Origin of the sequence: Nodularia spumigena CCY9414, assembly GCF_000340565.2 — a bacterium.
Taxonomy (GTDB): Bacteria; Cyanobacteriota; Cyanobacteriia; order Cyanobacteriales; family Nostocaceae; genus Nodularia; species Nodularia spumigena.
Genome location: NZ_CP007203.1, coordinates 5,108,478 through 5,166,148, shown reverse-complemented (window position 1 = coordinate 5,166,148; position 57,671 = coordinate 5,108,478). Strand labels below are relative to the sequence as shown.

General features: G+C 40.1%; 34 protein-coding genes and 2 pseudogenes (2 of these 36 cut by a window edge). 16 read left to right on the top strand and 20 right to left on the bottom strand.

The window, feature by feature from the left end:
- Window positions 1-40: the 5' portion of a tryptophan--tRNA ligase gene (gene trpS, locus NSP_RS22310; RefSeq protein WP_006197777.1), read on the bottom strand. It extends 971 nt beyond the left edge of the window; 40 of the gene's 1,011 nt are visible here — the first part of the coding sequence; it begins with the start codon at window positions 38-40; the stop codon falls past the left edge of the window.
- A 246-nt stretch (window positions 41-286) separates the two neighbouring features.
- Between trpS and NSP_RS22305 the strand changes: the two genes are divergently transcribed.
- Complete coding sequence (locus NSP_RS22305) at window positions 287-1,468, top strand: DNA cytosine methyltransferase (RefSeq protein WP_006197776.1); 1,182 nt, start codon at window positions 287-289, stop codon at window positions 1,466-1,468.
- On the opposite strand, the gene NSP_RS22300 is transcribed toward NSP_RS22305, so the two are convergent.
- Both NSP_RS22300 and NSP_RS22295 read right to left on the bottom strand, forming a co-directional pair.
- Window positions 1,449-1,727 (bottom strand): hypothetical protein, encoded by a 279-nt coding sequence (locus NSP_RS22300; protein ID WP_006197775.1) that lies wholly within the window; start codon window positions 1,725-1,727, stop codon window positions 1,449-1,451. The two genes, NSP_RS22305 and NSP_RS22300, sit on opposite strands and share 20 nt — an antisense overlap.
- Window positions 1,727-1,972 carry a helix-turn-helix domain-containing protein gene (locus tag NSP_RS22295; protein ID WP_006197774.1) on the bottom strand — a complete coding sequence of 82 codons (246 nt, stop codon included), beginning with the start codon at window positions 1,970-1,972 and terminating at the stop codon, window positions 1,727-1,729. Before NSP_RS22295 ends, NSP_RS22300 begins: the two co-directional genes overlap by 1 nt.
- 124 nt (window positions 1,973-2,096) lie before the next feature.
- Between NSP_RS22295 and NSP_RS22290 the strand changes: the two genes are divergently transcribed.
- Window positions 2,097-2,891 (top strand): DUF429 domain-containing protein, encoded by a 795-nt coding sequence (locus tag NSP_RS22290; RefSeq protein ID WP_017804435.1) that lies wholly within the window; start codon window positions 2,097-2,099, stop codon window positions 2,889-2,891.
- Between the two features lie 68 nt (window positions 2,892-2,959).
- On the opposite strand, the gene glgP is transcribed toward NSP_RS22290, so the two are convergent.
- Complete coding sequence (gene glgP / locus NSP_RS22285) at window positions 2,960-5,524, bottom strand: alpha-glucan family phosphorylase (RefSeq protein ID WP_006197772.1); 2,565 nt, start codon at window positions 5,522-5,524, stop codon at window positions 2,960-2,962.
- 1,315 nt (window positions 5,525-6,839) lie between these two features.
- On the opposite strand from glgP, the gene NSP_RS27295 reads away from it, so the two are divergent.
- From NSP_RS27295 to NSP_RS22270, 4 genes are all read left to right on the top strand, one after another.
- Window positions 6,840-6,968, top strand: coding sequence for a hypothetical protein (locus NSP_RS27295; RefSeq protein WP_017804434.1), 129 nt, complete (start codon window positions 6,840-6,842; stop codon window positions 6,966-6,968).
- A gap of 655 nt (window positions 6,969-7,623) precedes the next feature.
- Window positions 7,624-8,316, top strand: coding sequence for an acyltransferase (locus NSP_RS22280; protein ID WP_006197770.1), 693 nt, complete (start codon window positions 7,624-7,626; stop codon window positions 8,314-8,316).
- Window positions 8,317-8,585: 269 nt separating this feature from the next.
- The gene (locus tag NSP_RS24610; RefSeq protein ID WP_071839357.1) at window positions 8,586-8,702 is read left to right on the top strand and encodes a photosystem II reaction center protein I; all 117 of its coding nucleotides are present in this window, start codon (window positions 8,586-8,588) and stop codon (window positions 8,700-8,702) included.
- A 163-nt stretch (window positions 8,703-8,865) separates the two neighbouring features.
- Window positions 8,866-11,373 carry a DUF3769 domain-containing protein gene (locus tag NSP_RS22270; RefSeq protein ID WP_006197768.1) on the top strand — a complete coding sequence of 836 codons (2,508 nt, stop codon included), beginning with the start codon at window positions 8,866-8,868 and terminating at the stop codon, window positions 11,371-11,373.
- Here the strand turns inward: NSP_RS22270 and NSP_RS22265 are convergent.
- The 12 genes and pseudogenes from NSP_RS22265 to NSP_RS22210 all read right to left on the bottom strand — a co-directional run bounded on the left by NSP_RS22265 (window position 11,336) and on the right by NSP_RS22210 (window position 32,126).
- The gene (locus NSP_RS22265; RefSeq protein WP_006197767.1) at window positions 11,336-12,856 is read right to left on the bottom strand and encodes a hybrid sensor histidine kinase/response regulator; all 1,521 of its coding nucleotides are present in this window, start codon (window positions 12,854-12,856) and stop codon (window positions 11,336-11,338) included. The genes NSP_RS22270 and NSP_RS22265 overlap by 38 nt on opposite strands.
- Window positions 12,857-12,863: 7 nt before the next feature.
- A pseudogene (locus NSP_RS22260) lies at window positions 12,864-14,465 on the bottom strand (sensor histidine kinase); the annotation flags it as partial.
- Between the two features lie 470 nt (window positions 14,466-14,935).
- Window positions 14,936-15,712, bottom strand: a complete 777-nt coding sequence (locus NSP_RS22255; protein WP_042203226.1) for an SDR family NAD(P)-dependent oxidoreductase — start codon at window positions 15,710-15,712, stop codon at window positions 14,936-14,938.
- Between the two features lie 47 nt (window positions 15,713-15,759).
- Window positions 15,760-16,719 (bottom strand): glycosyltransferase family 4 protein, encoded by a 960-nt coding sequence (locus tag NSP_RS22250; protein WP_017804432.1) that lies wholly within the window; start codon window positions 16,717-16,719, stop codon window positions 15,760-15,762.
- Window positions 16,720-16,743: 24 nt separating this feature from the next.
- Entirely contained in the window at window positions 16,744-20,016 is a 3,273-nt protein-coding gene (locus tag NSP_RS22245) for a non-ribosomal peptide synthetase (protein ID WP_006198520.1), read from the bottom strand.
- A gap of 99 nt (window positions 20,017-20,115) precedes the next feature.
- Complete coding sequence (locus tag NSP_RS22240; RefSeq protein WP_006198518.1) at window positions 20,116-20,916, bottom strand: SDR family oxidoreductase; 801 nt, start codon at window positions 20,914-20,916, stop codon at window positions 20,116-20,118.
- A 23-nt stretch (window positions 20,917-20,939) separates the two neighbouring features.
- Window positions 20,940-21,575 (bottom strand): cupin domain-containing protein, encoded by a 636-nt coding sequence (locus tag NSP_RS22235; protein WP_006198517.1) that lies wholly within the window; start codon window positions 21,573-21,575, stop codon window positions 20,940-20,942.
- A gap of 3 nt (window positions 21,576-21,578) precedes the next feature.
- Window positions 21,579-22,175, bottom strand: coding sequence for a LysR family transcriptional regulator (locus NSP_RS22230; protein WP_173403317.1), 597 nt, complete (start codon window positions 22,173-22,175; stop codon window positions 21,579-21,581).
- 107 nt (window positions 22,176-22,282) lie between these two features.
- Complete coding sequence (locus tag NSP_RS22225; protein ID WP_006198515.1) at window positions 22,283-26,839, bottom strand: non-ribosomal peptide synthetase; 4,557 nt, start codon at window positions 26,837-26,839, stop codon at window positions 22,283-22,285.
- 65 nt (window positions 26,840-26,904) lie between these two features.
- Entirely contained in the window at window positions 26,905-31,377 is a 4,473-nt protein-coding gene (locus NSP_RS22220) for a non-ribosomal peptide synthetase family protein (protein WP_006198514.1), read from the bottom strand.
- A gap of 64 nt (window positions 31,378-31,441) precedes the next feature.
- A complete protein-coding gene (locus NSP_RS22215) occupies window positions 31,442-31,678 on the bottom strand; it encodes a hypothetical protein (RefSeq protein ID WP_006198513.1) in 237 nt (78 codons plus the stop codon).
- Between the two features lie 265 nt (window positions 31,679-31,943).
- On the bottom strand, window positions 31,944-32,126 hold the full coding sequence (locus tag NSP_RS22210; RefSeq protein ID WP_006198512.1) for a hypothetical protein: 183 nt from the start codon (window positions 32,124-32,126) through the stop codon (window positions 31,944-31,946).
- Window positions 32,127-32,421: 295 nt separating this feature from the next.
- Between NSP_RS22210 and nrdJ the strand changes: the two genes are divergently transcribed.
- The 7 genes from nrdJ to NSP_RS22175 all read left to right on the top strand — a co-directional run bounded on the left by nrdJ (window position 32,422) and on the right by NSP_RS22175 (window position 44,497).
- On the top strand, window positions 32,422-35,817 hold the full coding sequence (nrdJ, locus tag NSP_RS22205; RefSeq protein WP_017804431.1) for a ribonucleoside-triphosphate reductase, adenosylcobalamin-dependent: 3,396 nt from the start codon (window positions 32,422-32,424) through the stop codon (window positions 35,815-35,817).
- Window positions 35,818-35,946: 129 nt separating this feature from the next.
- Window positions 35,947-36,165, top strand: a complete 219-nt coding sequence (locus NSP_RS22200) for a ssl0294 family protein (RefSeq protein WP_006197054.1) — start codon at window positions 35,947-35,949, stop codon at window positions 36,163-36,165.
- A gap of 1,158 nt (window positions 36,166-37,323) precedes the next feature.
- A complete protein-coding gene (fbp, locus tag NSP_RS22195; protein ID WP_006197053.1) occupies window positions 37,324-38,373 on the top strand; it encodes a class 1 fructose-bisphosphatase in 1,050 nt (349 codons plus the stop codon).
- 325 nt (window positions 38,374-38,698) lie between these two features.
- A complete protein-coding gene (gene tal / locus NSP_RS22190) occupies window positions 38,699-39,865 on the top strand; it encodes a transaldolase (protein ID WP_006197052.1) in 1,167 nt (388 codons plus the stop codon).
- Window positions 39,866-39,947: 82 nt separating this feature from the next.
- Window positions 39,948-41,477: a glucose-6-phosphate dehydrogenase gene (gene zwf, locus NSP_RS22185; RefSeq protein ID WP_006197051.1), complete on the top strand. Its 1,530-nt coding sequence runs from the start codon at window positions 39,948-39,950 to the stop codon at window positions 41,475-41,477.
- Between the two features lie 86 nt (window positions 41,478-41,563).
- On the top strand, window positions 41,564-42,925 hold the full coding sequence (gene opcA, locus NSP_RS22180) for a glucose-6-phosphate dehydrogenase assembly protein OpcA (RefSeq protein WP_006197050.1): 1,362 nt from the start codon (window positions 41,564-41,566) through the stop codon (window positions 42,923-42,925).
- 180 nt (window positions 42,926-43,105) lie between these two features.
- On the top strand, window positions 43,106-44,497 hold the full coding sequence (locus tag NSP_RS22175; RefSeq protein ID WP_006197049.1) for a cobyrinic acid a,c-diamide synthase CobB: 1,392 nt from the start codon (window positions 43,106-43,108) through the stop codon (window positions 44,495-44,497).
- A gap of 40 nt (window positions 44,498-44,537) precedes the next feature.
- On the opposite strand, the gene NSP_RS22170 is transcribed toward NSP_RS22175, so the two are convergent.
- On the bottom strand, window positions 44,538-44,981 hold the full coding sequence (locus NSP_RS22170; protein WP_006197048.1) for a cyclic nucleotide-binding domain-containing protein: 444 nt from the start codon (window positions 44,979-44,981) through the stop codon (window positions 44,538-44,540).
- Between the two features lie 243 nt (window positions 44,982-45,224).
- On the opposite strand from NSP_RS22170, the gene NSP_RS22165 reads away from it, so the two are divergent.
- Together NSP_RS22165 and NSP_RS22160 are read left to right on the top strand one after the other, a co-directional pair.
- Window positions 45,225-47,975: a cation-transporting P-type ATPase gene (locus NSP_RS22165; protein ID WP_006197047.1), complete on the top strand. Its 2,751-nt coding sequence runs from the start codon at window positions 45,225-45,227 to the stop codon at window positions 47,973-47,975.
- A gap of 175 nt (window positions 47,976-48,150) precedes the next feature.
- Window positions 48,151-51,198, top strand: coding sequence for a UPF0182 family protein (locus NSP_RS22160; RefSeq protein ID WP_071839356.1), 3,048 nt, complete (start codon window positions 48,151-48,153; stop codon window positions 51,196-51,198).
- A 740-nt stretch (window positions 51,199-51,938) separates the two neighbouring features.
- On the opposite strand, the gene NSP_RS22155 is transcribed toward NSP_RS22160, so the two are convergent.
- Window positions 51,939-53,393 (bottom strand): sensor histidine kinase, encoded by a 1,455-nt coding sequence (locus NSP_RS22155; RefSeq protein ID WP_006197045.1) that lies wholly within the window; start codon window positions 53,391-53,393, stop codon window positions 51,939-51,941.
- Window positions 53,394-53,830: 437 nt separating this feature from the next.
- On the opposite strand from NSP_RS22155, the gene NSP_RS22150 reads away from it, so the two are divergent.
- Window positions 53,831-55,201, top strand: a complete 1,371-nt coding sequence (locus NSP_RS22150; protein ID WP_006197044.1) for an AAA-like domain-containing protein — start codon at window positions 53,831-53,833, stop codon at window positions 55,199-55,201.
- Window positions 55,202-55,229: 28 nt separating this feature from the next.
- Here NSP_RS22150 and NSP_RS22145 read toward each other — a convergent pair whose 3' ends face one another.
- A complete protein-coding gene (locus tag NSP_RS22145) occupies window positions 55,230-57,014 on the bottom strand; it encodes a M61 family metallopeptidase (RefSeq protein WP_006197043.1) in 1,785 nt (594 codons plus the stop codon).
- 463 nt (window positions 57,015-57,477) lie between these two features.
- Window positions 57,478-57,671, bottom strand: a pseudogene (locus NSP_RS24605) (Crp/Fnr family transcriptional regulator) (its annotated part continues 271 nt past the right edge of the window); the annotation flags it as partial.

Sequence of the window (57,671 nt, the reverse complement as noted above, 5' to 3'; positions counted from 1 at the left end):
CCGTTGGTTGAACTCCAGAAAGAATACGCTGCTTGCCCATAAATTTCAACTTAATTTATCTCAAATCCGCTCTCTGTCAAGTGGCGGTTACAAAACTCATTTAATTTTGACACTTTCTCGGACAACTGGCTGTTAAGTGATGATTTTTATCTCAAGCATTTTGGACAGTAAGCTGACGAAAATATATGTTTTTCATTAGTCTAGCCCCTCCTTTGGACGATGAGGTATGCTTGATATATTGTAGACAATATGTCACACTTAGCCAGACGTTAATATCAAACATCCAATGCAAGGAACACAACTTGACCTTTTTCCTCATGAGGATGAGCGTAATCCTATCAAAAAGCAAAAGCAGCCAAAGTTAGGACGTTATCAGCGTATTCAACGCGAACTAGATAAAGATAATTCTGATCAATATAAGACATTTGTTGATATTAGTTCTCCACCAGGTTTATTATCTAAATATACTTTTGTCGATCTATTTTGTGGTGCGGGGGGAATCACACAAGGGTTATCCCAAGCTGGATTTACACCATTAGCTAGTGTAGAAATTAGCCCAATTGCTTCTGCTACTCACAAAAAAAATTTCCCCCAATGTCATCACTTTTGTGGAGATATTGAACAATTTTCTGCCCAAGATTGGCTGCAACAGATTGGCTCACCTGAAGTAAATGTTGTGGTTGGTGGTCCACCATGTCAAGGATTTTCAGTAGCCGGAAAACGTGACCCCAAAGATCCTCGCAATCGGTTATTTTATGAATTTGTGCGTGTTGTTTCAGAAATCCGCCCTTGGTATGTAGTGATGGAAAATGTCCCAGGGATTTTGACAATTCAAAAAGGCAGTGTGAAAACAGCAATTATTGAAGCTTTTAAGTCTATTGGTTATCCTCATATTTCTGTAGCAATTCTGGAATCTGCTGCTTATGGAGTACCGCAGATTCGACCAAGAGCTATTTTTATTGCTAATAGATTTGGAATGCCAAACCCTTATCCTAAATCTCAATTAACCATTGAAGAATACAAACCTATTGAGTCAGCAATTTCTGACTTACCAGAATACACTCCCATACCGGAAATTAACCATGAGTGGACTAAACATTCACCAGAATATATGGAACGTCTGGCTCAAGTTCCCCCTGGTGGTTCCTTATATAAAAAATTTGTAGATGCGTTCAAACGGCAATATACTGGTAAACCAAGTATGACTGTAAAAGAAAATCATGGTGGTACTCATATTCACCCATATTTAAATCGGGTAATTTCAGCACGAGAAATGGCAAGATTGCAAACCTTTCCTGATTCATTTATTTTTGAAGGAACTATGAAAAAAGCTATGTGGCAAATTGGTAATGCAGTCCCACCACGTTTAGCCGAGTGTATTGGTTATGCACTTATTCCTTATTTAAAGGATATTACAATTAATTCCCAAAACTTAGTTAAAGCTAGTATTATTGAGCAGATTGATTAAGATCCCACTTTGTTTTCTTGCCGCAAATTTCACAATATTTACTTTCAGTTTCAATAACAAGTCCAGGTCGCTGTTTATTTCCACGTTGTAATCCTTGAATACCACCCCCACCTGCATACTGATCAGATCCAATTTCTTTTGTTTCATGTCCACGACAATGCCATTTTTGATCTGATAACAAATTAAAGACTTTCAATTGGGTTGGGGCTTTATTCAACTGATGCCGAATTGTTTCTCCGAAATTTTGTTTGTTGTTCACTATATTTTATCTGCTTCTATTTCTAGATTTTCGAGAAGAATAGAAACACTAATCCCTAAGCCATTAGCAAGACTTACCAGAGCAGTCAGGGAAGGGTTTCTGACTCCACGTTCCACGCCGGATATGTATGTCCGGTCTAAGTTAGCACGTAGTCCTAACTCTTCTTGTGAAATCCCCTGTTCTGTTCTGCATTTCCTCACTAGAGAACCCAAAGCACACAGAATCTTTTGTTTCGACTCATTCATGTACCGATTGTGAATCTCTACGGACTATCAGTCTACGGACGATGTGTCACATTAGAGCTGATTGCTGAGAAAATTAAGAAAAAATGCCATAAATAATAAGCACACACATAAATAATCTCCAAAAATGAAATTTATCGGTATTGATTTAGGCTGGAAATCTCAACCAAGCGGCTTATGCTGTTTAGAATTAATAGCAGGAGAACTGCAAATAATAGATTTAGATCGCATAGAATTGATTGCAGATATTCTTGCTTGGATAGATAAAACTGTAGAACCAAACGAACCAGCCATAATTGGTGTAGACGCACCTACCTTGATCCCCAACGCTATCGGGAGTCGTCTCCCCGATAAACTCACTCACAAATACTTTGGTAAATATCACGCCGGCTGCTATCCAGCTAATCAAAAATTACCCTTTGCAGAACGCACAGTCAACTTTGGTTTAGAACTAGAATCGCGTGGATTTGATCATGCACCCACAATTGATCCCCAAAAACTTGGCAGATATCAAATAGAAGTTTTTCCCCATCCAGCCATAGTTAACTTATTCAAATTAGAACGCATTCTTAAATATAAAAAAGGACGCATCAATGAGCGTCGCTTAGAATTAATTAAACTACAAAATTATATTCTCAATATTCTCCCCACCCTAACACCTTCTCTGTGTACTCTGCGCCTCTGTCGTTCGTTTTCCGAAATCCCCACCACAGGCGCAGCACTCAAAGCAGCCGAAGACAAACTAGATAGCTTAATTTGTGCCTATGTAGCAGCCCACTGGTGGTATTGGGCAGAACAACGTAATTTAGTGTTAGGCGATCGCACCACAGGCTATATAGTCATCCCTGGAAAAATGGGGAGTGGGGAGAAGAGGAACGGGAGCAGGGGGCAGGGGGCAGGGGAGAAGAAGAATGGTTGTTAAGTAACCGGAAGTTGAAAATAATTTCTTATTCCCCCTTGCACCCTGCTCCCTGCTCCCCTGCTTCTTCGCTATTCCGCCCAAGCAATCAATCTTGGCTCATAGGGACTAGCTAAGTGTTGGTGCTGCGGTAAAACCCGCAAAGACAAGCCCTGCAAACCAGAAGCAGTATAGGTAATATTACCCGTGTAAATACTCAAGTTTTCTGGATCTTGTCCTTGGTAATCCATGACTACAGGCACAGCATTCGTAATGTCACCATTGGCATCAATCGTACCTTGGTATAATTCCACCCGGACATCATCATTAGTCAAAGTGGCTAAATCAACCTTGGCTTTGACAGCGACGGTTTGGTTCACCTCAATATCCGCACCTGTGGATACATCAATATCTTTGATTTTGATGTTAAACCACTGTTCGCTGAGTTTGGCTTTCCAACTAGCTAATTCCTTCGCTGGGGCGTAATTATCAGCAGTCAGAATTGTAAAGCGATCGCTTGCTGGAAAATAAGCCCGTTGAGCATATTCTCCTACCATCCGGGCTGTATTAAAGAAAGGACAATTCAAGCGAATTGCATCCTTCATTTTGGCAATCCACGACCGGGGTAAACCATCAACATCCTGATGCTCGTAGAATAGAGGCACAACTTCCTTCTCTAACAACTCATACAGAGCGTTGGCTTCTACCTCATCCTGGTAATTAGGATCATCGTAATTCTCACCATGTCCAATTGACCAACCAGTGCGGACATAATCAGCTTCATCCCACCAACCATCAAGAACACTTAAATTCAGCAGTCCATTCATTGCGGCTTTCATCCCGCTAGTACCGGAAGCTTCCCGTGGACGACGTGGTGTATTTAACCAGACATCACAGCCAGCTACCATTAACCGAGCAATGTGAATATCGTAATTAGGCACAAACACGACTTGTTTTTCCAAGTGTTGTTCACGGATAAAGTGATTGATGTCGCGGATTAGTTCTTTCCCTGGGATATCTTTGGGGTGAGCCTTACCAGCAATCACAAACTGCACTTTGCGATCTTTGTTACTCAGCAAAATCTGCTTAATTCTATTCAAATCACGCATCCAGAGGGTAGCGCGTTTGTAGGTAGCAAAACGTCGAGCAAAGCCAATGGTTAAAACGTTGGGATCGAGAACTTCTTGGGCTTGGTCAATTTCCGAGGCTGAAGCACCGCGATCGCGCAAATGCTTAACCAAATGTTCTCTAACATATACAACCATGTCTAAGCGACAGCGTTCGTGATTGCGCCACAATTCCTCATCGGGGATCGCATCCATCCGATCCCATAATGGACTGTCTGGAGCTGCTGATGACCAGTTTGGTCCTAAGTAGCGATCGTACAACTCTTGAGTTGATTTAGCCACACAACTGCGAGCATGAACACCATTGGTAATTGCGGCAATTGGTACTTCTTCCACTGGAACCTTTTTCCACAAACCCTGGAACATCTGGCGTGATACCACACCGTGTAACTGTGCCACACCATTAGAAAATGTCGCCATCTTCAAGGCCAAAACTGCCATACTGAAAGGAGCAGATAAATCACCTGTATTTTCTCGCCCCAGTCCTAAAAATTGCTCTTTAGGCAAGCCAAAGATTTCTGCATAGTAACCCAGGTAATAGGAAATTTTATCGGGAGCGAACAAGTCTATCCCGGCGGGGACTGGGGTGTGGGTAGTGAAGATATTGCTAGAAGCTACCACCTGTTTGGCTTGCTTATAACTCAATCCTGCTTCTTGAATTAAGATGCGGATGCGCTCTAAAGCCGAGAATGCCGCATGGCCTTCATTCATGTGGTAAGCCGTGACATCATAACCCAGTGCTTTCAACATCTGGACACCACCGATCCCCAGCATAATTTCCTGGTGGATTCGCATATCGATGTCGCCACCATACAGTTGATCTGTGATGTCGTGGTCGTAAGGGTTATTGGGTTCAATGTTGGTATCCAGCATATAAAGTGGCACCATTCCCACCTGTACGCGCCATACTCTGGCGTAAACTTTGCGTCCTGGGTAATCTACCGCAATCCGCAATTCTGAACCATCAGGATTACGCTCTAGATGCAAGGGCATATTATAGAAATCGTTCATGGGGTAGCGTTCTTGCTGCCAACCATCTGCATTCAGGTATTGAGCAAAGTACCCTTGTTGATACAATAACCCCACACCAACCAGAGGTAAACCCAAGTCGCTAGCAGATTTGAGGTGATCCCCCGCTAAAACACCCAAACCACCTGAATAGACAGGTAAACAATCTACAAGTCCGAATTCAGCCGAAAAATAGGCGTAGCATTCTTTTGGCTTTTGGCTGCGTTGTTTCTGATACCAGGTGCGTTCGTGTAAGTATTCTTCTAACTGGCGAGCCGCCCGATCCATTTGTGCTAGAAAGCCTTCATCTTCCACAACTTCCAACAGCCGCTCTTGACTGATTGTACCCAGCATTAAGACCGGGTTGTGGCGGCTAGACTCCCATAAATCGGTGTCTAAACGACGAAATAAATCTTTGCTCTCAACGTTCCAATCCCAGTGCAAGTTATATGCTAGTTGTCGCAAGGGTTCAAGTCGAGATGGTAAGGAAGGGGAAACGTTAAATGTGCGAATTGGCTGCATAGGTTGGTAAAACTCCAGGTTTAATATTGGCTATTGTTTACGTATGTATTACTGTCTCTATCCAATGTGGCCAATTCTGTTTACGGTGTCTGTAAAATGGCGATGACTTTGTTCAGCATTGAGAGTTATTCTTTCCATCGCTGATAAAGTTTACACTAAGGGCACTTCTAAGTCTATGGATTACCCTCCAATATGTACTTAGTATATTAAAATTTAGGATATTAAAATTTAACAATCATTTTGAATATTTGTATTATTTGCTACAAAATTTACTCAAACAGATAAATTATAACAGTATTTATCCGCTTCTAGTCTCTCAAATCAAAAGCATGAGGAAAGAAGTGAGTTGGTTACAGGCGATCGCTGGACGAAGAAAAATTAAATAAATAAATATCAATTATATCTATATTCAAGAGTTTTTGGAGATATACTTACGTTTGGCAAAGAGTGTCAACAACCACCATATATCCCTGTCAAATACTCAAGGCATCTAAATCTTCCCAATCATAGCTTTTTTGAAGTATCAGCTGTATTTGGTTTTGAAATGTAATACTCACATAGACCGCAGTGAAAGCTGGTTGCACAATTTCGTTAATTCAAACCTTCTTTTCCCTAAATTATGTGAGTCTTGTTTTGTGATATAAAGTCATATTAATTTGCATAGCATCCGGATATATAGGTCTAAAGCATGAAATAAAATATTGTTGCTGCTAATGCACCTAATTGTCCAGTATTTGAGGAAATTGCTGTCACTAATTTAACATTTTTTGGCAATTGTATTTAACCGCAGTATCGTTGCTTGATAGTATAGTCAATTAAAAGCCGTACCTAAAAGAAAACTTACTATATCAGTTATGTCTGGGGTAAAATAGCTAACCCCAGTTGTAATTTATTGACATTATTTCAAATACATTTTTTTTTAAATCAGGACTTACGCAAAAACCCTCTCAAACCCTTATTCCTCTGTGTCCTCTGCGTCTGGTGTGGTTCGTTATTCCGTAATTTGTGCGTAAGTCCTATAAATGTGCCGTGATTACTTCTTGCAATATATATAGTAAATGTGAGAACGTGCAATATATTAACTTAAAAAAGGTGTTTTTTATCTAGGTATAAAAATAGTTATTAGTAATTTTTACGTAAAGTCTAATGTTGTTTTAATTCTGAAGAAACATGGTTCCGTCAAATTGGCAAGAACTTATTTATTAAGAGTGGTTCAATCTAAAAAAACGTGTTAATATTAAGAACAAATATCACAAAAAATCATTAATGTAATTATAATTGTGATCTGGTTGCCTATAACTCATCGGTCTGCAACATGATTAGCGCAGCATACTCTAGAAATTCGTTGCAAGAAAGTCGTCATCGCAATCGTGGAAGCGCTTATTTGTTTGCACCGATGCTGAATTTTAATGTGATGGCTGAAGTCGGTGATACTCCACCCTAAGTTTGATGGGCTTGTGTAAGAACACTAATAAAAATTCAAGGTGAATTACATTTGAATGTGTGGGTAAATTTATTTACCAAATTTGAGATCACCTAGTACACCAGTAAAAATGTAATTGCGTTGAAACAAGCTTGTTGAAGTTGGTTGTTGACAGAAAGCCGTTTCAAGGCGAAAAATTAGATAACAGTAGTATATATATCGATTCAAATTCGCCAAAAAAGTACAATTGGCATATTTGACAACAACCAATTACCTAATTTAATACGTTGATGCTTGGCGCTGTAAATCACTGCGTATTCCTGTAGTAATCAGTCTAGTAAATAGCATAATTTTTACTTAACTGATACAAAAAAATAGGGAAAAAGTTTGAATGCTCCAAAGCCTTATTGTGCCGGAAAATCGAGTCACTGTTTCCCATGCTAATCAATCTGTCAAGATTTGGGTGGGATAATTCCTAAATTAGTCAAATTCAGGAAATAGGTTTCTATTTGCTTAGGAGACTAACTAATAATTAGGGAAATGTTTTGTATACCTGAACATCAAATTCATGAAGTTAATAATATCAGTATAAGTGCTACTACCAGAACACAGGATACATTTTCCATAAGCCTTCAATAGTTGTTTCAAGAACACTCAATAGCAGAGATATTTAATCATGAATAACAAACGATATGCGTCAAAATGGCAGCGATTACAAGAATTATTAATCACTACGTTGTTAGGAGATATTCCCACAATTGCCCTTGGTTCTAAACTGCGAAATCTGGTATATCCTCAGATTTTTTCTCGGATGGGTAGACAAATTTATATTCAAAACGGCGTGGAATTTTTGGGAGCTTCTGCCATTGAGATGGGGAATGGGGTACATATTTTTAAAGGTGTCCGCATGGATGGCCAAGGACACCCAAATAATAAAATTTATTTAGGCAATGGAGTAGCCATTGAGCGCTACGTTGATATTGGGTGTTTGGATGACACTTGCATATCCATTGATGATGAAACTTTTATTGCTCCTGATGTCTGTATTGCTGGGCCGGGAAACATCAGAATTGGTAAGCATTGTATGATAGCAGCCCATTCAGGAATATATGCCAATAGCCACAAATTTACAGATACAACAAAACCCATAAGACACCAAGGAGTGACTCGTAAGGGAATCGTGATTGAAGATGACTGTTGGCTAGGGCATGGGGTAACAGTGTTAGATGGTGTTACTATCGGTAAAGGCAGTGTGATTGGCGCAGGATCAGTTGTCAATAAAGATATTCCCCCTTACTCTGTGGCCGTAGGTGCGCCTGTACGAGTCATCAAAAGCCGAGGGAGCAAGGATTTGGTAGCATCAGCGTAGTAACTGTCTGATTGATGGGCAATGGTCTGGGTTGCGGTTGGGCGAGGAAAGATGGCAGACTGTGGAGAGCAAAAATAGCCCTGTCTGAAAACGGGAAACTTCCGTTGAGAGTAAACGTCTCTAGAGTAACGAGCAAAAAACATCTGAGGGGCATTGACAAGATTCATCTCAAAAAGGGACGAGATTTCGGTAATATAAAGTAGCTATATTTTCTGTATAGCAGATACTTAAAGAGCAAGTTTTTTCTCACACCCTTTGGAGATATTTCTATGGTGACTTTAAAAATCGCTGTTTATATTGTTGTTGCTACCTTCGTGGCTATCTTCGTCTTCGGATTTTTGTCAAACGATCCAGCTCGTAACCCCGGACGGCGGGACTCAGAATAGGATTACGATAAATTATCCACAACTGCCGGAAGACGGAAAACACCAAATCTCCTTCTCTTGGCAGCTTGCTATATTTAGGCAAAAAGCAAATGTCGGAAGGCGAAAGGTGTAATTCATCCTTCCGGCTATCAATTGGCTATTTGTTAGCTTGATTTGCCCTGATATGCTTCATCCAATTCCGCCACCAGCAACGCTTTCCATTGTCGAACCAGTACCATCGGCAAATTCTAGTCTCTATGCTAGGGATTCTCAGTTTCCCTCAGTTGTCACCAATCAGACTGATACTCAAGGCGACAAAAAAAAATCCCCGCCACTACAAAGAATTCCACAGATATCAAATGTGGGAGATGCTGAACCTGCTTTGGGTTTGTCAACACCCATCAACTCCACTAGGGATAACTTATCTGCTCAAACTCTAGCCACACCGAATACACCAAAAACCTTCCCGCCAGAATTTTCTCCTTTTACGGCCTCTAAGAGTGCTGCAAATTTGGGTAAATCCCAAACAGTTGGTTATTCCGGACAGCAGTTTGATGCGCCCACCACTACACCCAAGGCGCAAGTCGCAGCAGAAAAAGCAACTCCACAAGAGCCGGAAAGCAATATTCCTGTACAACAATTTCCCGATAGTATCAATATTTCTGTTGATCAACCCAATTATGTACCGAGTTCTCAACCAGTACAAAATACTCTAGAGTTTAAATCTCGTAACCGTAGCAACGAAACCTCTACGCCCTCAACTATAGAATTCAAATCACCTACCCCACAAGCTCAACAGCCTACACCTACGCCGCCAGCGAGACAGAGGACGATAGAAGTGATCTCTGATCGGCAGGAGTATGATGAACAACGGCGAATTATCACGGCGGAAGGTAATGTAGTGGTGCGATTTGATGGTTCTGTGGTGGATGCCGATCGCCTGCAAGTAAATTTAGATAATTTAATTGCTGTGGGTTCAGGTAATGTGGCCTTAACACGAGGGGATCAAGTATTGCGGGGAGAACGCTTTAACTATAATTTCATCCAAGACAACGGAGAAATCGAAAACGCCAGTGGGGAAATCTTCGTACCCTCAGCCCAAAGAGATTTAGCTTTTTCATCCACCGATGTTACACCAAGTGCAATTCAGCCTCCCCTGAGCGATGCTGTCAGAAGAAATCAGCCTCTTTCTGGAATCAGCAGCCCCGGTGGTATTAACTTTACATTAGGCGGTATTAACTTTACATTAGGTGGTACACAAGCGAGTAATTTACCCCAACTAGAAACAGGGGGTAAAGTTAGGCGATTGCGGTTTGAAGCTAAACGCATTGAGTTTTATCCAAGAGGCTGGCAAGGTTCGGATGTGCGGATTACTAACGACCCGTTTTCACCCCCAGAATTAGAGTTACGAGCCTCTCAAGTGACTTCCAAACGGGAGTCCCCTTTAGTAGAAACCATCACTACACGGGGACAGCGTTTAGTCTTTGACCAAAAAGTATCCTTACCAATTCCCGTAGATCGACAGACCATTGACCGTTTTGAACGGGAGGCTTCACCATTTATCGTTTCCCCCGGCTTTGATGGGGATAAACGGGGTGGTTTTTTTGTGGAGCGAAGTTTCACACCAGTCGATACCGAGGAGACTCGTTGGAGAATCACGCCCCAATTATTTGTGCAAAGAGCCTTACAAGAAGGCACAGATGATTTAGCCGGCTTATTTGGTGTGAAAACGAATTACAATGCAGTTTTAAACCCACGGGCAAAAATTGAAGGTTCTGGAGAATTAACCAGTCTTGACTTAAACAAAGTAGAAGACAATTTGCGGGGGAGTTTGCGAATGCGCCAGGAATTAGGCGATCGCAATCCCCACATATTAAATTTAGAATATAGCTATCGCGATCGCTTGTATAACGGTACTCTCGGTTTTCAAACTGTCCAGAGTAGTATTGGTGGTCTCATTAGCTCTCCTGTGATTACTTTAGGCAATACTGGCATTAACCTCAACTATCAGGCAGGTGTACAATATATCAATGCCAATACTGACCGCCTAGACTTATTAGAAGCAAACCGCACAAATGATCGAATTGCTCTCGGTCGCTTACAAGGAAGTGCTAGCCTCAGTAAGGGCTTTTTACTATGGCAGGGTAAACCATTACCACCTACCCCCACAGAGGGATTAAAATACACAGCAAACCCTGTAGTTCCTTACGTACAGACAATTGCCAGTGTCACAGGTACAAGCAGTTATTACACTAATAACGAAAATCAAAGTACCCTCACTGGTACAGTCGGCTTACTAGGGCAATTTGGTAATTTTTCTCGCCCCTATTTAGACTATACCGCCTTTAATGTCACTTATTCTCAAGGTTTAAATAGCGGTTTATCACCCTTTTTGTTTGACCGTTCCGTTGATAATAAAGTGCTAGGTGCTGGAATCTCACAGCAAATTTATGGGCCATTTCGTTTAGGCTTTCAAACAGCAGTTAACTTGGACACTGGTAAAGAAACTAGCACCGATTATATTTTAGAATATAGCCGCCGTACCTATGGAATCAGTTTGCGTTATAACCCAGTATTGGAATTAGGCGGTTTCAGCATCCGCATTAGTGACTTTAACTGGACTGGTGGTACAGATCCATTTTCTGGGAGAGAAGTTAAGCCTGTTGTGGATGGTGTGCAACAGAATAATTGAGGGGCAAAATTACTGTGAATGTTGTCCCAACACCAACTTGACTGGTAAAACTGATTTCACCTTGGTGAGCTTCAACGCACCTTTTAACAATCAATAACCCTAGTCCTGTACCCTGAATTGATTGCACATTGGAAGCGCGATAAAATGATTCAAACAGTCGCTTTTGATCTACTTCAGGAATGCCAATTCCTTGGTCTTGAACCCGCAAGATTACAATTTGTTCTCTGTAATCACAGTTTAAATCTACATGAATATTTTGATTTTGAGGAGAATACTTAACGGCGTTAGAAAGTAAATTAATCAATATGTAATTTAAGAGTTTTTCATCTATCAAAGCATCTGTGCATTTACTATGACAGGTAAATATAATTTCATGTCCACCATTGGTAACAAGAGAAAATTCTGCAATCACTTCTCTACAGAGTTGCTCCAAGTTTATTATATCAGGATGGCATTCAACTTTTCCTACATCTGACCTCCCCATGAACAAGACATCTTCCATTAATTGTTTCATGGATTCGACAGCACCTTTTATTCGTTTTAAGTAGGTGGTTTTTTTGGTTGCTGTTAAACTATCTCCTTGGATTTCTATGAGTTCTACTGCTGTTTGGATGACAGTCAGGGGATTACGAAAATCATGAGAAACTGTAGATATAAATAGGGATTTAAGATGATTGAGTTCGCGCTCTTGATTCAAGGCTCGCTCTAGAAATTCTGTTTGACGACGTTCACTGAGATCCCAGAAAACAACCACGACACCATCTATCTGATTAGGTCGTCGCATTATGGGTGAAGCACTATCCCCAATGGGAACTTTTTTGCCATCTTTGGTAATCAGAGATGTGAATTCCCCTAAATAAACAACTTTTTGATCTCTGAGGACTTTTAGGACTGGGTTTTCTAGTGCAGCTTCTGTAATTTCATCGACAATATTAAAAATTATTGTTATGTCTTTTCCCTGAGCATCTGCTTGTTTCCAGCCAGTCAGCAATTCAGCCGCAGGATTCATGAATGTTACTTTTGCTTGCTCATTGGTAGCAATTACAGCATCGCTCATTGAGTTTAAAAGCGTGGCTAATTTATCTCGATTCTCTCGCAGATCCTGTTCTAGTTGGTGTTTTAATAAACCGATTTCAACAGCTATTCTTAAATCTTTAGAAGTAAATGGTTTAACTACATATCCAAAGGGTTGAGTGAGTTTTGCACGTTGTAAAGTCTTGTCGTCACCATAAGCTGTGAGGAAAATTACGGGAATATCTAACTGCTCACGAATACTAGCAGCAGCTGTAATCCCATCCATATTACCTTTGAGGATAATATCCATTAAAACCAGTTGTGGCTTAGTTTCTAATGCTTTGGCGATCGCCACCTCTCCCGAAGACGCTTTACCTGTAACCGTGTACCCTAACTGATTAAGTTGATTGGCAATGGTTCTGGCTACAATCACTTCATCTTCAACGACTAAAATTCTCACTTTATCCATTAGAAATTTATTGATGCAATGTTAAATTGGGAAATTGGATTTTAAATACTGTGCCATGATCACGTTCTACATTAATGCTGCCTTCTAGTTGTTCTGTCACCAAGTCATAAACTAATGAGAGGCCTAAAGAATCAGTACTACTCCAATCTAAGTTATCTGGTAACCCAACGCCATTATCTTGAATAAGCATCTCAATGTCGTTATCAATATTACGTAACTCAATAGTAATTTTACCTTTTTTTTGACCAGGAAAAGCGTGTTTGAGAGAATTTGATAATAATTCATTGATCACCAGCCCACAGCCGATAGCTTGATCAATATCCAAATTTACTGCATCTATATTAGTTTCTAGGGAAATCTTCCCTGGTTCTATTTGATAAGAAATTAGGATACTGGTGACTAGATTTTGTACATAGTCAACAACATCCAGTTTACCGATATTGGGTGAAATGTATAAGTTCTTGTGAATCAGAGAAATGGAGTCAATGCGGTTTTGGCTATCTTGGAAGACTCGGCTGATTTCTGGATCTTTGAGGGTTTGAGACTGGAGTTGTAAGAGACTTGATACAATTTGTAAGTTATTTTTGACGCGATGATGAACTTCTTTTAATAGAACTTCTTTTTCTACTAATGCAGCTCTTAAGTTCATTTCGGCTTTTTGTCTCTCAGCCAATTCATTCTGAGCTTGTTGAAATATGCTTGATTGTTGAATAGCGATCGCAATTTGCACTGTCAGTTGATCCAGCAAATCCAATTGATGATCTTCCCAATTGCGCTGACTAGAGCATTGGTGCGCCACCAACAAACCCCACAAACATGAGCCAGTATTTTCTTCATCTATTTTGAGCAGAATCGGCACAACTAAATTAGCTTGAACTTCAAACTGTTCTAATAAGTGAAGATGACAATCAGTCAATCCAGCTTCGTAAATATTAGCGATCGCCCGCTTGCGTCCTTGGTGATACTCTACACCTCCACCCGTCTGAAAACAGGTATCTTCAATTTTTACCCCTAACGCCACTGTCCATCCTTGTCCCACAGATTCGGCGACAATAGTACCGCTCATATCTGGGGCGAACTGATAAACTACAACTCGATCAACCCTGAGTAAATTCCGCACTTCTTCAACTGTCGTATTCAGAATCTCTTGTAGATTTAAAGATTGTCGAATTCGTTGAGCTACAGTTCGCATCAATTGTTCACGTTCAGCCTGAGCTTTAAAAGCTAGTTCAGCTTGCTTGCGTTCTGTAATGTCGGAGAACACAGCTAATATTGCCGATTCACCATTAAAATTTAAATATTGAAGTGATGCGATCGCCCAGAAATAACTTCCGTCGGCTCTCTTAAGTAAAAGTTCATAATTTTGCACTGAGTCATGTTGGATAAGCGCTGCTAAAATTGCTTTTCTCTGAGTCGGATCATAGTATAAATCTGAAACTGAACGATTAGCTAAATCCTCTGACAAACAACCAAATGTTTGGAGCAATTCTGGATTAGCATATAAAATTAACCCGTCAGATAAGCGTGAAATAATTAATGGCACAGGAATGGCTTGGGAAATTGCTCTAAACCTAGCTTCATTTTCCTGAATATTCTTATCTATTTTTTTAGCTCCTTTATATTTCGGGTTTATTGTATTTTTTATGTTATACTAAAAACCCAGGAGACAGGTAACAGTAAAAATTTTTTAGTTTTCTAGGTTTTTAATAATAGTAATAATCATTCTCCTTTCCTCTTTTAAGTTAAGAATCATTTCTATAGGAATTCGGTTTGATTTATGAATCTTTCGTAGAGGCAGGGAACAGGGAACACCGAAAGAAGGGTTTCAGTATGTACTGGGTCTTGTTCAATAATCAAATAGGAGTCCTATATATCTTTTTCTGAGCATAATCCTACTCGCCCTGATAAAATTAAGTGAGTTTCTAATTTATTCAGGACTTACGCAATAATTGCCAAAAATCTTGATTTATCGTTCGCTCTGAGTTCTCGTGATCAAAACGTGAATATTTTCCTCTATCTTACCCCCTTTTTTTTCCTTAACCGAGCAGTATTGAAAATTGTCCTATTCCCTACAGTTAATTAAATCGCACTGTAACCACCATCTACCATTAAAATTGTACCTGTAACATAGGCCGCAGCTTCAGAAGCTAGGAAAATTACTGGACCAACTAATTCTTGTGGTTCACCTCTTCTTTTCATGGGAATAACTCTTTTTAAATGTTCTTGATCTTGTTCTGAAGGTAAACGGAATTGTTCTGTTCCTTCCATAATATTATTGATATATCCAGGGGCAAAAGCATTCACACGAATGTTATAATTTGCCCATTCTACAGCAAGGGATTTAACTAACTGATTTACACCCCCTTTAGCCGCAGTATAAGCCGCAGAATCAGCAATCCCAATCACACCTGCTATGGAGGAGTTCATAATAATTGAACCACCTGTACCTTGTGCAATCATTTGTTTAGCTGCTAACTGAACACAATTAAAATACCCCTTCAAATCAACATTAATAATTGCATCCCATTCATCTTCTTCTAAAGCAATTAAAGGTTTGAGAATATCAATTCCCGCATTACAAACCAAAATATCTAAACGGTTGTAATAATTAACAGTTTGTTGAATTAAATTTTGGCAATCTCCACGCTTAGTTACATCAGTATGAAATGCTACGGCTTCTCCACCAGCATCTTGAATGATTTCCACTGTTGCTTCTGCTTCAGCCTGTTTAATATCGGCAACTACTACTTTTACACCTGCATCGGCTAATCCTTGGGCGATCGCTTTGCCAATTCCCCTAGCTGCACCTGTAATAATAGCTACTTTACCCGTTAAATCAAAAAGGTCATTTTTCATTGCTTTTCCTTGTAAAGGATACATTATTTTCTACTTCTAGAAAGCGGCTATAAATCTTGATATAACTTAAAAAGTTTTTCACTAATGCGCTCCCAAGTAAAATTTTCTACAACTTTTTGTCTACCGGCTTTACCCATTTCTTGACAGAGATTTTCATCTTTCAATAAACACAAAATCGCCTCCGCTAAAGCATGAGAATTACCCCTTTCAACCAACAAACCGGTTTTTCCTTCATCTACTAATTCTGGGAAAGCACCCCCATCAGTTGCAATCACGGGTAACTCCACAGACATAGCTTCTACAATTGGCATTCCAAATGGTTCATTCCACACAGATGGAAATATAAAAATATCTGTTTCTTGATAATATTTAATTAAATCTTGGTAATTAACTGCTCCCAAAAAAGATACGGAATTAGCAGCAGTGGGAGAAATTATATTTTTTAATTGTGATAAATATTTACCTTGATCAATACGAATTCTATCAGTTACATAATTGCTACACCCAATTACTAGATCAGCTTGATTAACTTGCTTTTCCATCATTGCCTGATCGTAATAGCTTAACCACTCAGTCTGTGCGTGTAAAACAATTTTGGCTTGAGGATTAAAAAAGCGCACTAAACTAACAGTTTGTGAAACAGCAATAATATGTACAATTTCACATTTTTTAGCTTTTAAATTCCTAGCAACTTGCCAGTAAAACCCGAAATAATAGAGAATAGAATGACAGAAAGGACGTAGAGAATGAGAAATTTTCCATTCATCCAATTTTTCTAAAATAGTAGATATGATTTTATCTGGGCAAAATTCAGGTATTCCCCGATAAGTAATACCATCCTCAGAGTATTCTAACTCCAGGGAGTGGGGAACTTTAGAACCATAGAATAGAACTTCATTATTAGCAGCAGCTAAACGCAGTCCTAATTGATAAGCAATTATGGCTAATGAACCAATCTTGGGAGGTTCAGCATAACCAAATGGATAACTAAAAAAAGCAATTTTCATTTTTTTATCTCCTGAGATATTAATTTACTGTTGTGCTAACATTGCTTGCACTTGTTCCGGTGAAAGTTGAGAAATTTCTTGGATAGTTCTCGAAATTTCATCAATAATTTGTTCTCCACCTACTAATTCTCCCAGTACAGTTGCTAATTCTCCGATAGTGGGATAATTAAACAAATGACGGACAGTAATATCTAATTCGTAAGTTTTATGAATCTGACCAATTAATTGTATGGCTTTGAGCGAATGTCCTCCTAAATAAAAGAAATTATCATCTATTCCTATACGTTCTATTCCTAACACTTCTGACCAAATTTCTGCTAATAATTCCTGGGTTGGATTTTGTGGTGCGATGTAGTTTTGATTTAACTCTGGTCTGTCATGATTAGGAATTGGTAAAACTTTGCGGTTAACTTTGCCATTGGGACTCAAAGGAAAAGATTCCATTTGTACAAATGCGGAAGGAATCATATAATCTGGCAATTGTGCAGCTAAGAATTTTCTCAACTCTGAAGCAGTAACCGTTTGTCCAACTACAGGAATAAAATACGCCGCTAGAAATTTTTCTTTAGCATTTTCTCCATGAGTAGTGGTAACTGCTTGGCTAATTTGAGGATGTTTACTTAAAATTGCTTCTAATTCACCTAAATCAACCCGATAACCGCGAATTTTTACCACATCATCTATTCGTCCTAAAAACTCAATATTTCCATCTGGTAAATATCTGACTAAATCTCCAGTTTTGTACAGACGATGATAGGGAAATTGACCAAAAGGATTAGAGATAAATTTCTCATTTGTTAACTCTGAACGGTTAAAATATCCTCTGGCTAAACCATAACCACTAACGTATAATTCTCCTACAATTCCTACGGGTACAGGTTGCAAATTCTTGTCCAAAATATAAACTTTGACATTGACAGCCGCTTGACCAATTGGTGCATAAATTGGCCATTTTTCTGGATTTTGGTCAAATGCGTAAGCTGTGACTAAATCTGCTTCTGTTGGTCCATAGAAATTATACAAACGACAATTTGGCAACTGTTTAAATAACTCTATCATTGGTTGAGTAATTTGTAATTGTTCACCGGCCGCACAAATTTCTCGTAAATTTTGTAAAAGTTCTGGTTGTTGTCCATAAACTTCCGCTAATTGTTGTAATAAACTCACAGGAAGAATGACTTTTTGAATAGGATGATTTGCCCATAATTGCACTAACTTATCTAAATCTAAACGGGTTTCTTCAGGAATCATGTAGAGAGTTCCACCAGTACCCCAAGCGGCGGCTATTTCGTGATAACTGACATCAAAACTCAACGGTGCAAATTGTAAAACACCTACACCACAAGCCATTTTTGCTAAGTGATGTTCAATTAAATTTGTAATGGAATAATGAGGAACTGCAATTCCTTTGGGTTTACCTGTAGAACCGGAACTATAAACTATATAGGCTAAGTTTTCTGATGTAATTTGAGTAGTTGGGTTAGTTTTTGATTCTAAACTAATTTCTGTCCATTCCTGTTCTAAAATCAACCGATGATGAGGAAAATCACATTTTAATAAAGCTTGTAAATTTGTTTGAGTAATCAGAACAGGGACTTGAGTATCTTGTAAAATTAACTCTAACCTTTCTGGGGGATAGCTAGGATCAAGAGGTACACAAACGCCACCAGCTTTGAGAATTGCTAAAATAGCGATCGCTACTTCTAAACCTCTCTCTAAACACAAACCTACAGGTACATCTGCACCTACTCCTAATTTTTGCAAATAATGAGCTAATTGATTTGCGCGATCGCTCAATTCCTGATAAGTTAATTGTTGTTGATTAAATACCAAAGCTACAGCATCAGGTGTTTTTTCTGCTTGTTTAATAACTAATTCATGTAGACTCGCTGACAGAGGATTTTCTGCTTCCGTTTGATTCCAATCTCTGAGTATTAATCTCTCTTCTTCCGAAGTTAACAGTGGTAACTCTCCGGGTAAACCATGAGGATTAGCCGTAATTCCCAGTAAAATAGTTTGCAGATGACCGGCTATTCTCTTGATGGTATCTTCAGAAAAGCGATCGCTGGCATAAATCAATGTTAGCTGCAATTCCTCTTCAGGAATCACCATCAAGGTCAAAGGATAATCAGCGTTTCCAGTATCTCTCGTTGAACCAATTTGTAAATCATCAATTCCTGACAGTTCTTTATAAACTGGTAAATTTTCAAACACCACAAAACTTTCAAATAGAGATTCACCAGGCTGCAAATCGCTCCAGGCTTGAATTTCTACCAGTGGACTATATGCGTATTCTTCCCGTTCAAGTTGCTTTTCTTGTAGCTGTTTTAACCAGGGTAATATTTCTGTGTGGGGAAGTTGCGATCGCACAGGTAAAGTATTCACAAACAACCCTACCATTGATTGTACACCCGATAAAGTCGCAGGACGACCCGCCACAGTTGCACCAAAAACTACATCAGACTCCCCACTATAACGACTTAATAATATTCCCCAAGCAGCTTGTACTAAAGTGAAAACCGTTAAATAATTTGTTTGAGCAAAATTCCTGATAGTTGCTGTTGCTTCTTTAGATAGAGAAAAATATTGATGATCATAAGTTTTACTGGGATTTTCATTTTTTCCTTTCACCTTATCCACAACTAGAGGTGTAGGTGAACTAAACCCTTGTAAAGTTTTTCGCCAATATTTCTCAGCTTCTCCTAAATCTTGCTGTTGCAACCAAGCAATATAATCTCGATAAGGACGAGGAGTTACTAAATTCAACTCTTCACCCTTACATATCGCCTGATAAAACAGCCAAACCTCCTGTTCTAATACCGATAAACTCCAACCATCAGCCAGAATATGATGCACACTAAAAATAAAATCATAACTCTCATCAGTCATTCTGATCAGAGTAAATCGCAATAAAGGAGCTTTATCCAGTGCAAAATATTTCTCACGGTCAGATTGACGAAAACTATCTAATTGACTCTTTTTTTCTTCAGAAGATAAAGATCGCCAATCTAAATTTACCCAAGGAACATTAACTTGTTTTTGTACTACTTGTAAAGGTTGTTTGCGGTTTTTCCACACAAACACAGTCCGCAAAGCTGGATGCCGTTCTATTACCTTGCGCCAAGCTTGCTCAAAAGCTAATATATCTAAATTACCTTTTAAACTAATGGAAATTTGTGATAAATAAGCCTTGGATTCAGGATTATATAAACTATGAAACAACATCCCCTGCTGCATTGGTGACAAGGGATAAATAGCTTCAATATTTTTGTTACTCGCCTTTTGTGCAACTACCATTGACCCTTACCCAACCTGTTGACTTATGGATTATGTACAGACACTAAATTTACTACTCATCAGCAAATATATCATTTAAAGGAAGCCATAGAGCCTTTATTAAAAAGCAGAAACAGATAATCCTCCATCTATAGAAATTGTCACCCCAGTAATGTAACTAGCACATTCTGAAGCTAAGAATACTACTAAATTGGCTACTTCATCAGATGAACCCAAACGACCAACAGGAATTTTACCAGCAATGCGAGATTTAATTACATCAACTGATTGATTTTCCTCCTGTGCAGCAATTTCTAAATACTGGCGATGTCTAGGTGTGTCAATTAAACCAGGATTAACTGTAGTCATCAAAACGTTAAATTTGGCAGTTTGACTAGAAACTGATTTTGTGAAATTCATTAAAGCCGCATTAGCCACACCTGATTTAATTAACCTTGGTGAAGGTTCTTTTCCCGATGTCCCCACAATATTAATAATCCTCCCCCAATTTTGATTTTTCATCCCTGGTAAAACTAAATTAGTCATGCGGATATAACCCATTAATTTAGCTTCAAATACCAGCCGCCAATCATCATCAGATAATGTTTCTACTGCATCACTAGCAAAGGACGCACCTTCAGAATTATTGATTAAAATATCAATTTTTCCAAATTTATTTAAAGCGGCATTTACTAAATTTTGGGAATCCTCAGCTTTGTGAACATCAGCTACTAAACTCAATATTTCTAAATTGGCATTTTCTTGAATTAGTAATCTTTCAGTTTGTTGAATTTTTTCTAATCCACGTCCACAAATAACTAATTTACATCCTTCCTGTGCTAGTGTTTGAGCTACAGCTAGACCTATACCAGCACTCGCTCCTGTCACTAAAGCAACTTTTCCTTTTAATCCTAAATCCATGAAATAAGCCTCTATGCAGCAGTTTAAGGATGGTGTGGTAGCAAAATTTTAATTAATGTGACTGGTTCCGATGTTGAATTGTAACCTGAATGAGTTACATTAACAGGAGCATAATAAATTTCACTTTTTTTGACTAGTTGTTGTTCTCCTCCTACATTAATCACCATTTGACCATTCAGAATAATGCCTATTTCTTCACTATCAGATTGCTGAGTGGGGATTTTTTCACCAGGGGGAATTTGCAAGATCATAGTTTTAAACCAAGAACCCACTGCTAACTGAATAGGTAAATTGGTAACTTCATCCTTGTCGGGTTTGAGGTCAAAAAAATCCGCTTCCTGACCCGATAAATTAGTGAGTCGTTTGACATCGAAACAAAAGATAGATTCCCCAGAATAATTAATTGAACCATGAGGAACATTAGCTCCAGCAGTATAGACTTGTTGTAATGGTTGCAAAAATTCTTTTTTACCATTAACATTCATTTCCAAATTACCAGAAATTACCATTCCCATTTGACTTTCTGGATGTTGATGTAGTGCAAATCTAGCACCCGGAGCAATGTAGGCAAATTGAAAAACAATGTCTTGGCACTGAAAAGCCGCTAAATCTACATCACTAACTTTGATGTTTTGATGTTGGGGAAAAAATTTAGACATGAACTAAATAGGTTTTTTATAAAAAATAGACCAACTCATGGGTATTGTCCCATAAATTGCCACAAATTCTAAATCATAGGATTGCCGTGCTTTGTCATTGGTGATAGCTAAGTCAGCTAAACCTTGATGTACTTGTTGAGCAGCCGCACTGGTAGAGTTGGCTAATTCTACGGTAATTTCTTGTTGATTATATCCAGTCGGTAAAAGTTGTGATAGTAAGGGTAATGGTGCAGGATGAGTGACAATCTTACTACCAATAAATTTGACTTCTTGATCTTTTTTCTTAGCTAATCCATAAACAGGAGTTGGATAGACAAATATAAAACCTAAATCAAAGTTAGGTTCCATATAAAACTCGTTAATCTTATCGTAAGCATGGGGAACTAGGGCTAAATCTACTTCATTGTTTCGTAATGCTTCTCGTAAAGCTAAAAATTCATCAAATAGCTTAACTGTGATTTCTATATCCTTGGGTTGGATTTGCTTTTTAATATAATTTAAGGCTTCTTCGCTGCTCGTTCCACTAGGTCCCAATGTGCCAACACTTAAGATATTGGATGACGGAACGGAGTAGTTAAATTCCATTGAAAACTTCAACATAAATCAGCTACCTGTGAGATTAATTTTTTGTTAATTTTTAGTAAAATATTCAATCTTAATACCTGGCTGCTTGGCTGCCATAATATTAATACCAGGAAATGAGTAAATTATTCAAGCTCAGATAATAAATTGTCAAGTTCGTCTTGACTCAAATCAGCATCAGGGAAATCCGCAGGTGTATATCCTCCTGCTTCTGGTGATTGGCAGTGCTGAATTAATTTTCTTAAATAGGTTATGTAGTTGTGAGCTAAACTTTCAATGGTTCTTTGCTGATGAATATCCCCACTGTACAGCCAACTAATTTGTAATTGGTTTTCAACTACTGCACTGACTACATTTAGTAAATAGCTGCGTTCTGCTTGGGGACTAAACATATAGCCGACATTCTCTGGAGCTAGTCCCAGTAAAATGGACTCTGCCTGGATTTGCTCAAATGTTCCCCAATGGTAAAAAGATATTTGTGGTTTGGGTAATGATTGCAGTTTTTGGCGGATATCTGGATTTTGGCTATAGTAACGGAGGTTACTAAAACCTATCCCATGATGGGGAATTTGTCGTATTTGTTCCTTGATTGTTTTTATAGCTACTCCGCAATCATCAGTATTATTTAATTGCAGCAGCGCCGGATAGATGATAGTAAACCAGCCCACGGTACGGGATAAATCTACATTTGCAAAGAGTTCTGGTTGTCTGTGTCCCTCCAAATCAATAAATAGAGAATGAGAACCTGTCCAACTGGTGATAGTCTGAACTAAAGCTGTGAGAAAGATTTCCTCAGTTGTGGTGCTGTAAGCTTGTGGTACTGCTTGTAAAAGATTATGGGTTTCTGCTGGTGTTAAGGAAACTCCTACAGCTTGAGTGCTACCTTCCAGATTTAGTCCTGGTTTGAGGGGATAATCTAAGGGTAAGGGTGAAATATCCGCACTGTACTGGGCTAACCAATGCTTTAATTCTTGTTCGAGAGTCTGGGACTGACCGTATTTTTGTTGACGAATAGCCCAATCTTTAAAAGATGTGGTTTTGGGTGGTAGTTGGATAGTTTCTTCTCTTTGCAGTTGTTTGTAGGCTGTGACTAAATCTGCTAGGAGAATCTTGAGTGAGATGGCATCTGTAACTAGATGTTGGCAAATTAGTAATAGTCTGCCATTTTTCTCAGTCCCTAGCTGAAACAGTGCTACTCGAATGACTGGACCTGTGGTTAAATTTAAGCTGGATTGCAACTCTTGGGCGATGGTTTCTATAGACTGGGTTTGTTCTGTGGCTGGTAAGGCTGAGAAGTCAAACACTTGAAAAGGTACAGGTTCATATTGATCAGAATTAATTTGTTGCCATCCCGATTCATGTTTGATAAACCGCATTCTTAGGGCATCATGATGGATTAGAAGGGTTTTAATTGCCTGTTCTAATAATGCTGGTTGAGTATCTGCTGATACTTCTAGCATCATTGTTTGATTAAAATAATGGGGTTGGGGAGAGTTTTGTTCAAAAAACCAATGCTGGCTGGGAGTTAGGGGTATTTCTCCTGTGACTAAACTTTGTAGGGGTGAGATGGTTTTGTTGATAGTAACTATGTTGGCTAGTTGGGCTATGGTTTGGTATTGAAATAACTGTTTACTGGTTATTTGTATGCCTTGTTGATGAGACTGATCGATGATTTGAATACTAATAATCGAGTCTCCACCAAGGGCAAAGAAGTTATCGTGAATACCAATTTTTTCTACCCGTAAAACTTGCTGCCAAATTTCTACTAAGGCTGTTTCTATGGGATTGCGTGGTGCAGTAAAGTTGTCTGATTGATGGACTGTTGAGGGAATAGGAAGGGATTTTCGATCTATTTTGCCATTGGGGGTGAGGGGTAGGGAGTCTAAAAACACGAAGATCGCCGGGATCATATACTCTGGTAACTTGTGTTTTAGGTATTCCCATATTTCATTGCTATTGAGAGAATGTTGTTGATGGGGGACAATATAAGCAACGAGGCGTTTAGTACCCGGTATATCTTCCCTAACAATGGCGATCGCTTGTTGTATTTGCGGATGTTGGACAATGGTGGTTTCAATTTCTTCTAACTCTATCCGAAAACCACGAATTTTCACTTGATTGTCAATGCGACCTAGAAATTCGATGTTACCATCTGGTAAGTAGCGCCCTAAATCACCGGTTTTGTAGAGACGAGAGTTAGTGTCATTACTAAAAGGATTGGGAATAAATTTTTGGGCAGTTAAATCAGGCTGATTGAGGTATCCCCGCGCTAATCCTACTCCAGCAATGTGCAGTTCTCCTGGTACACCGATGGGGACGGGTTGAAGATAGTGATCAAGAATATAAATTTGAGTGTGAGCGATCGCCTGACCAATAGAAATTTTCATTCCTGGTTGATACAATAAGACGGTAGCGCACACTGTGGCTTCTGTTGGTCCATAGGCGTTAAAAAACTGCCGTCCCACAGCCCAAGAAGCGGCTAAATCTCCTGGACATGGTTCACCAGCAACGATAAGATTTTTTAGGTTAGGCAGGTCTTGGGGTGACAAAGCTGCTAGGGCTGATGGTACTAGGGTGACATGGCTAATATTTTGTATTTGCAATAGTTTCTGTAGAGGTTGTCCAGGTTGCAGTGAGTCCCTTGTTGCTAAACATAACTTTGCACCGGCACAAATAGCCATGACTATTTCGGAAATGGAAGCGTCAAAACTGATAGATGCAAACTGGAGGACGGAGCTATCTGGTCTGACTTCAAATAGTTTAATTTGTGCTGTGGCTAAATTACATAAGCCCCGATGAGCAACCATAACCCCTTTTGGTTTACCCGTAGAACCGGAGGTATAAATCACATAAGCTAAGTTATCAGATTTAACCGAACTGGAGGGGTTATCACTAGGTTGGGAATGAATATCTATATCTGTACAGATGATTTTTGCAGATGTAGGTAATAGTTTGGTGATGAAGTGTTGCTGTGTGAGGATAATGGGTAGTTGGGCATCTTGCAGAATGAAGTTTAATCTTTCTTGGGGATAGGCGGGATCAAGTGGGACATAAGCGCCACCAGCTTTGAGGACTGCTAGTATACTAATAATGAGTTCGAGTGATCGCTCTACACAAATCCCGACTAAAGTTTCTGGTTTTACCCCTAAATGTTGTAAATAATGCGAGAGTTGATTGGCTTTTTTATTTAATTCTTGATAGGTGAGTTTTTCATCTTCATAAATTAGCGCAACAGCATCAGGATTCTGTTTTACCTGTTCCTCAAATAAATGATGAATACATTTATCTTGGGGATAATCTCTTTGAGTCTGATTCCACTCTTTTAATATTTGATTTTGTTCTACATCTGTGAGGATGGGCAATTGAGAAATATGCTGTTCTGGATTGGCAATTATCCCTGCTAATAAAACTTGAAAATTAGCCATCATTCGTTGGATGGTAGCATCTGTAAATAAATCGGTGTTATATTGCCAACATAACTCCAGAGTTTCGCCTGTTTCAATCAATACTAAATCTAAATCAAACGCTGCTCCTCTTTGTCCAATGAAGTATGGTTCTATGTGCAGCTTTTTTCCCTTTTCTAAATATAATTTTTTATCGTCCGGCTCATACCAACGGTGTTTCTGGGAAGTGAAAGACACCTGAAACAAAGGAAAGTAACTAGAATCACGGGGAATTTCTAGATTTTTTACTAATAGAGTAAAAGGATAATATTGATGTTTTAAAGCCGTAAATAATTGACGACGGTTATAGATCAGCAGTTCTTTAAATACATAATTATTGATCAAATCTGCCTGTAAAACTACTGGGTTAGCACAGTAACCAACAGTTTGTTTAAACTGCTTTCCAGTCCGACCAGCTAAAGGAACACCAATGAGAATTTCTTTTTGTCCAGAGTAGCGATGTAGAAATACTTGGAAGGCAGAAAGTAAAATTGTAAATGGGGTAACACCTTCTTTGGCAGCTAAAGATTTTAAATCAGTTGTTAGTTGTTCATTAATTTTAAATGTATGAGAAATTCCGTTATAAGTTGGTACTGGAGGACGGGGTTTATCTAAAGGCAAATTTAAAATTGTTGGTTTGCCATTTAATTTCTGCTGCCAATATTTCCACCACTTTTCCCCTTCGGAACTAGACAGCATTTCTGATTGCCAATGCACAAAATCTGTGTAGGGTAAACTTTCTGGTAGAGTATGTTCTGTCTCGTTTTCATATAACACTAACATCTCTGAAAGCATGACATCATAAGACCACATATCAGATGCGATGTGGTGCATGGCTATTACAAAAATATTTTCTGTTGGTGTGCGGGTAAATAGTATTAATCTTTGGATGGGACCTTGTTCTAAATCAAAGGGACGATCAACCTCAATCAAGATTTCTGCCTTCAGTTCCTCCTCACTCCATTTTGTTGCATCTATAACTGGGATTTTAACTGCTTGGTTTGGGTGGATTTGCTGAACTGGTTGACCTTGATGGGTGGTGTAAGTGGTGCGGAGAATGGGATGGCGATCGTAAATTTTCTGCCAAGTTCGCTGGAGAGACTTTATATCTAGTTCTGAACTTAAACGGAGTGTCATAAATAGATTATATGCTGTATTCTCCGGGTCGTTTTGGTGTAAAAACCAAAGGGCTTGCTGTCCGTGAGATAAAGGATAAAAACGAGTATTATTTGTAATCATGTTTGTAAGAATGTTCCTAATTCAGTAAAAAAAATCTCAAATTAGATGCTTTTGCTATGCCCGAATTATTCAGGGGATACTAAAAAGCCGCTATTGAGAAAGTATTGAAAATATCTTTGCAGTAATTTTTCCTCAATAGGAGAACAACTAATATTTGTATTCAACAATCCATTCATAGTATTTTGATCATTAAATTTTGGTTCTTGAATTTTTGCGGGTTGAATTGCTGGGAAAAATGCAGACATAACTTCCAAGTTTCTATCTGCTGATGTTTGTACCATATTCATTAATTCTGAATACCATTTAGCGTATGAAATTTGTGGCAATGGATAGCCCCATTCACCCATAAAATTAAATAAGTCATTCATGCGGCTGATTTGCGGGTTTAACAGATGAAATGCTTTACCTGTAGATTCCTGTTGTTGAGACAAATACACTATTGCTTGACTGACATAATCTACAGGTGTTAAATTATCTTCCCAGTCAACGTCCGGGGTTTTTCCGAGTTGGATACAAGTCTTAATAATTCTGCAAAATATGTCTTCAGTATTACAGATACCGATTTGACTATGACCGATAATTCTGGCTGCTCTGTATATCGTAACAGGAAGGCCGCGATCGCGTGCCTGCATTACCAACTTTTCTGCTACCCATTTACTTTGACGATATCCACCCACCAATCCTTGATAATATTCCAGAGAGTCTGATTCTAATAACATTTCATCTTCACCGTAACTTTCTGGACAGAAAACAGAAGTAGTAGAAACAAAATGTACTGGTTTAACCTTAATGTGACTTGCTAAACGCAAAATTTCCTGAGTACCCAAGACATTAGGTGCTTTTAAAACTGAATAGGGATAAATCAAATTCACAGAAGCACCATTATGATAAATTACATCTATTTTACTAGCTAAATCTTGAAATTCTTGTACAGATAGACCTAATATATTTTCCCCTAAATCTCCAATTATAGGAATGATTCTACTACTATACTCATCCTTCCCTAGTTGATAAAAACATAGTTTATCTTTTAACTTACCCCTCCCATCTAAAGCATTTTTAGCCCGCAATAAACAGTAGATATTGGCTGATGTTTTTTCTAAGAGTTCGTGTAGTAAATGAACACCTAAAAAACCAGTCGCACCAGTTAAAAAGATATTTTGAGGTTGACTAATAAATAGTTTAGGCAGATTTTGCGGTTGAATTGTTGAGTCTAAAATAGCATCAGCATAAAAATCATCAATAGTATCGGTAGTATTTTCCTTTTGTAATAATTGATCAATTACTGTCCCTAATCTGGCTATTGTTGGTTCTGCAAATAAATATTTTAATGGTAAATCTACCTGTAAAGTTTCTTGTAATCTAGATATAACCTGCATAGTTGCTAAAGAATGTCCACCCAATTCAAAGAAATTTTCATCAATACTAATTTTTTCTAATCCTAAAACTTGACACCAAATTTCTGCTATTTGCTGTTCAAGAGGGTTGCGCGGTAATATGTAATTTGTTTCATGGTTTAATTCTAAATGCAGCGCAGATAAAGCAGGACGGTTGATTTTTCCTGTAGTTGTTAACGGTAATTCTGCTAATCTGACAAAGAAAGCAGGAATCATATAATCGGGTAATTTTTCCTGGAGAAAAGAGCGGAAATTAGTTTGAATATCAGCATCTTCTTGAGTTACAACATAAGCTACTATTTGTTTGCTTCCTAGTTGGATTTCTCTAACAATTACTGCTGATGTTTTCACTAGAGGATGTTGTGCTAAAACAGCTTCAATTTCTCCTAACTCAATTCTGAAACCACGAATTTTAACTTGATAATCAATGCGACCTAAAAATTCGATATTGCCATCTGGTAAATACCTAGCTAAATCACCAGTTTTATATAATCTTGATGATTTTGCAGTGGGAATAAGATTAGATATAAATTTTTCATGCGTTAATTCTGGTCGGTTTAAATATCCTCTAGCTAAACCAGCACCACCAATATGTAATTCTCCAAAAACACCAATAGGAACAGGTTGAAGGTTTTGATCAAGAATGTAGATTTCTGTATTAGCAATAGGACTACCAATAGATACAGAATTTATCCCACTTAATTGAGAATTGGCTGTAAGTTGATAAATTGTTGCAGTAATAGTAGCTTCAGTTGGACCATAGGCATTTACCCATTGTACTTTTTCTCCTACTAATTTTTGCCATAATAATAATTTTTCTGCTAGAACTTGTTCGCTACCTGTAACAACTAAGCGTAAACTATCAGGAATTTGTATAGATTTTCGTTCTAATTCTAATACCCATTCTTGCCAATATGGTGCAGGTAGATTTATTACTGTTAAGCTTTCTTGTGCCAAAAATTGGTTAAACTCTACCAAACTTGCAAACATTTCTTTGGGACGCATTACCAAAGTTGCACCAGTTAACCAAGTGGGAAAAATTTCTTCTGCTGCGACATCAAAGATAAAAGTGGAAAATTGCAAGATTCTATCATGGTTATTAACTTGATATTTTTCAATTATGCTTGTGGCATGATTAACTATATTTTGATGGGTAATCATTACCCCTTTGGGTTTACCAGTAGAACCGGAAGTATAAATTACATAAGCTAAATTTTCTGGTTTAACTGCGCTAACTGGTGTTTCTAGACTTTGCTGAGAAATAACAGTTAAGTCTGTATCTAATAAGATTACTTTTCCTGAATATTCTGGTAGTGATGTTAATAGGCTTTCTTGGGTTAAGATTAGAGATGCTTGAGAATCATCTAAAATATCTGCTAATCTTTCTTGAGGATAATGAGGATCTAAAGGCAGATATGCACCACCAGCTTTAAGAATTGCTAAGATGACTATTAAGACATCTAGAGAACGTTCTAAATAAAATCCTACTAATACTTCTGGTGCTACACAACAGGTTTTTAAATAATTAGCTAATTGATTAGCTTTTTGATTTAATTCAGTATAAGTTAATTCTGCATTACCAAACCTAACAGCTACAGCATTGGGTGTTTTAATAGCTTGTTCTGTAAATAATTGATGAATATAGGAATAATCAGGATAATCTTTTTGTGTGTTGTTCCATTCTAGCAAAATCTGCTGTTTTTCATTTGCTGAAATTATCGGTAATTCATGAATAGGGATTTCAGGATTTGCAACAATTCCCGCCAACAAAGTTTGAAAATTATCTGTTAAACGGGTGATGGTGTCCACTGTAAATAAATCGCTGCTATATTCCCAGCCACCCATTAATTCTGTACCCGTATCTTCTATGATTAAAGATAAATCAAATTTGGAGATTGAGTGTCCTTGCGGAAAAGTTTGTAAATTTAGTTCTGGAAGTTTTAATTTATCTGTCAGGGAATGCTGAACGTCAAACAATATTTGAAATAAAGGATTATAGCTGAGGTTACGCTGTGGTTGTAATGCTTCTACTACTTGATCATAAGGTATATCTTGATAAGTGTGAGCATCTGTAGCTACTTTACGCACGCGGTTGAGGACTTCCCAAAAATTAGGATTTTCGGTTAATTGCGTTCTTAAAACTACAGTATTCACGAAATAACCAATTAATGATTGTGCTTCCTGACGGTTTCTATTAGCCATTGGAGAACCAACTAAAATATCATTCTGACCACTGTAGCGATAGAGCAAAATCACGAAAGCTGCTAACATGATCATAAATAACGTAGCGTCGGACTTTTGACCCAAGGCTTTAATCTTTTCACTTAAATCAGTATTAATGTGAAATAACAAAGCACCACCGCTAAAAGATTGCATGGGAGGACGTGGTTTATCTGTAGGTAATTCTAATAATGGTGGTGCATCTGCTAATTGTTGTTTCCAGTAATTGAGTTGTTTTTCTCTAACTTCTGGCGTTAATTTTTGTCTTTGCCAAATGGCATAATCAGCATATTGAATCAATAAATCTGGTAAAGGTGATTTATCTCCTGAGAGATAGGCTGAATAAAGGGCAGATAATTCTTGCAATAAAATTCCTACAGACCAACCATCGGAGATGATATGGTGCATATTTAAAAGCAATACATAGGAATTTTGGTTGAGTTGGTAAAGTGTAGGTTGAAATAGAACATCTTGACTTAAATTAAAAGTTTTTTGGATTTTTTGATTAACTAAGTTCTGTACGGTTGGTAATTGTTCAGTCGTTGGTATATGCTCTAAATCAACTAATCGTAAGTTAGTATTAACTTCTGGATTAATTACCTGTAAATTTTTACCATCTATTTGTCGAAAATTGGTACGTAAAATTTCATGCCGTCGTACTATTTCTTTGATTGATTGTTCTAGAACTGATATATTTAAACTACCACTAATTTGTAATGCACAAGGCATATTATAAGTAGTTTTTCCCTGGTCGAGTTGATATAAAAACCAGAGTTGTTCTTGACTAAAAGAGAGGGGTGCTGGTTCGGTGTGGGAACGACGGGGGATTGTTTCTGTATTAAGAGAAATACCTTTTTTGTTTAAGATAAGTTTGAGTAAATCGCGCTTTTGGTTGTTGAAATAATTATCTTTAGTGTTCATGAAACTATGGGGAGAATAAATGAATTAAGTTTAAATGTGAGGGACAAATTTATTATTTACAGTTTTAGTTGGAAGATGCAGAAGCAACTGGTTCAGAAATTGTTATTATATTTTCTTCTGTGTCTAAAACAATATCTGGTAATTCTTCTTCGATTAATCTTAGGCGGGGAGAGAGATAAGCAAAGCAGGTGGGAATCATGGTGATAGTTCCTAAAATGACTAATAAAAGACTCATTCCTCGGCCAGCACCGACACCAATAATTTGTCCAATGGTATTAGTTAAAAAATTATTACCTTGCATTAAAGGTTCAAATACTTTTTCTGCTCAATACCTTAGCCAAAATAAGAGCCTTGATAATTTTTGGCAAAAACGGCAAAAACAAGCATACATAAGCGTTTCGAGAAAAAGGTTGTTTAGAATCTAAAACCCTTATCCTACCGTCAATACATTAAAAAACCCTTGTGGGAAACCTTCAAGGAATTTTTAGGACTGATTGTTTTTGCCAAGCCTAGCAAGAAACGGGAGTTCATGGTTGAAGCATTATCATCTCACCCTCGTAATTTGGCTACAGTATTGAGAAGGAGTTGGCTTTGACTGGTTCATTGGTATTTCTGATTTCTGGTAATCGCAAGAACATTACCAGAGCAAAAGCGGTAATGCTAGAACCGACAAAGGTAATCACCTGTCCTAACCAGATAATTAAAAACAGCCGCATTTCGCGGATTATGGTTATTGCTACTGTAAGCATGGTGTATTCAGAAAACTATGCAAGATATCTTTACAATACAGTAATCAGTGAATTATCAGCTAATGCATAACTTTTTATCTTCACAAGTTTTATTCCTTGCACCTTTTCAATAAATGTATTTATTTTAACGCTGTATCAAATCTGTCACTAAGTGGTAAGGACATTATACATGATAGATTTAAGTTGTAATTAGTACGCCACTAGTGCTAGCGCAAAGTGGAAAATTTGGCAATCTTTAATCCGAAATCTAGTTAGCGTATAGTCATAATCTGTTCGCAAGCAACAAGACTTGATTATGGTTCGAGAGCTAGAAAGAAAACGTCAGAGTGCAGAATTTCCAGAAACCGCCCCAGCTGCCAATCCTGTATTTTTTAGAACCTACAGCCGTCGCACAAAGGCAGGGCTGAGGGAAACATGGGAGGAGGTATGCGATCGCACGATCCAAGGCATCATTGAGTTAGGGAAGCTCAACCCAGCCGAAATAGCTATCCTAGAAAATATGCAACGTAACCTCAAAGCCTTACCCAGTGGACGCTGGTTATGGGTAGGTGGTACAGAATGGATCAGCAAACCCAAAAACTTCTCCGGGGCTTATAACTGCACCTCAACCAACCTGCAAGACTGGAGTGCCTTCGGGTTGATGATGGATTTAGCCATGATGGGCTGTGGGACTGGAGCCGTTATAGAACCGCAATATATTAATCAATTACCTCCCATCCGCAATTACTTAAATGTGACGGTAAATGGAGAAATTGGTAGCACATCTCCAGAATTACGCCGTGAATACACTCAAACCGAAATAGAAGGTAACAACGTTATCATCCATGTGGGAGATAGCCGGGAAGGTTGGGTAGAATCCTATAAAAGCTTATTGGAACTTTCCACAGATGAACGATTTACAGCAGAAGTGGAAGTAGTCGTTGATCTGAGTGATGTTCGTCAGTCAGGAGAAACTCTCAAGGGCTTTGGCGGGGTGGCTAATCCTATCAAGTTGCCAGGACTCTATCAGCGTTGTGTATCCATCCTCAATAAAGCCAGAGGACGACAATTAAATTCAGTGGAATGCTGTTTATTAATTGATCAAGCTGCTGTGACAATTGTTGCAGGTAATATTAGAAGAAGTGCGGGGATTCGTCAGTTCGTTTCTGACGATGAACAAGGCGCAACTGCCAAAGATAACCTCTGGCAACAGGATGAAAATGGCAACTGGCGCATTGATCCTGAGCGTGACGCTTTACGCATGGCCAACCATAGCCGTGTATTTCACCATAAGCCCACATTAGAAGAATGTGTAGAAGCTGTTCGCAAACAGTATTACAGTGGCGAAGGTGCGATTCAATGGGCAGGAGAAGCAGTCGCTCGATCCAACTGTGATTTGCTAAATACACCAGAACTGAAAACAGAATTTCTGCAAGCATATCACGAAGGAAAAGCTAAAGAATGGATACAAGAACGTTACCCAAATATTGATGCTCCAGAATTAAAACATCGTTTGGGTAGATACGGCTTAAACCCCTGTCATGCAGGTGATACCCTAGTATCTACTAATCAGGGATTAGTACCCATTAAAGATTTAGTTGGTAAACCATTTCAAGCTTTAGTTGACTTGCGTTCTGTAGGATTAGATGGAGTCAAATTAACTGATGCGATCGCTTTTCCTACAGGAGTACAAACAACTTATGTAATTAGTTTAGCAAATGGCCAGCAAATGAGATGCACGGCTGAACATCAACACTTTACCAATCACGGATGGGTAACAACTAAAGACTTAACATCTGAGCATCATATCTATATCCAAAAAGGAGCAGGATACTTTGGTCAGGGTACTATCACGGTTGAACAAGCACAAATGCTTGGTTGGTTATACGGTGATGGCTCAATTTACAAGGGTTCTAAAGGATTAGACGCTGTATTCTACATCAATACAAATGAATACGAAACTGCTTTTCCTCTTTTGAACTCCGCCGTGGAATCTTTGACAGGTTATAGTCACAAGCCAAGTCTAGTGAAAGGTGTTTATACATTTCATAGTGGCTCATTTTTAATGGATTCATTTCTCAAGAAACTAGGTGTACAGTCAAAAGACTGTTTACCGGATCAATTTTTCTCTCAATCAAGAGACGTAATCATTGGTTTCCTACAGGGATTGTTTTCCGCAGACGGTTGCGTGAATGTCAAAGGTAGAAATATTGAACTGCGTAATCGTTCACGGCAATTACTAAGTCAAATTCAGATCATTCTACTTAACTTAGGCATCAAAAGTAGTCTCCTAATCAAACAAAAGCCAGGAAGTATAGGAGTTCCATACACATTAAAAGATGGAACTAAAAAAATCAGTCAAAATCGGGGTAGCTGGAGACTAATAATTTATTCAGGAAATGAAGCCAGAAAATTTTGGGAATTTATTGGTTTTCCTCTCACACCTGATAAGCAAGGACGTTTAGCAACACTAGCTAACAAGCCATCATCAAGGAAATATAGTCAAGCTATTATTAGTCGTAGGTTCAGTTCAAAAGTTCAAAGCATAGAAGAATTTGGCGAAGAACCTGTTTATGATCTTCATGTTCCCCTGACTCATTCCTTCATTGCTAACGGTTGTATTACTCACAACTGCGGAGAAATTATTGGTAGCAATTTTCACTGTAACTTGGCGGAGATACACTTAAATCAAATTGATCCCAAGAACTATAAAGAACAAGAGGAGGCTTTTACGGCTGGGGCTATATCTGTAGCAGCACTTTTAAATCACAAATTCCTAGAACCTCGCTATCAATATAGTCGAGAACTTGACCCGATTGTGGGGGTTTCTTTCACAGGTTTATTTGATTTCTTTGTTCATGCTTTTGGTGTTGACTGGCTGCATTGGTGGTCAGAAGGAAGACCGGAAACTCCCCAAGGATTAGCCTTTAAGCAGGAGGAACAGAAATATTTAACCTTCTGGAAAGATACGGTGCATCGAGTTGTGTGGGAATATTGCGATCGCCATCAAATAAAACGACCCAATCGCTGTACTACAGTCCAACCCAGTGGCACTAAATCATTGCTCACCGGCGCTAGTTCGGGCTGGCATCCCCCCAAAGCCCAAAGATTTATTCGCCGAATCACTTTTGGCAAAAATGACCCCGTAGCCCTAGCCTGCATTGACTACGGTTACAGTGTAATCCCCTCTCAATCTGACAAAGATGAACAGGGAAACTTATTAAATGATCCTTTTGATCCTCGCGTTAGTGAATGGCTGGTAGAAATCCCCGTAGCTGTATCTTGGGCTGATTTACCAGGAGCCGACCAAATTGATGTTTCTCAGTTCTCTGTACTAGCTCAATTTGATTTTGTCCTCCAAGTTCAGCGCTGGTATGTGACTCACAACACATCAGCAACCTTAGAATTGCGGTCTGAAGAAGTCGAAGGACTGGGACAGAAGATTTACGAAACCATCCAAAATGATGAAGGCTATATTTCAGCCGCACTTTTAGCCCGGTTTGACGACTTGCAATCATTCCCCAGACTACCATTTGAGCCAATAGACAAACTCACCTATGAGCTTTTAAGTCAAGAAGTGAAAGAGCGACGCAACACAGATGATTTCTGTGCAGTTCTCAGCCGCTATGACTCCGGGGAGTTAACAGAAGCTGGCCCCAGTGGCTGTGACTCTGACAAGTGTATGTTTCCCGACCAGGGGCCAATGTCCTAGAGATAGGGGAAGAAGCAGGGGAGATTTGGAACTCCCCTGCTTCTTCCCCATTTCTTTGTAGAGAAGCGATTCATCGCGTGTTTAACTTTCCAGGTTACGATCAATTCAAACAACAGGAGACACTGAAATATGTTCATTGATGAATTGTCACCAATATTTAAACAATTGACCAAGCACCCAGTTTCATTTATGGGGGGATTGTTTTCTGGTGTGCTAAGACTCAACCTCAAGGATGACCCCGTAAAAAGCTGGCTGGATAAACAAATCAACTCAACTGGTTATACTACCCCAACTAATGAAGCTCACAATGGCAAAGCTACCGGGCCTCAGCAAATTTCCATTGACTGAAATTTCAGCGCATCTCAAAATCCACTAACCCAGAATTCACAGGTGGGGTTAGAACTGGGGAACGGACAACAGCAAAGATGCGATAGATTTCTACTCAGTCCTGTTTAAAAAAATTCTTGTGGGGTAGGCATCTTGCCTGCCCTATATTAATGCATTGATTCAAAATATAGGACTCCTATTTGATTTCTGTTGGCGTAGCCTGCGCTTTGCGCTTACAACTCAAAAAGCTGTTTCCCACGGACCACAGACCACGGACTACGGACCACCTACGCAAGTAAGTATGGCTACGACACGCAAGCTATCAAAAATCAAAGCGGATTACTATACTTTTGCAGTCAAGTCAAAATTCGTGACAATAGCAGCAAAAAATGTATACCAAAAAACATATCAGCACTTCTAATTTGTTGTTATGAAAGATTGTAAAACCTCATACTTTTAAAAATGTCACAATCAGTTATAAATAATATGCCGAAAACCCTTGACGGAGAGTAACAAACAAGATTATTAATTAACTAAATTTGTTATTATAGCATATTGTTCTCTAGTTACCCAAGATTAACTTGCTAAACTTTACTAGAAACAATAAAGTAGTGGTGTGACAAGGCTAAAACAGTGCATTAGATTTCTAAGTGAAATCGCGCTAAAGCGCAACTACGAACATTTTCTATTGCATTATAATTATTTTCTTGTGGAACAGGCATCTTGCCTGTTCTGGGCGGGCAGTCCTTGCCCTCCCCCACAAAAGTTTTGTCTATTGCACTATTTTAAGCTTGCCACGCCAGTAGGGTGCGTTAGCGCAGCGTAACCCACCTTCAATTGTTACTGAGCATAACCAAAGTGTTTAGCGCTGAGTTGTTCCTTTGAGAAACGATGAGAGCCTTTTATTGAAAAACTATGAAAAACTGCTATTTTCGACATTTACTATCAGTTTGCGGTGATTATTGATGGTGGGTTAGCGAGAGCGTCACCCAACCTACGAAAATAGCGAAAATCTCCGAGCCTTTGCGGTTCTTGGAAAAGCCGCCCCAAAATTTCAATTCTTTAGTTTATCTAAAATCATATTTAAGATATCAAAATACCTTTCTAAGATAGAGGCAGCAATTAAAAATTGCCATTGATAAACCTGACCCACAAGCAAAAAGCTAGGGAATAACAAAAATGACTCAAGCACCAGAATCTCTAGATTTGTCTATGAATGATGCCACAGATAAAAACTTAGATCGTGATTGTACAACATTATCGCGTCACGTACTCCAGCAAATGCAAAGTTTTGGAGCAGATGCACAAGACTTGAGTATGCTGATGAATCGCATTGGTTTGGCGGGTAAGCTGGTGGCTCGTCGTCTTAGCCGTGCTGGTTTAATGGAAGGTGTGCTGGGATTTTCAGGAGATGTGAATGTCCAAGGCGAATCTGTCAAAAAGATGGATGTCTATGCCAATGACGTATTTATCTCGGTGTTTAAGCAAAGTGGCTTAGTCTGTCGCCTCGCTTCCGAGGAAATGGAAGAACCCTACTATATCCCGGAAAACTGCCCAGTTGGTCGCTATACTTTGCTTTATGACCCCATTGATGGCTCATCGAACACAGATACTAATCTGAGTTTGGGTTCGATTTTCTCTATTCGTCAACAACAAGGCGATGATATTGATCACAAAGCCACTGACCTTTTAACCAACGGACGTAAGCAAATCGCTGCCGGATATATACTGTATGGCCCTAGCACAATGCTGGTCTATACTATGGGTAATGGCGTTCATTCTTTTACCCTTGACCCCAGCTTAGGGGAATTTATCCTGTCGGAGGAAAATATCACAATTCCTAACCACGGTTCTGTTTACAGCGTGAACGAAGGGAATTTTTGGCAGTGGGAAGAATCAATGCGGGAATATATCCGCTACGTCCATCGGACTGAAGGCTATACGGCTCGTTATAGTGGCGCGATGGTGAGTGATATTCATCGAATTTTAGTTCAAGGTGGCGTTTTTCTCTATCCAGGCACAATTCAAAGCCCAGAAGGTAAGTTGCGCTTGCTTTATGAATCTGCTCCTTTGGCTATGTTGATTGAACAAGCTGGTGGTCGTGCGACTACAGGTTTAGTCGATATTTTAGATGTAGTACCCAAGAAACTGCATCAACGCACACCTTTAATTATTGGTAGTAAAGAAGATGTAGCTAAGGTTGAGTCTTTTATTCAAAACGGACACTAACCAGCCGCCTGAAGGCGGAATTCAAAAGTCAAAAGTCAAAAGTCAAAAGTCAGCAATTTGACGTGTAATGTGTCTTTTATTTAGACGGCGCGGGATGAGATAGGATAAACCTCTACCAGTAATGAGAAGTGAATTTTGGCTGTGTGATTGGATAATATTTGGGATTGGGGATGCACAATAGCCCTGGTGATGAATTAAAAATTACCTCAGCTGGTCGATGTCATAAGTGATTAGTAACGCCACAATTCAACAGTAAGCATCAACATCAGATGTATTTTGCGTTCTTTCACTTAGAAACATCATTAACAGGAGTAAATTTAGAGCTATGGCGACCAATCATTTACTAGAGATTAAACAATATGGTCAAAGTATCTGGATGGATAACTTGAACCGTGAGGTTATTCAATCAGGTGAACTCAAAGACTTGGTAGAGAATCAGGGTATCTCTGGGATTACTTCTAACCCAGCCATCTTTGAAACGGCCATATCTAACAATGCGATGTATGATGCCGATATCGAAGCTGGTATTCGCGCTGGATTACCTACATACAAAATTTACGAATCCCTCGTTTTTGCAGATATTCGCAACGCTTGTGATATGCTGCGCCCTGTATATGAAGCATCGAATAGACTCGATGGTTACGTTAGTATAGAAGTACCGCCAACCATCGCCCATGATACGGAAGCATCAATAGCGCAAGCCCGGCGCTATTTTCAAGAAATTGGGCGGGAAAATTTGATGGTGAAAATTCCTGGTACAGTAGCTGGTTTACCAGCAGTGGAACAGGCGATCGCTGAAGGTATTAATATTAATACCACGCTGCTGTTTTCAGTCGATAGTTACATCAACACAGCAGAGGCTTATATGTGTGGCTTAGAAAAACGGTTAGCACAGGGTAAAGATATTAGCAAAATTGCTGCCGTGGCTAGCTTCTTTCTCAGTCGCATTGATAGCAACGTTGATGCCAAAATTGATGAAAAATTGAAGCGTGGTATTGATGATATCTCCCACCAGGCAAAACTGCAAGCTGTGAGGGGGAAGGTGGCGTTAGCGAAGCTCTCCGTAGGAATCGCTAACGCTAAGATTGCGTACCAGGAATACAAAAAAATTATTCAAAGCGACAGATGGCAATCCTTAGCAGCAAAAGGAGCTAACGTACAACGGTTACTTTGGGCTAGCACCAGCACCAAAGACCCAAAATACAAAGATGTCATGTATGTTGAAGAGTTAATTGGCCTTGACACCGTTAACACCTTACCCCCGGCGACAATTGCCGCTTGTATTGACCATTGCGATGTCGCTAATCGCTTAGAAACAGACGTTGAAGAAGCTTACCAGCTGATGGAAAGCCTCAAAGATCCAGACATTAACATTGATCTAAATGTGGTCATGGAGGAACTATTAGTTGAAGGTATTGACAAATTCGTTAAACCTTACGAGTCCTTGATGAACTCTTTAGAAAACAAAGTCAAGTTATTGTCGCCAGTATAGACCTTAAACGCACAACTCTTTTGTAGACGCGATTTGAAAGCGTCTAATTAACACACCACACAACACCCCACTGAAAACTTCTATGGTTAGTTTGCTAGAAAATCCCTTGCGCGTTGGTCTGCAACAGCAAGGGATGCCCGAACCCCAAATTATAGTCATCTTTGGCGCTTCTGGCGACCTTACCTGGCGTAAATTAGTGCCAGCACTTTACAAATTGCGGCGAGAAGGACGCATCCCACCAGAGACGACTATTGTCGGCGTGGCACGTCGAGAGTGGACTCATGAGTATTTTCGGGAACAAATGCAAAAGGGCATGGAAGAAGCTCATGCTAGTGTCCCTTTAGACGAACTTTGGCAAGACTTCTCTAAAGGTTTATTCTACTGTCCTGGGGACATAGACAAACCGGAAAGCTATCAAAAGCTGAAGACCTTTTTAAGCGAATTAGACGAAAAACGGAACACACGGGGAAACCGGATGTTCTACCTTTCCGTCGCGCCTAACTTCTTTCCTGAAGCCATCAGACAACTAGGGGGAGGCGGAATGCTAGACGACCCCTACAAGCATCGTCTGGTAATTGAAAAACCCTTTGGTCGGGACTTAGCATCAGCTCAAAGTCTGAACCAAATAGTGCAAAAATATTGCAAAGAAAATCAAGTTTACCGGATTGACCACTACTTAGGTAAAGAAACAGTTCAGAATCTGCTGGTATTCCGCTTCGCCAATGCGATATTTGAACCGTTGTGGAATCGTCAATTTGTTGACCACGTACAAATTACTGTAGCTGAAACCGTAGGGGTAGAAGACCGGGCTGGTTACTATGAAAAAGCCGGCGCACTCAGGGATATGTTGCAAAATCACCTCATGCAACTGTATTGCTTGACAGCAATGGAAGCACCTAACTCAATGGATGCCGATAGTATCCGCACGGAAAAAGTTAAGGTACTGCAAGCTACCCGTTTAGCTGATGTTCCCAATCTGTCACGTTCAGCAGTGCGCGGTCAATATAGTGGTGGCTGGATGAAGGGTAAGCAAGTTCCAGGATATCACGATGAACCAGGCGTTGACCCCAATTCCGGGACACCCACCTATGTAGCCATGAAGTTTATGGTTGACAACTGGCGCTGGCAGGGTGTTCCTTTTTACCTACGGACAGGTAAGCGGATGCCGAAAAAAGTCAGTGAAATTTCCATTCACTTCCGCGATGTTCCTTCTCGGATGTTTCAATCTGCTTCTCAACAGCGAAATGCCAACATTTTAGCAATGCGGATTCAACCGAATGAAGGAATTTCTTTACGTTTTGATGTGAAAATGCCAGGGGCAGAATTCCGCACTCGTTCTGTGGATATGGACTTTAGTTATGGTTCCTTTGGTATTCAAGCAACTTCTGATGCCTATGACCGCCTATTTCTAGATTGTATGATGGGCGATCAAACTTTGTTTACACGGGCGGATGAAGTTGAAGCAGCTTGGCAAATAGTAACTCCGGCGCTTTCTGTTTGGGATGCGCCCACAGACCCAGCTACTATTCCTCGGTATGAAGCTGGTACTTGGGAACCCGCAGAAGCGGAATTGTTAATTAACCAAGATGGTCGTAACTGGCGCAGACTGTAGAAATGAGTCATTAGTTATTAGTAAAAATAAATGACCAATGACCAATGACTAATGACCAATGACCAACAACCAATGACTAAACTACTATGATTTCCCAAGCACCTACAATTTTTTCGCTTCAGGCACCAAAGGATATTTCGCTGACCGAAATAGAAACGGAACTGAATCAAATTTGGCAAAGTTACGGTATTAGCGGTGATGACGGTGGGCTTCCTGCTGCTACTAGGGCGACAACATTTACTTTGGTGGTTTACGAACCAGAAGAAACTCAGTATCTGTTAGCGGCGTTGGGGTTTTATGAAGGCCCGATTGATGGCATTCTCGGTCCACAAATGGCGGCGGCGCTACGGCAAGTACAAGTTAAATATGGACTACCGGAAACTGGTACCGCGACACCGGAAACTTTGGCTTTATTGCGGGAGGAATTCGCTAAACGTCAGGGGAATACAGAAACAGGAGAAAGTGCTTCCTATAACTTCAGTCCCGCAAGTCCCACGATTGCGGATGAAATTGCTCTGCGTAATCCCTGCCGGATTATTGCTTTGTTCCCCATTACTGGGGAAGATGAAGGGGTAAAAGCTCAAGTTTCTGCCTACTGTCCAATTCAAAAGCAATCCTCAAGTACACTCATTTGTTGTGAATACATTACTTTGAGTGGAACTGCTGCTGCTTTGGAACGAGTCGGAGGTATGATTCCGGCTTTATTAATTGGCGGTTTGCCGAAGTTTCTTTGGTGGAAGGCGACACCAGACCCCAATAACAATCTATTCAAGCGATTGGCGGGAATTTGCAATAATGTGATTGTTGATTCTTGCGACTTTAACGAACCTGAAACTGATTTACTCAGTCTGCAAGAGTTGGTAAAAGCTAATATTCCTTTGGCTGATTTGAACTGGCGACGGTTGTCAGCATGGCAAGAATTGACGGCTCAAGCTTATGACTCACCCCATCGTCGCGCTGCACTCAAGGAAATTGACCGGGTGACGATTGACTATGAAAAAGGCAATCCTGCCCAAGCTTTGCTGTTTTTGGGTTGGTTGGCAAGTCGGTTAGAATGGTCGCCAGTTTCGTATAAAAAGGAAACGGGAGATTATGAAATCACTCAAATTCGTTTTGTTTCCCAAGACCAGCGACAGGTGGAAGCTGAGTTAGCTGGAGTTCCAGTTGCTGATGTCGGTGAAGTTCTGGGTGATATAATTGCTATCCGTCTGAGTTCAACAAATTTGGAAGCAGATTGTGGTACAGTAATTTGTTCAGAAACAGGCGGTTGTATGCGAATGGAAACCCACGGTGGCGCACAAGCTGCTGGTCTGTTTCAACAGGTGGGTTCACTTTCGGAACAAAAGGCTGAGGCTTTGCTGAGTCAACAGGTACAGCGTTGGGGTCGGGAGTCACTTTTTGAGGAAAGTTTGGCAGTTATCGCTAGAACTCTCAATTTGGGTAATTGACCTTGCATGATGAAGACGGGCAAGATGCCCATCCCACAAGATATTGATTGAATCTGATGGGTGTAAAGTAGATGTGTTTTAGTCAGAGGGATGGCTTATGCATCCCTTTTTGTCTATCGCGATAGGGTATGGTAGAGAGTACTGAAGTCCTCACTACAAACTTTTCATTACCCCCAGCTTATGGCTTTAGTTATTGCAGGAGAACGGAGTGGGGTGGGTAAGACAACGGTTACGCTCACCCTTTTAGCATCTTTACGTCGTCGGGGTTTAGCGGTACAATCTTTTAAGGTGGGGCCGGACTATATTGACCCGATGTTTCACGGCTATGTAACTGGTCGTCCTTGTCGCAATTTAGATGCGGTGTTGACTTCTGAGGCTTATATACAGAAATGTTTTGCTGAACATAGTCCAAATTGTGAATATTCCCTGGTTGAAGGGGTGATGGGGCTATTTGATGGCGTTAAGGATGTTGAAAATCAGGAAGAATGTTTAATTAACACTGATTTTGCTAGTACGGCTCACGTTTCACGGCTGTTAGATTTACCTGTGGTGTTAGTGATTGATTGCAGTCGCTTGTCTGGTTCTGTGGCGGCGATCGCTCACGGATATTGTACCTTTGATTCTAGAATTAAAATTGCTGGAGTCGTATTAAATCGGGTGGGAAGCGATCGCCATTTATCCCTACTCAAAGATGCCCTCGCAGCATTACAATTACCCATACTCGGCGTATTGCGTCGCCAAGATAATATTACCATACCTGATCGTCATCTCGGTTTAGTCCCCACCGCCGAACTGCCCGAATTAGATACTGTAATTGAACGTCTGGCTGATTTAGGAGATACTTGCTTTGATTGGCAATATTTACTACCCCTCTTAAAATCCCCCCAGTCCCCAGTCCCCAGTCCCCAGTCCCCAGTCCCCAGTCCCCAGTCCCCTATAAAGATTGCCATTGCACGCGATCGCGCTTTTAATTTTTACTATCAGGATAATCTCGACTTACTGCAAAACTTAGGCGCAGAATTAGTATTCTGGAGTCCCTTAGAAGATGCCGAACTACCACCGGATGTGCAAGGAATGTACTTTGGTGGTGGGTTCCCAGAAGTCTACGCATCGGCACTTGCAGCCAACAGCAGCGCCCTGCAAACAGTAAAAACGGCAATTTTAGCAGGAATGCCCACAATAGCCGAATGTGGGGGCTTAATGTACTTATGTGAGCAAATTATTGATTTTGAGGGTAAATCCTGGTCAATGGTAGGAATATTACCCACATCTGCTGTCATGGGTGGACGCTTAACATTAGGGTATCGTCGCGCCGTCGCCTTGCAAAATAATCTACTCATCCCAGCAGATACAAACATTTACGGACATGAATTTCATCGTTCTAGCTTAAATGTAAATCCCCAGAGTCCCTTGTTTCAAACGTATCGCTACGACTGCGACGAAAACATGGGAACAGAAGGATGGACTTCACCCTCAAACCTCCACGCCTCCTATATTCACTTACACTGGGGACAAAGCCGAGAAATACCCAAACAGTTTCTCAAACAATGTCTCAAAAAAAACTCATCTTAAAACTCTCCGCGCCTCTGCGCCTCTGCGTGAAACTTCTTAACTAACGACTCCGAGAAGCAGTCATATTCATATCCTCATTTAATTTCCGCACCAAACGGGATAACTCACGAATAATATTCACCGCAATTTCGGGAGTTTCCTCAATGGCATCATAAAGTTGCTCTTGAGTCAATTCCAAAAATTCGCAAGGTTCTAGAGTAGTCGCCGAAGCCGAACGGGGTTGAGTATCAAAAACTGCCATTTCACCGAAGTATTTTCCTTGTTCTACCTCTGCGAGTTTTTTCTCGCCAATGTGGACTTTCACCGTACCTGAGACGACAATATAAAGCGATCGCCCTTCTTCTCCCTGTTTAAAAATAGTATAATTAGCAGGAAATTGCAGTTCATGCATCACTGAAGTCAGCCGCACAATAAAATCATCTCGCAACTCCTTAAAAATTGGCACTCGCCGGACAAATAATAAACGGTCAACGCTACTGAGCATAATTAAAAGTTACAACTTATACAATAAAAATAACAAAAATAGTATCCATTGGGGAATAAGCTATCGCCTGGGGAAGAAGAAAAGCGAACACAAAAATAGTAATATACAGAAAAACCCTGCTCACAAAAGTTGTTGACAGATTATTCAAACCACATCCAAGTGATGAACTTCTGAGTGTTGGTATCCCACACTTAATTTCTGCACTAACCAGATTTTGACCACTTTAGTACTTCGGAAAATTTTATGTCTGCAACTGCAATGGGTGGACAACACTTACATGAATATCACGCCATAGCAGCACAAGAAGCTGCTCAAACCCTAAATTGTAACCCAGAAAAGGGCTTAACACCAGCAGAAGTAAACAAGCGATTGGAAGAATTTGGTAAAAATGAACTTAAAGGTAAACCTGGAAAACCTGCTTGGTTGAGATTTGTATTACAATTTAATCAAGCTTTACTATATATTCTACTGGTTGCTGGGTTAATTAAAGCCCTGTTAGGTCAATGGACAAATGCCGCCGTAATTTGGGGTGTAACCCTGATTAATGCTATTATCGGCTTTGTGCAAGAATCAAAAGCTGAAGGTGCGATCGCAGCTTTAGCTCAAGCAGTCACCACAGAAGCTACAGTCATTCGCAATGGGCAGAAATCCCGCATTCCTTCCTCAGAATTAGTTCCGGGGGATATTGTGCTGCTGACTTCTGGTGACAAGGTTCCGGCTGATTTGCGGTTATTCAATTCCCGGAATTTGCAGGTAGATGAGTCAGCTTTGACTGGGGAATCTGTACCTGTGGAAAAAGATACTACAACTCTCAGTGCTGATACTCCCTTAGCAGAACGGGTGAACATGGCTTATGCAGGGAGTTTTGTCACCTTTGGCCAAGGAAGCGGGATTGTAGTATCCACCGCCAATGCTACAGAAATGGGGCGGATATCCCAGTCTTTAGAACGGCAAACAAACCTGAGTACACCCCTAACTCGCAAGTTTGATAAATTTAGTCACCAATTACTTTACATTATTTTGGCACTAGCGGCTATGACCTTTGCCGTAGGTTTGGGTCAAGGACAAACTTGGCCAGCAATGTTTGAAGCGGCTGTGGCTTTAGCTGTGAGTGCGATTCCCGAAGGATTACCGGCTGTGGTGACAGTCACAATGGCCATTGGGGTGAATAGAATGGCACGACGACACGCCATTATTCGGAAGTTACCAGCCGTGGAAACTTTAGGCGGAGCGACGGTAATTTGTTCTGATAAAACTGGAACTCTGACAGAAAATCAGATGACTGTCCAGGGAATTTTTGCTGGTGGAAATAATTTTTCGGTGAGTGGTACAGGTTATAATCCTGATGGGGAGATTCTATTTCAACAGAAATCTGTAGATTTAGAATCAGATAATTTCCCCACTCTCAAAGCTTGTTTGATGGCTGGGTTACTTTGTACAGATTCTCATTTAGAACAAAAGAATGGGAATTGGCTTGTGGTGGGTGATCCGACTGAAGGGGCTTTAATTACAGTTGCGAATAAAGCCGGGTGGAATCAGTCCGAAATGGCGAAGTTAATTCCCAGAATCGATGGTATTCCCTTTGAATCTGAGTTTCAATATATGGCGACGCTACATGATAGCCATGAGTCTGTAGAAAAAGCTGGTGATGGTGGGAAAATTATTTATGTGAAAGGTTCTGTAGAATCAATTTTGAGCCGTTGTCAGGAAATGCTCAATGCCAATGCTGAACCAGAACCAGTTAACCGGGAATTAATCGAACAACAAGTAGAAGCCTTGGCTACTCAAGGGATGCGGGTATTGGCTTTTGCGAAGAAAGTTGTCCCAGATGAGCAAAATTCGGTAGATCATGAAGATATAGCTACCGGGTTGATTTTCTTAGGTTTACAGGGAATGATTGACCCACCGCGTCCAGAAGTGATTGCTGCGGTGCGTGCCTGTAAAACTGCGGGGATTCAAGTTAAGATGATTACAGGTGATCATGTTACCACAGCTAAGGCGATCGCACAAAGAATTGGTTTAGAAAAAGACGGTAAAGTGCGCGCCTTCGAGGGTAAACAACTCACCGCAATGGATGATAATGAACTCACCCTAGCCGCAGAACATGGTGTAGTATTTGCTAGAGTTGCTCCCGATCAAAAATTGCGGTTAGTGGAATCATTGCAGTCTCAAGGCGAAATTGTCGCTATGACTGGGGATGGTGTAAATGATGCGCCAGCACTCAAACAAGCTGATATTGGCATAGCAATGGGTGGCGCAGGTACAGATGTCGCCAGAGAAGCTTCTGATATGTTGCTCACAGATGATAATTTTGCCTCCATTGAAGCCGCAGTAGAGGAAGGGCGCACAGTTTATCAGAACTTACGCAAAGCGATCGCCTTTATCTTACCTGTCAACGGTGGCGAATCGATGACAATTCTGATTAGTGCCTTATTAGCCAGAGATTTACCGATTCTATCACTGCAAGTCCTGTGGTTAAACATGGTGAACTCAGTCACCATGACTGTACCTTTAGCATTTGAACCCAAATCAGATCGAGTAATGAAGCTCAAGCCCCGCAACCCACGGGAGCCATTACTTTCTGGTACACTATTTCAGCGTATAGCCGCAGTTTCCATATTTAACTGGATTCTGATTTTCGGGATGTTTGAATGGGTGCGTCAAAATACAGGTAATATTGACCTGGCGCGAACAATGGCAATTCAAGCTTTAGTCGCTGGGCGAATTGTTTATTTATTGAGCATCAGCCAGTTAACAAATGTGGTATTTAGGAAACTCAGAGGTCAAGCTGCTAGAATTAATGATGGCAAGGCGATGGCTTTAGGTATAGTCTGCACGGTCATCCTGCAAATCATCTTTAGTCAATGGGGTGTGATGAATACTTTGTTTAGAACTGCTCCCTTGAATTTAGAACAATGGCTGATTTGTTTGGTTCCGGCTTTACCGATGATTCCTTTAGCTTGGTTTGTTAATCGCATCGATCCTGCGGAGTAATTCTTGGCTTTGGTGTTGGAAAATATGGATTAGTTTCGCGCAAAGGCGCAAAGGCGCAAAGGTGGAAAGGTGGGAAAGGTGGAATTAAGGTAATTTTGGCTTTTTATAATTCCCTATTCCCCACTCCCTATTCCCCACTCCCCACTCCCTACTCCCTACTCCCCACTCCCCAAATATGTTATGGAAATGGTGCTTTAGATTATTAATAATAATACTGGGAGTTTGGCTATTCCTGGATTTGGTTTCGCGTCTGGGAGCAGAAATTTTCTGGTTTGAGAATGTGGGCTATGTGCAAGTATTTCTGCTGCGGATAATTACCCAGGGCGGTTTGTGGATACTTGTCTCTGGTGTTACGGCTACTTTTCTACTGGGAAATCTCAGGTTTGCAGAACAGCTAAAATATCCTGATTCTTTGAAAATTAAGGAAGTCCGGCGCGAGGAAGCAGCAATTGATAGCGATTTACAAAATTTTCTCAGTCCTAATTATTCCAGACGTGAAGAAATACAGACACCTAAATCTCGGACTAAACCATTAAGATTATTCTGGTTGCTACCTATAGCTTTGATATTCAGCGTCTTAGTGGGATTAATGCTGGTTCATTATGGTGAAATATCCCTTAGTTATTGGCATTCTCCCACTCTCAGGACTATTCCACCAGTTCCACCGCTATTTAGACTTGAGCGAATTTGGTTGATGAGTGTGCAAATTGTCTCTCAAGTTTGGTATATGGCTTTATTTGCTGGAGTGGCGATCGCAATTATAACTTATCCTGGTTTTTTCTTGAATGCGATCGCACTAGCTTTTAGTGTCCTCTTTGCTTGGGTAATATCTCACAACTGGGCTAGGGTACTGCAATATTTTAGCCCCACAACCTTCAACGCCTCTGAGCCTTTATTTAATCTAGATATTAGCTTTTATATATTTTCCCTGCCATTTTGGGAACTGTTAGAACTATGGGGGATGGGATTATTTTTATATGCTTTTATCGCTGTCAGCCTAACTTATCTTCTATCAGCAAATAGTGTTAGTCAGGGAATTTTCCCAGGGTTTTCCTCCGAACAACAGCGTCATCTATACGGCTTGGGTGGCTTATTCATGCTGGTTGTCGCCCTGAGTTATTGGCTGAGTCGTTTTGAACTCGTTTATTCTAGACGTGGGGTAACTTACGGTGCTAGTTACACCGATGTCACGGCTGTATTGCCAGTTTATACAATTTTGTCCGTCTTCGCTTTAGTAGTTGCCGTTTACCTCCTCTGGCGAACATTTGCTTGGAAATCCCAATCTCGATATCGCAAATTTATATTTTATAGTTTGGGGCTGTATTTAGTCGTAGTTGTAGCAGCCGATTTTGTCCTCCCCACTGTAGTCCAGTATTTAATTGTTCAGCCCAACGAATTACAACGAGAGCAACCATACATTGAGCGTACCATTGCCTTAACTAGGCAAGCATTTGATTTAGAAGTCATCGACGCTCAAACCTTCAACCCCACAGGAGACTTGACAGAAGCCGATATTCAAAGAAACGATTTAACAATTCGCAATATTCGGCTTTGGGATCAACAACCACTCCTAGAAACTAACCGTCAACTCCAACAAATTCGACTTTACTACCGCTTCCCAGATGCGGACATTGACCGTTATACACTTTTGAAAGAAGCACCCGCACAAAGACCGACAGCACCCACAGAGGTGACAGAAGCCAACCCAGAACAGACACAGCCCACAGAACGGCGACAAGTTCTAATTTCGGCGCGAGAATTAGACTATACTGCTGTACCTCAACAGGCACAGACTTGGGTAAATCGTCATTTAATTTATACCCACGGCTACGGGTTTACCCTCAGTCCCGTTAATACTGTAGGCCCAGGAGGACTACCAGAATACTTTGTTAAAGATATCGCTGGGAATAATGAAAGCGCCCTGAATACCTCCAGTGAAGCCATTCGTGACAGCGTTCCCATTGGACAGCCCCGAATTTATTTCGGTGAAATCAGTGATACTTATGTGATGACTGGGACAAGAGTTAAAGAATTAGATTTTCCCAGTGGTAGTGATAATGTTTACACTATATATGATGGTTTGGGGGGCGTTCGCATTGGTACGGGGTGGCGACGCTTATTATTTTCTATGTATTTGAAAGATTGGCAAATGCTGTTTACACGGGACTTTTTGCCAGATACCAAGGTATTATTCCGACGAAATATTAAGGAACGTATTCAGGCGATCGCACCTTTCTTACAATTTGATAGTGACCCTTACTTAGTCGCTGCCGATGCCAACCCAGAAAATGGCGACGGTGATTTTCCTAGTAATGGTAATTACCTTTATTGGATTATAGACGCTTATACCACAAGCGATCGCTATCCTTACTCTGACACCACCAGCGAAAACATCAACTACATCCGTAACTCCGTCAAAATAGTCATCGATGCTTACCACGGTACAGTTAACTTTTACATCGCCGATACCCGTGACCCGATAATTCAAACTTGGTCAAAAATATTTCCCAACACCTTCAAACCCCTCAGCGATTTACCCCCTAGCCTCCTCAGCCATATTCGTTATCCGGTAGACTACTTCAAAATTCAATCAGAGCGATTGATGACCTACCACATGACAGACCCCCAGGTATTCTATAACCGAGAAGACCAATGGCAAATACCCAACGAAATCTATGGTAGTGAAGCCCGTCCAGTAGACCCCTACTATTTAATAACCAGCCTCCCCACCCTTCCCTTCGTTGAAAACGATTCTCCTCGTACAGAAGAATTTATCTTATTATTACCCTACACACCCAGACAACGCTCCAACTTAATCGCTTGGTTAGCAGCAAGGTCAGACGGTGAAAATTACGGTAAATTACTACTATATGTATTTCCCAAAGAACGCTTAATTTTCGGACCAGAGCAAATAGAAGCCCGAATTAACCAAGACCCAGTAATTTCCCAGCAAATTTCCCTATGGAACCGCCAGGGTTCAAGAGCCGTTCAAGGTAATCTCTTGATTATTCCCATAGAACAATCATTATTATACGTCGAGCCAATTTATTTAGAAGCCACCCAAAACAGACTACCCACCCTAGTCCGAGTAATCGTCGCCTTTGAAAACCGCATCGTCATGGCTCCAACATTAGAACAAGCATTAGAAGGAATCTTCCAACCAGAAGTCACACCAGCCCCAGCCATAATTCGCCCTGTAGAAGAACCAGCACCCACAGAATAGTTATCAGTTATCAGTTAACAGTTAACAGTTATCAGTTATAGTGCTATGCACTTGAATGAAATACATCATAGCCCCCTCCTCGCTTGCGCTACGGTCTACACACAAGTCCAAAAACCTTTCATTTAGGTAGGGTGTGTTATGGACGTTAGTCCTAACGCACCGCAAATTTGGGATGGTGCGTTGCGCTGCGCGACAACACACCCTACAAAAAAAGGATTTTGAGAATTTAATCATTTGTGTGTACACCGTAGCCTTGAGAAGGGGGGAACTAGAATCAAAGTCCCCCTTTTTAAGGGGGATTTAGGGGGATCAGATTATTTGTGTGTACATAGTGGTTCCTCGCTTGCACCGGAGGGGGTTGGGGGTGGGGTTCTTCTATCTCACTCAACCGAGAACCGCTATAACTGTTAACTTATTTAATTTAGTCACATATTTAGCCAGTTGTAATGAAGCGATGACTTCGTGCGGCGAATTGACTTGTTCACCCATTTTAGCCGTTCAACAGCACAAAATCAACAACTGGCATAGAGATGGGAGGATTGAAAACAAGGCTTGACCCTATACTGCGGACAGTTTTCGCATTCCCGTTATCCCTGTTGATATATTATTAAAACCGGAACCGAAAGATTTGTCATGCCAAAATGCCGAATCTTTCAACCTACGTATAAAGTCTCCCCTCTCCTTACTAAGGAGAGGGGCTGGGGGTGAGGTTCTTTATTTTCTTCCACAGACTTTATTACTTAAAAATTAGCGTGTCTTCTCATATCAGCATAGTGTCGCGCTGTGGTATTCATTTCAATAACAAACTCTGTACCTTGACCTAATTGAGAATTACACCTAAGTTTCCCATGATGTTTTTCCACAATAATTTGTTGACTAATTGCTAGTCCTAGACCCTTACTTTTACCCATTGCTTTAGTAGTAAAGAAAGGTTCAAAAATCCGCCTTTTAATATGCGGAAGAATACCTTTACCATTGTCATAAATATGAATCACAACTTTTTGCTTTTTCCCAAGCTGATTATCAACTCTGTGGGATTCATTACTAGTGACTAATGATAAATGACTGCTCACAACTTCTGTGCGAATGAAAATCTGGGGAATCAAGGAATAATCTTGTTTCATCCTTTCTTCTAACGCATCAATGGCATTATTTAGAATATTCATAAATACCTGATTTAACTCTCCAGGATAACAGTCAATTAAAGGTAATTCTCCAAATTCTTTAATAACTTCAATTCCTGGTCTATCTGGCTTTTCTTTGAGGCGATGCTGCAATATCCTGATTACACTATCCAGTCCCTCATGTAGGTTAGATTTTTGCATTTTATCTGCATCAAGGTTCGAGAAATTCCGCAGAGCCGAAACAATCTCTTGAAGACGCTCAGAGCCAGATTGCATTGACCAAAGCAATTGTAAAAAGTCTGTTTTTATCAGACTAAAGTCGAACTCTTGCAAATATGAGGTAATTTCTGAGTTCGGTTTGGGATAATAATATTGATACAGTTCAATTACTTTAATTAACTCTTCAGCATACTGACTTGTGGGATGAAAATTATCATAAATAAAGTTAACAGGATGATAAATTTCGTTAGCCATCTCGACTACGATTTGACCGAGATTAGCCATTTGGTCATTCTGTAATAATTGTCTTTGGGTAATTTGCAGTTGTGCTGACTTTTCTTTTATTTGTGCTTCTGCTAACAATTGTTCTTGCTTTTTATCCTGTTGCAAACTTTCTTGAAACAACTTCTCTTGGGTAATATCTCTATGAGTTCCTGTCATCAATATGGGTTTACCAAATTCATCCCACTCAAATACACAACCACCTGATAAAATCCATTTCCACTCGCCAGATTTAGCCAACATTCTGAATTCAATTTCAAATTTAGGTGTGCATCCTTGAAGATACTCTTGTAATACCTGTTGGACTTTCCACAAATCCTCTGGATGTACAAGTTTTTCAAAGGATTCATAGGCGTTGGTAATTTCTTCTCGCTGATACCCTAAAATGTGCTTCCACTGAGGGTCAAAATAGGTTTTATTGGTAACTAAATTCCAATTCCACCAACCTAGACCACTAGAAGCTAATGCCATTTGTAAGGCTGCTTGTGGCTGTTGATCTGGGAAATTTTGCAAGCTTGACGCTGAAATATGAGCTTCCATGTTGTAGGTAGCAGGTTCTGGGATATTCATAGCGGCTGATAGGATGAGGAAGATATGCTGGGTTTCTTTCTCTGCGCTGTGTTAGTACCTGAAAATAAAAAAAGTATTTCTAATCTTGAATTAAATATAGGAAATCTTCACCGGAAGATTGTAACTTCTGTGGCGATCGCTCACATAAAATTTTACCAAAAATTAACTACATTTTGTACATCTATATCTCCAAATATTAGATAATGAGTATCTAAAATTACGAATTAACGAGATGGAATACCTGTGAATTTTTATTTAAATAACTCTAAAATCGATGTACGTCAGATTTTTCACAAAAAAGTAATATTGTCAAGCTGCATTTGTAGCTTTTTGGAAAAAAATTAGGCTTTCAATCAAATTTAGGAGGCTACATTAATTTTAATCCTCAGAACCTCAACTTCGAGGACAAAAAAACACAGAACTAAGGCCAATGAAGAATGACGATAGATGAAGTCGTATTGCTACTAAAAGCCAGCCAAGTTAATGGTGTGACAACACTCCAAGAGATGATTTTGCGTTCTTCCTGGGAGGGAAAAACATATACAAGTATAGCTTTTGAAGCCCACTACGGGGAAGAGCGTGTGCGGAAAGTTGCTGCTCATTTATGGCAATCTTTAAGCGATTTTTGGGGGGAACCGATTCATAAATCTAACTTCCGTGAAAAGTTGTTATCTCGCCGTCTCACTAAAACCCATCAACAGTTAATTAAGGAGTTTAACCGGGCTGCAACTGCCATATCTCTGGAATTTCCTAATAGCCCAGTATCTCCTAATTCTAGATTATACATTCCTCGCCCGCCAATAGAGGAACTTTTCTATGCAGAAATAACTACACCAGGAAGTGTTGTCTGTATCCAATCTCCGAATAAAATGGGAAAAAGTTCTCTGATTCTCAGGATAATTACACGGGCTACTAATGAAGGTTTTCGCACCGTTAGTTTGGATTTTCAGCAAGCAGATAAAGCAGTCTTTAGCAGTTTGGATAAGTTTTTACGCTGGTTGTGTGCCAATGTTAGCCGGGAGTTACAGCTAGAACCAAAACTTAACGATTACTGGGATGAGGATATGGGTAGTAAAGTTAGCTGCTCTATGTATTTCCAGAAGTATTTGCTAACTGCTGTGAAAAGTCCTGTGGTGTTGGTATTCAACGAAGTAGATTGGGTATTTGATTATCCTGAGATTGCTGGGGAATTTCTGCCATTGATGCGTTCTTGGTATGAACAGTCCAAAATGGTGGAAGTTTGGCAAAAGCTCCGCCTGGTATTGGTTTATTCTCAGGATATTCTTGTGAGTTTAAAACTGACAAAATCCCCATTCAATATGGGGTTGTTAATTAAGTTGCCAAATTTTACAAAAGAGCAGGTTGAGGATTTAGCACAACGTCATGGTTTAGATTGGGTTGATAGTCAGAATACTCAACGTTTGATGGCGATGGTGGGGGGACATCCCTATTTAGTCAGATTGGCTTTGTATCACCTTGTGGGTAAGGGAGGCTTAGAAGGGAACCTAGAGGAACTACTACAACAAGCAGCGACTACAAAGGGAATTTATCACGAGTATTTGAAACAGTATGTATTGGTATTGCAAGGGGAGCCAGAATTGGCTACTGCTTTCTATGAGGTAATTACTGCGAGCAATGATGTGAATTTGGAGCCTACCATAGCATATAAATTATATAGTATGGGGCTGGTGAATCTGTCAGGCGATCGCTGTACTCCGGCGTGTGAGTTGTATCGGTTATATTTTCAAAGACAACTTAACACGGTGGAGCATTTGATTAACCCCAATGAATTGAGAAGCCTACACTGATGGCGGTGCAGTGTAGGTAGTTCACCTATTAACGAAGAGTAACTATCGGTACGCCTAACCACCCTGCACCATTCTCTTTTTGCGAGGGGTCGGGATTATGTACTGGAACAATCTGAAACTTAGTCGGATGTGGTGTACCAAGGGTAACAGAATAGGTGCGTAATTCATCTTGGTGGAAAACTGTGACTGCAATAGTATCGTTTGGTTGGTAATCTTTGAGGCGATCGCTCAGTTGATGAGCTGTTAACCGGATACCCTCAATGGCCAATAACTCATCGCCTGCATCAATTCCCGCTACTTGTGCAGGTGAGCCGACTTCCACAAATTTAATTACTTCTCGTGCATTTTCAGTTTTTGCCTTAATACCTAAATAAGGTTCTTCTTCTCGTTCGGCTACTAGATGTAAACCGAAAGGTTCCAGGTAATGATTAAAAGGTAATTCGTCAGTGCTATTAATGTAGGATTCAAAGAAATCAGCCAAATCCACACCCGCCACCGATTCAATTACTTCCTGCAACTGTTCGGGGGTGTAGCCAATTTCTGGCTGTCCAAATTTCCACCACATTTGCCGCATCACATCATCAAGCGATCGCTGATTACCATGTCTGGCTCTAATCAGCAAATCTAGCAACAAAGAAACCATTTCCCCCTTCAAATAGTAGGACATTTGGCAATTATTGCTATTGGCATCTGGACGATAAAGTTTAATCCAAGCATCAAAACTCGACTCAGCCAGTGGTTGCACCTTGCGCCCAGGCGTAGTCAGAAATCTGGTAATTTCCTTACTCAAATGACTTAAATAGGACTTAGCATCATAAATGCCAGCCCGCAGAGGAATCAGTAAATCGTAGTAACTTGTAGTTCCCTCACAGAACCACAAAGAAGAAGTATAGTTTTCCTGCTCATAATCAAAAACTTCCAAACCTTTGGGGCGAATGCGTTTGACATTCCACAAGTGAAAAAATTCATGTGCCACCAATTGCACAAAGCGCTCGTATTTATCCTGAGAGCGAAACCCAAAACGCTGGTAAATTAATGAACAACAGTTTTTATGCTCCAACCCTCCATAAGCTTGGGCGAATAAATGCAGCAGAAAAATATATCGTTCGTAGGGTAAACCCCCAAACATCTGCGCTTCCACCTGGATAACTTTTTGGATATCGGCAATTGCTTGCTGTGATTGTAAATTACCCTCTCCCCAAACAGCCAGTTCATGGGGCTTTCCCAAAACCTCAAAGTAATATGATTTGTGGTTACCAATTTCCACAGGGCTATCCACAAGAGTGTCAAAATCGTCAGCTAAGAAAGTATAGGCTTGCCCACCAACTGCTGGTAAAGAAGTAGTTACCCGCCAGTCTGGGCGCGGTGGTACGACAGTAATCTGAATTGGTAGACTTTCCCAACCAGGGAGTCTAAAAAACAGTGCCGCACCGTTGAAATAGCCGTGGGTACTATCCAAATGATTCGTCCGTACCGATAGCTCATTGGCAAACATCCGGTAACGCACAGTTAATTCTGAAACACCGCTTGTATTGACCTGCCAATGGTTTTTACTGATTTTTCGCCAAGGCAAAGGCTTATCCCCTGCAAAAGCGGCAAAATACTGTAAATTTTTGGCGTATTCTCGCACTAAGTATGAGCCTGGTGTCCATACTGGCATTTTCAAGTCAAGAATTTTTGATGAGTGGTTGATTAGCTGCAATGTCACCTCAAACAGATGCGTTTGTGGTTGAGGCATTGCCACCAGGTAATGAATCATCGGTACTGTTTCCTGGATGCCAATCTCGATACGAGGTGCTGTTGCTTCGGTCATCTGTAATTAAGAGTTATAAATTTTGAGTCAATAGTTTATAGACAATAGTCAATAGTCAATGGTCGTAAGTCAATAGTTAATGGTCAATAGTTAACAACTGTAGACTGAAGACTGATTGACACTCCCCATGCTCAAAAGCCACAGGATTCTTGCGTCATAGGGATTCCTAGGAATTTACCCCCTGCATCTTGACCGTATACCCGAAGGAACCGCTACATCCTACAAGGATAACGTCTTGAGTATTTGCTACAGGGGGAGCAATTTGAGCGAATATGAGTACGGTCAACTTCTGAACACATTTAACTAGCCTGAGATTTACCCAATACAAGTAGTTTCCCACATTTCATAAATGTCATGTCCAAACCATTACATTTATCATGATGCAGAAAGGGTAATTTCGTAAATATGTTGGTGTTCTAACTCTGAAGGGGGGAATTATTGGTGTAAACACATAAAGTCGAGCTTAAACCTTGCCAGCTAGGTTAATCAACTGTTTCCAGTTGATCAGATTAATAATATTGTTGGCACTGTCAATCATGATCCAACCTTTTTCATCGAGTTTTTGCATGATTTTGGTAGTTTCTTCAACACCAATTTCTGTCACCTAGGCTAAATCTTTGAAAGGAATATTCAAAATTTCCTTACCTTTGCTTGATT

Excerpts from the sequence above, each read along its gene's own strand:
- NSP_RS22305 (WP_006197776.1), top strand. The coding sequence starts at position 287 with ATGCAAGGAACACAACTTGACCTTTTTCCTCATGAGGATGAGCGTAAT.
- NSP_RS22295 (WP_006197774.1), bottom strand. The coding sequence starts at position 1,972 with ATGAATGAGTCGAAACAAAAGATTCTGTGTGCTTTGGGTTCTCTAGTG.
- NSP_RS22290 (WP_017804435.1), top strand. The coding sequence starts at position 2,097 with ATGAAATTTATCGGTATTGATTTAGGCTGGAAATCTCAACCAAGCGGC.
- glgP (WP_006197772.1), bottom strand. The coding sequence starts at position 5,524 with ATGCAGCCAATTCGCACATTTAACGTTTCCCCTTCCTTACCATCTCGA.
- NSP_RS27295 (WP_017804434.1), top strand. The coding sequence starts at position 6,840 with ATGATTAGCGCAGCATACTCTAGAAATTCGTTGCAAGAAAGTCGTCAT.
- NSP_RS22280 (WP_006197770.1), top strand. The coding sequence starts at position 7,624 with ATGAATAACAAACGATATGCGTCAAAATGGCAGCGATTACAAGAATTA.
- NSP_RS24610 (WP_071839357.1), top strand. The coding sequence starts at position 8,586 with ATGGTGACTTTAAAAATCGCTGTTTATATTGTTGTTGCTACCTTCGTG.
- NSP_RS22270 (WP_006197768.1), top strand. The coding sequence starts at position 8,866 with ATGCTTCATCCAATTCCGCCACCAGCAACGCTTTCCATTGTCGAACCA.
- NSP_RS22265 (WP_006197767.1), bottom strand. The coding sequence starts at position 12,856 with ATGGATAAAGTGAGAATTTTAGTCGTTGAAGATGAAGTGATTGTAGCC.
- NSP_RS22255 (WP_042203226.1), bottom strand. The coding sequence starts at position 15,712 with ATGAAAAATGACCTTTTTGATTTAACGGGTAAAGTAGCTATTATTACA.
- NSP_RS22250 (WP_017804432.1), bottom strand. The coding sequence starts at position 16,719 with ATGAAAATTGCTTTTTTTAGTTATCCATTTGGTTATGCTGAACCTCCC.
- NSP_RS22245 (WP_006198520.1), bottom strand. The coding sequence starts at position 20,016 with ATGGTAGTTGCACAAAAGGCGAGTAACAAAAATATTGAAGCTATTTAT.
- NSP_RS22240 (WP_006198518.1), bottom strand. The coding sequence starts at position 20,916 with ATGGATTTAGGATTAAAAGGAAAAGTTGCTTTAGTGACAGGAGCGAGT.
- NSP_RS22235 (WP_006198517.1), bottom strand. The coding sequence starts at position 21,575 with ATGTCTAAATTTTTTCCCCAACATCAAAACATCAAAGTTAGTGATGTA.
- NSP_RS22230 (WP_173403317.1), bottom strand. The coding sequence starts at position 22,175 with ATGTTGAAGTTTTCAATGGAATTTAACTACTCCGTTCCGTCATCCAAT.
- NSP_RS22225 (WP_006198515.1), bottom strand. The coding sequence starts at position 26,839 with ATGATTACAAATAATACTCGTTTTTATCCTTTATCTCACGGACAGCAA.
- NSP_RS22220 (WP_006198514.1), bottom strand. The coding sequence starts at position 31,377 with ATGAACACTAAAGATAATTATTTCAACAACCAAAAGCGCGATTTACTC.
- NSP_RS22215 (WP_006198513.1), bottom strand. The coding sequence starts at position 31,678 with ATGCAAGGTAATAATTTTTTAACTAATACCATTGGACAAATTATTGGT.
- NSP_RS22210 (WP_006198512.1), bottom strand. The coding sequence starts at position 32,126 with ATGCTTACAGTAGCAATAACCATAATCCGCGAAATGCGGCTGTTTTTA.
- nrdJ (WP_017804431.1), top strand. The coding sequence starts at position 32,422 with ATGGTTCGAGAGCTAGAAAGAAAACGTCAGAGTGCAGAATTTCCAGAA.
- NSP_RS22200 (WP_006197054.1), top strand. The coding sequence starts at position 35,947 with ATGTTCATTGATGAATTGTCACCAATATTTAAACAATTGACCAAGCAC.
- fbp (WP_006197053.1), top strand. The coding sequence starts at position 37,324 with ATGACTCAAGCACCAGAATCTCTAGATTTGTCTATGAATGATGCCACA.
- tal (WP_006197052.1), top strand. The coding sequence starts at position 38,699 with ATGGCGACCAATCATTTACTAGAGATTAAACAATATGGTCAAAGTATC.
- zwf (WP_006197051.1), top strand. The coding sequence starts at position 39,948 with ATGGTTAGTTTGCTAGAAAATCCCTTGCGCGTTGGTCTGCAACAGCAA.
- opcA (WP_006197050.1), top strand. The coding sequence starts at position 41,564 with ATGATTTCCCAAGCACCTACAATTTTTTCGCTTCAGGCACCAAAGGAT.
- NSP_RS22175 (WP_006197049.1), top strand. The coding sequence starts at position 43,106 with ATGGCTTTAGTTATTGCAGGAGAACGGAGTGGGGTGGGTAAGACAACG.
- NSP_RS22170 (WP_006197048.1), bottom strand. The coding sequence starts at position 44,981 with ATGCTCAGTAGCGTTGACCGTTTATTATTTGTCCGGCGAGTGCCAATT.
- NSP_RS22165 (WP_006197047.1), top strand. The coding sequence starts at position 45,225 with ATGTCTGCAACTGCAATGGGTGGACAACACTTACATGAATATCACGCC.
- NSP_RS22160 (WP_071839356.1), top strand. The coding sequence starts at position 48,151 with ATGTTATGGAAATGGTGCTTTAGATTATTAATAATAATACTGGGAGTT.
- NSP_RS22155 (WP_006197045.1), bottom strand. The coding sequence starts at position 53,393 with ATGAATATCCCAGAACCTGCTACCTACAACATGGAAGCTCATATTTCA.
- NSP_RS22150 (WP_006197044.1), top strand. The coding sequence starts at position 53,831 with ATGACGATAGATGAAGTCGTATTGCTACTAAAAGCCAGCCAAGTTAAT.
- NSP_RS22145 (WP_006197043.1), bottom strand. The coding sequence starts at position 57,014 with ATGACCGAAGCAACAGCACCTCGTATCGAGATTGGCATCCAGGAAACA.